Below are 57,671 nucleotides of genomic sequence, written 5' to 3'. Positions count from 1 at the left end.
AACAGGCGCGAGGCGCCCTGCGCCGCCAGCCAGGCATCGAGCGCGCGGCCGAAACCGCAAAACTGGCCATAGCTGCGGTCGCCCAGGGCCAGCACCGCGTAATGCAATTGCGGCAGCGCCAGCCCGCCCGTCATCAGGCGGCCCATGAAGGCGGCCGCATTGTCGGGCGCATCGCCTTCGCCATAGGTGCTGACTAAAAACAGAGTCCGTTCGGCTTGTTGCAGATCAACGGCCGTGACTTCGGCCAGCGCGCACAGGCGCACGGGGATGCCGGCCAGTTGCAGGCTCTGCGCCGTTTGCGTGGCCAGTTCCTCGGCATTGCCCGTCTGGCTTGCATACGCCACCAGCCAGGCGGGACTGTTTGCCAGCGCCGCCTTGGCGGCGGCGGACGCGCGGCGCCTGGCGCGCGCGCGCAACCAGGGCGCCAGGCACACGCCCGCGTAGCTGAGGGACAGGGCCGCCAGCAAGGCCAGCCGCGTCGTATCGTGCGTAAAAATCATGGAATTAATCGTTCATTCGTCGAGCATGGCCAGCATGTGGCTGCTCAGCGTTTCGTGAAAGCCAGAGCCGTCGCGCTGCAGGAAGCGCGCGGCCAGGCCCTGCTCTTCGGCCAGCGCCATGCCGGCCTCGACACCGAGCACGGTCAGGGCCGTCGACCAGGCATCGGCCGCCATGCATTGCTCATCCACGACGGTGACGGAAGCGAGTTGATTGGCGATCGGCATGCCGCTGCGCGGATCGATGGTGTGTGAGAAACGCGCCGTGCCGTCCTCGAAGAAACGCCGGTAGTCGCCCGACGTGGCTACGGACAAGCCGTGCAGCGCCAGCAGCATTTCCGGCGGATGTAGATCCGCGTCGGCGCCATCGACCTGTTCCAGCATCACCCACCACGGCTGGCCGTCGGGCTTGCTGCCGGCGCCGCGCAGCTCGCCGCCCACTTCGACCAGGTAATGGCCGATGCCCTGGCTGTCCAGATAGCGCGCCAGGCGGTCCACGCCATACCCCTTGGCGATGGCCGATAAATCGAGCTGCAAGCCGCCGGGCTGACGCGCGCGGCGGGCCGGCAAGTCCAGTTCCAGGCGGCGGCGCTGGCGCTGCGACAGCAGCAAGGCCACCGTCTCTTTGTTCGGCGGCAGGAAACCGGGCTCGTCGTAGCGATGGCGGGGGCCGAAGCCCCACAGGTTGACGAGGGCGCCCGCGCACGGATCATACGCGCCGCCGGACGCCTGCGACACGTGCATGGCAAAGCCCAGCACCTCGCAAAAGGCGGCGGGCAGGCTGTGCCAGCTGCCGGGTTCGGCCCGGTTGAAGCGGCCCAGGTCGGACTCATCGCTCCAGTGACTCATTTGCGCCACGACCAGGTCCAGCTGCTGCTGCAAGCCCTGCTGCAGGTCGGCGCTGCCGGCGCGTCCCGGCATGGCGGACTCGAGCAGGCGCACCGACCAGCTGGTGCCCATGGTCAAGCCACGCAAGTCCCGGATCGCGGCGCCGGGCGGCGCGGCCTGATCGGAAATATGCTGCGGCAGCAGGACCCGGCGCATCGGCGAGCTCGTGACGATGCCGCCGCTTACTGCGGCAGCACTTCCACGGTGGCCGCGTAGGTCATGCGGCGCTCCGGCATGGCTGGCGGCTGGCCGGCCACGGCCGGGGCGGCCGCTGGCCAGGTGCTGCTCAGGTAATACATGCCGGCGGCCGGCACGGTGAACGTGATCTCGCCCTTGGCATCGGTGCTCTGGCGGATTTCCCCGAGCACGCCACGGTAGCGCACGCCGCCCGGCACCAGGCTGAAGGCCTGGTTCGCGGCCGGCTTGCCGTCGATCAGGAAGCGCCACGTGGCTTTTTCGCCCGCGCGCAAGTCGTTCGGATGGGTCACCGGCACGAATTCCAGGCCCACGCCCGTCGGCTTGAACACTTCCGTGCTGGTTTCGCCATTGCTGAAGAAGGTTTCCAGGCGCGCTGCCGTGCGCGTGATTTTCAGCTCTTGCGCATCGGCCGGCACTTCCTTCTTGAACGTCTCTTCATTGCCGCGGAAACGCTTCTGCTCGCCATTGAGCTTGTAGCTGGCCATGACGTTTTGCGACACGATGGCCGCTTTATACGTGCCCGGCTTTTCCATCTTCACATCGAACACGCTGCGCAAACGGCCCGTGAGCGTATTCGCCGGCGCCACTTTCGCGCCATCGGGGCCGGTCACTTGCAGCGCATCCAGGCGCAGCGGCTGGTGGTCGATCTCGAACAGGCCGTCGGAGACGGCAGCGTCCACCGTCACCCAGGCGTCCTTGCTTTCCACCATCGTGCTCGACGGCACCATCCAGCCCCGGTGGGCGTGGGCATTCAAGGCCAGGCCGGCCAGCGCCAGGGCGATCAGCGGTTTATTCAGTTGCTTCAACATGGTAGAGGCGCCTTAAGGTTTGAGTTGGACGACGACATTGCCGAGTTCTTCCTTGCCCTTGCCAGGAACGGACTGGGCCGATTTCAGCGGCCACTGGAACGGCACGCGCACCAGTTCGCGTCCGCCCGCTTCGCGCGCCGCCTCCACCACCACCTGGTATTCGCCGGCCGGCAGCTTGTCGAGCAAGGCCTTGGCGCCAGGGAAAGTCAGGGTATGTTCGCCCGGCGCGCGCGTGGCGCCGCTGACGCCGTCAACGGGCATGGCCAGGTCGCGGCCGCTCTTGCGCCACCATTGACGCATGTCTTTCAGCCATTTTTCGCCCGCCTTGTCCTTCTTTTTCACGTCATACAGCACAGCCAGATTGCCAACGACCTTTTGATCGGCCGTTTCCAGCCACGCCGCCACGTAGGGGCGGTGGTATTCCGCCACGTTCAGTTGCGGCAGTTCAATCTTGAGGGACAGGTCGGCAGCCATCGCCGACGTACCGATCAGGGGAAGGCCAAGCGCCAGGGAGTAGCGTAATTTCATGGTGTGCCTGTAAAAAGGAAAAATAAAAACGATCAGTGGATAAACAGCAAGGCGATCGCGCAAGGTATCAGAATGCCGAGGCCAACCATCGGCCAGGTAAATGGCCGGTTGGCCGCGTGGAACTTCAAAATCAATAGCCCCGTCAGGCAAAACACGATGCAGGCGCCGGCAAAGATATCGATGAACCAGCTCCAGGCGACGCCCGTGTTGCGGCCCTTGTGCACGTCGTTGAGCCAGGACACCCAGCCCCGGTCCGTCAATTCATATTCGGCGGCCCCGTCTTCCAGGCCGATGCGCACCCAGGCGTCGCCGCCTGCCTTGGGCAGCGGCAGATAGACTTCGTCGACGCTCCATTCGGCGGGACGGCCGCCCGCGTTGAGCGACCATTGCTTTTTCAACCACGCTTCGGCGGCGGCCGGCATGGGCGCGTTGGCGCCATCATGCTGGGCGGCATAGGCGGCCAGTTCCGTGACGAGGGGCGCCGGCAACTGCGCCTTCTGGCGCGTGATCGACGGTTTCGACTCGATCTGGCCGGCGTGGTTCAGGGTGATGCCGGTGATGGCGAACAAAAACATGCCCAGCAAACAAAGTGCCGAGCTGATCCAGTGCCATTGATGCAAGTTCTTCAGCCAGACGGCGCGGCTGGCGTTGTTCCTGGCCTTGTCGGCGGCGCCCGCACTATGCATGGTCCGCTCCCGGCAAGGGGCGGGCCAGCTGGCGCGACAAGTCAGTGTGCTTCATTCCCATCCTTCAATCAGAGTGCATGCCGATATTTCAAACAAATGATAATGATTATCATTTATTAAGTCAAGACATGGGGCGCCCCGCCGGGCCGGCGTTTTGTAACAGCTTTGAAACAAAGCACCGCTGCTACGTAAGCTGCCGTACAGAGCCGCATGCAGCAAGCGCCTATGCTTGTTGTTCAGGACAACCAACAAGGGAGCACCCATGCAATCGTATTCCAGCGAACAACTGGCCAGCATCGCGGCCAAGATCAAGGACGTCAAATTCGGCATGCTGACCACCAGCGACGACATGCGCACCCTCACCAGCCGGCCGCTGACGCAGCAGCAGGTCGATAATGAGGGGCAGATCTGGTTCTTTGTTTCCGACGAGGCCAGCTATACGCGCGACTTGCTGAACAATCCGCAAGTCAATGTCAGCTTTGTCGACACGGGCGACAGCCTGTATGTATCCGTCTGCGGCCACGCGCAGCTGCTGAAAGACCGCGCCAAGGCGGAGGAATTGTGGAATCCGCTCGTGAAAGCCTGGTTCCCGGGCGGGCTCGACGATCCGAAGCTGTCGCTGATCAAGGTGACGATCCAGTCGGCCGAGTATTGGGATAGCAGCGCCAGCAAGATGATGCAATTCTATGAAATGGCCAAGGCCGCCATCACGGGCGAGCCGCCGAAAGACATGGGCGAACACGGCCGGGTCGATCTGTAGCAGATTTACCCTATTTTACCCGGGTAATATTGACTTTGTATTTAACCCGGGTAAAATTGCCTGCATTCCCCATGGAGGCAAGACATGCATACCCCCGCACCACCTCAGCTCACCGCCTTTGCCGGCAAGCGAAAAGTCGCCGCCGGCCCTTTACATGCGCTTGCGCAAACACTGAAGGAACTGGTGACGCGCGATCCCGATGCGCAGATCCTGATTTTCAACGACGCCAGCGGCAGCCAGGTCGACCTGAACCTGCATGGCAGCTTGGCCGACGTGCTGCAGCGCCTGCCTCGCGCGGCAACGCCAGCGCCGCAGGACGACGCTCCCGCCCCCGCACGCACGGCAGGCCGCCCGAAGCTGGGCGTCGTGGCGCGCGAAGTCACTTTGCTGCCCCGTCACTGGGAATGGCTGGCGACGCAGCCGGGCGGCGCTTCCGTCGCCTTGCGCAAACTGGTGGAACACGCGCAGCGCGGCAACAAGCTGCACGATGAGCAGCGCCAGGCACGCGAAGCGGCCTATAAAGTCATGAATGCGCTGGCCGGCGATGCGCCAGGCTTCGAGGAAGCAAGCCGCGCCCTGTTCGCCGGCAAGCAAGCAGCGTTTCTCGCATGCGTACAGGAATGGCCAGCGGACGTGCGCGAACACGTCTTGCAGCTGGCCCGGCGCGGATGGCTTGAGAGTGAGGAAAGTTAGGCGGCCAGATCAGACGCCCGTACTGCCCGTGGTGTCGGGCGCATCGTCGGCGCTCTGCCGGCTCTGCCCGGCGGAGCCGGACTGATGATGGGGCAGGCGGTCGGCGCGCCGCACCTCGCCGATGGAAAACAGATCGTCGCCGATATCGAGCCCTTGCTCGCTATCGACCAGCACAAAGTTCTCGGCAGAATCGGCCGTACTTTGCTTGTTGCCTGCCACGGACGGCGTGCCGCCCTGGCTATTGCCGGCTTGCGGCGTGGTGGAGTTGCCCATCATCTTCTCCCTGATCGTGAGTGCGATTTGACTGCGTTGACTGCGTGTCGGCCGTGGCCGGCGCAGCTATTTCATCATAGTCCATGCCTGCTGCGTTGCATCAAAATTTTGCGGCAGCCAAATAAGCGTGGCCCTGACCAGCGGCGTGCCTGCTTCCCGCTGGTCAGAGCCACTTGCGACTTGCTACTCAGCTGGCGCTACTTGTTGCGCGACCCGGAGCTGGAACCGGACCCGGAACCGCCGCTTTGCTTGTTGCCACTGTCACGGTTGCCCTCCTGGTTCATGCTGGCGTTATCGCGCGAACCGCTGGAGCTGGAGGCGCTTTGCCGGTTGGCATCGTTCTTGTGGCTTTGGCTGCCTGCGCGGCGGGCCTCTTCCGACGTGAATTCATGGGCCGTGCCTTTTTCATGCGCGGCACGTCCGCCTTCGCTGGCGATTTCGCGCTGCTGGGCGGGGTCCATGGAAGCGAAACCCCGCTTGCTGGTATCGCTTTGCTTGCTGCCGCCGCTGCCGCCGCTGCTACTGCTACTGGTTTTACTACCTTGCTGTTTATTGTCGCTCGATGTGGCCATGATGATCTCCTTGATCGATGGAATCGGAAACAGTGCAAACCATGCAATTCTTCCCCCTCGCATGGCAAGGGAACCGTCATCTTAGTGCGCACATGGGGCACAAGAAATAGGAGGATGGCAAGAGCGCATGTAGGATGAGTCCCGCCTACGGTGGCACAGTTACTTTCAGTTTTCCACCAAAAGTACCAAGCACTCAGCAGTTAGCGGGCAGCGGAAAAATCGCCGCGTCGGCCGTCACGTACACGCGCTCGCCAGTGCCTGGCAGCACCGCATGGCCGCCCGTGAAGGCGCCAAACGAGGGCAGGATGGCGCGCTGTTGGCCCAGCAGGAAACACGGCAGGCGCAGGCCGCCGCCGTGCGCTCCGCTCCCTTTGGCACGCAAGTGAAACACGGGATGCACGTGGCCCGCCAGCACGTAGCCGGGCGCGACGGTGTCAGGGTGATGGCAGAACGACAGCTTGCCCACCTGGTGCGGTTCATCGACCATGCGGATGCCCAGCGCGGCGGCCGGATCGCCCGCATGCGCGTCGTGGTTACCGCGCACCACCGTCAGGCGCACGTCGCGATGACGCATGCGCCACGCCAGCATGGCCGCCACGGTGGCGGCCGCATGGGCGGCGCGCGCGTGCAAAAAATCGCCGAGAAAGACGATTTCCTCGCAGGCGTAACTGGCCAGCAAGGCATCGAGCGCCAGCAGGTTTTGCGTGGTGGTGCCGCGCGGCACGGGCACGCCCAGCGCGCGAAACGCCGCCGCCTTGCCGAAATGGATGTCGGCGATGATCAATATCCTGCGCGCCGGCCAGTACACGGCCTTGTCCGCCAGCAGCAAGACCACCTCGCCGGCCAGCTCCACCGCGCAATGCGCCTGCTCCTGTCCCTTCATGCGGCCGCCTTTTCCAGCGCCAGCACCAGCCGCGCCACCCGGTCCGACAGTTTTTCCGTCGTCAGCTGTTCGCGGAAGCGCTCGACCATCAGGCCGAAGGCAAATGGCGAGGCGCGCTCCAGCGCTTGCAGGCAGATGCTGCGTCCATGCAGTTCGCGCAAGGTGGCGCGCAGGCGCGTCAGTTCCAGTTCCTGCTCCAGCACTTCGCGCTGCGCCTGCGTGAGCAGCAAATTGGCCGCGTCGTGCTTGCGGAACACTTCAAAGAACAGCGAGGACGACGCTTGCAGCTGGCGCGCGCTTTTCGGCTGGCCCGGATAGCCCTGGAACACGAGGCCGGCGATGCGGGCGATTTCACGGAAACGCCGCTGCGACAATTCCGTCGCGTTCAGGCTGGCCAGCACGTCTTCGAGCAAGTTGTCCGTGCTGAACAGGGGAAGATCGGCACCGCTGGCGGCCGTCAGCAGCGGCGCAAAATCGATATCGTCCGCGCCCAGCAATTCAAAGCCGTAATCGTTGACGGCGATCGACAAGGTGGCCGGCTGCACGCGCGCGATGCGATAGGCCAGCAGGGATGCCAGGCCCAGGTGCACGGAGCGGCCCGCGAATGGATACACGAACAGGTGATGGCCCTCGCGGCTGGACAAGGTTTCCAGCAGCAGGCTGGCGCGCGTGGGCAGGCTGGACCATTTCTGCTGGATGGCCAGCAGCGGCGCCAGCGCGCGCATTTCCGGCCCGCTGGCACGGCCCTCCTGCGCCAGCTGCAGCTGGTCCAGCACGGCGTGCGCCAGTTCCGACGACAGCGGCATCTTGCCGCCCTGCCAGCGCGGCACGGCACCGCGGCTGCCCGTGGTGCGCCGCACGTAGGCCGTCATCTCATGCACGCGCACGAATTCCAGGATGCGCCCGCCAAACAGAAAATGGTCGCCCTGCTTCAGGCGCGCGATGAACGATTCCTCGATGCTGCCGATGCGTCCCCCGCCGAGGAATTTGACCTGGATCGCCGCTTCCGAGACGATGGTGCCGATGCTCATGCGGTGGCGCCGCGCCAGCGCCACGTCCGGCACGCGGTAGACGCCTGCATCGTCCGGCAGCACTCTGCGGTATTCCGGGTACACGGTCAGGCTTTGCCCGCCGCGCGCGACGAAGTCGAGCGCCCATTGCCACTCGTCCGGCGTCAGGTGGCGATACGACCAGGCCGCGCGCACTTCCGCGTACAGCGCCGGCGAATCGAAACCGCCGCCCAGCGCGATCGTCACCAGGTGCTGCACCAGCACGTCGAGCGGCTTGTCCGGCACGGGCCGCGCTTCCAGGTGGCCCTGCGCCAGGGCAGCGCGGGCGGCGGCCGCTTCCAGCAATTCCAGGCTGTTGGTCGGCACCAGGGTGACGCGCGAAATGCGCCCCGGCGCGTGGCCGCTGCGCCCCGCCCGCTGCACCAGGCGCGCGATGCCTTTCGCGCTGCCCACCTGCAGCACCCGTTCGACGGGCAGGAAATCGACGCCCAGGTCCAGGCTGGACGTGCACACGACGGCTTTCAGCTCGCCCGTCTTCAGGTGCTGCTCGACCCACTCGCGCACTTCGCGGTCCAGCGAACCGTGGTGCAGGGCGATCAGGCCGGCCCAGTCGGGGCGCGCATCAAGCAAGTGCTGGTACCACAGCTCGGCCTGCGAACGCGTGTTGGTGAACACCAGGGTGGTGGCGCTGCCCTCGATCTCGGCGATCAGCGGCTGCAGCATCTGGATGCCCAGGTGGCCGCCCCAGGGAAAGCGCGTGGGATTGACGGGAATCAGACTGTCGACAAGGATGCGCTTCCTGACTTTACCTTCGACCAGCACGCCATCGCTTTGTTCTCCCAGCAAGACGTCCTGCGCCTGCCGCAGATTGCCCAGGGTGGCCGACAAGCCCCACGTCATCAAGGTTGCATTCCAGCGGCGCAAACGGGCCAGCGCCAGCTGCACCTGCACGCCGCGCTTGCTGCCCATCAATTCATGCCACTCGTCGACGATCACCGTTTCCAGCAGGCTGAAGCGTTCCTGCGCGTCCGCCTGGCTCAGCATCAGGGACAGGCTTTCCGGCGTCGTGACGAGCACCTCAGGCCACGCTTTCGCCTGCCGCGCCCGCTGCGCGGCGCTCGTATCGCCCGTGCGCGCCTCGATGCGCCAGCCGGGCGCCAGCGTTTCGCCGGACGCCTGCAGCGCGCGCACCGTGTCGGCCGCCAGCGCCCGCATGGGCGTGATCCACAGCACGCGCATGCCCTGCTTCCGGCCCTTGCGCGCCAGGCGCTCGGCGCGCAGCAAGGCGCCGAACCACACGGCAAACGTCTTGCCGGACCCTGTACTCGCATGCAGCAAGCCCGATTGTCCCTGCGCGCCAGCGCGCCAGACGGCGCGCTGGAAGGGAAAGATCGTCCAGCCGCGCCCCGTGAACCACGCATCGATGCGCTGCGCCAGCGTGCTCATCGCCTGCTCATGCGGCGCCCGCCAGCATGGCTTTCAGGGTGGCCAGGGTGTCGGCGTCGGCGACTGTCTTGTCTTCGCGGCGGCGCAGGATGCGGGGGAAGCGCACGGCGATGCCCGCCTTGTGGCGGCTGGACGCGGCGATGCCCTCGAAGCCGATCTCGAACACCATGGTCGGCTGCACGCTGCGCACGGGGCCGAATTTTTCTATCGTCGTCTTGCGGATGGCCGCGTCGACCTGTCCGATCTCGGCATCCGTCAAGCCCGAATACGCCTTGGCGAACGGCACCAGCTTACGCTCCCCCTGCCCGCCCTCCTCCACGTCATCCCACACGGCGAACGTATAGTCCGTGTACAGCGAGGCGCGGCGGCCGTGGCCCGCCTGGGCATAGATCAGCACGGCGTCGATGGCATACGGATCGATCTTCCATTTCCACCACGTGCCCACGTCTTTCGTGCGGCCCACGCCATACGCGGCCGACACGGCCTTGAGCATCAGGCCTTCCACGCCGCGCGCGCGCGATTCCTCGCGGATGATGGCCAATGCCTCCCAGCTAGCTGCGTCAACACGCGGCGACAGGCGCAACGCGGGAGAGTGCACGCCGGCCACCACGCTTTCCAGCAGCGCGCGCCGTTCCAGCTGGGGCAGCTGGCGCACGTCCACGCCATCGAGTTCCAGCACATCGTAAGCCACCAGCACGGCGGGCAGCTCGGCCAGCAACTTGGGAGAGACCGTCTTGCGGCCCATCCGTTGCTGCAAATCGGCAAATGGCGCCGGCACGTCGCCCGGCTGCCAGATGAGGATTTCGCCATCGAGCACGGTACCCTCGGGCAAGGCCAGCTGCGCCAGTTCCGGAAAGCGCTCCGTGATCAATTCCTCGCCGCGCGACCACAGCCAGTTCACGCCATCGCGGCGCAGCAGCTGGGCCCGCATGCCGTCGTATTTCCATTCGGCCAGCCAGCCGCCGATGTCGCCCAGGCTTTCCGGCCCCGCCTGCAGGGGATGCGCGAGGAAAAACGGATACGGCTGGCCGCCGCGCAGCGCATGTTCGCCGTCCGACTGCGCGGCGATCAGCTTCAAGAATCCCGCGCCCGTGGGGTTGACCTTGCCATCGGTCCAGCCCATCAGGCGCTGGGCGATCAGCTTGCTGTCGACGGCGGCGATCGATGCCAGCGCGCGCGTCACCAGCAGTTTTGAGACGCCCACGCGAAAGCCGCCGCCGATCAGCTTGATCAGCAGAAAACGTTCGCGCGTTTCCAGCTCGTCCCAGTACCCCAGCAGGGCGGCGCGGATGGCGTCCGGCGCCGCGCCGCGCAACGGTGCGATGCGCTGCTCGACCCACTCGGCCAGGCCGACGTCGCTGCGTTTGGCGGGCGCGGGCAGGATCAGGGCGATGGTTTCGGCCAGGTCGCCCACGGCGTGATAGGCCTCGTCGAACAGCCAGGCATCGAGGCCCGCCCGTTCGGTCGCGTATTCGCGCAGCAATTTGGTGGGCACGGCCTGACGCGGCTTGCCGCCGGCCAGGAAATACACGGCCCAGGCCGCGTTCTCGGGCGAGGCGCCGCGAAAATAGGCTTGCAGCGCCGCCAGCTTGCGGCTGGTGGAGGTCGTCTCGTCGAGTTCCGCGTACAGCCGGGCAAAGTCACGCATGGCTGACGTCCTCCGCCGCCGTGGCCGCAACGGGCGCACCGTCATCGGCCTCGTCGTCGCCGTATTCCGTCTCGAAGCCGCCCGCCTGCCAGCCGTTCTGCTGCAGCCAGCGCACCATGACGGGAATCGAGCCATGCGTGACGATGATGCGTTCGGCCTGCGTGGCCGTGATCGCTTGCATCAGGCCGGGCCAGTCGGCATGGTCGGACAGCACGAAACCCCGGTCCACGCCGCGCCGCCGGCGCGCGCCGCGCAGCAGCATCCAGCCGCTGGCAAACGCATCGCTGTAGTCGCCGAAGCGCTTCATCCACGGCGAGCCGGCGGCCGATGGGGGCGCGATCACCAGCGCCGTTTTCAATGCAGCCTTGTCCGTCACCTCGCCCACCATCACGGTGGCGGGCAAGGCCACGCCCGACTCGCGGTAGACCTGCGTCAGGGCTTGCGCCGCGCCATGGCAGATGATGGGGCCGATGCTGGCATCGAGACCCGCCAGGATGCGCTGCGCCTTGCCGAAGGCATAGCAGAACAGCACGCTGGTGCGCCCTTCGGCCGCATTCCTGCGCCACCACTGGTTGATGTCGTCGTAGATTTCCTGCGGCGCCTGCCAGCGGTAGATGGGCAGGCCGAAGGTCGATTCCGTGATGAAGGTGTCGCAGCGCACGGGTTCGAACGGCAGGCAGGTGGGGTCGGGCTGCAGCTTGTAGTCGCCCGACGCCACCCACACTTCGCCGCCATATTCCATACGCACCTGTGCCGAACCGAGCACGTGGCCGGCCGGATGCAGCGACACCTGCACGCCGTGGTGTTCGATGGTCTCGCCATACGCGAGCGCCTGGATGGACACGGGGCCCAGGCGCGCGCGCAGCACTTGCTCGCCTGGCGCGGCGCACAGGTAATGCCGGTGCCCGACCCGCGCATGGTCGGCGTGCGCATGCGTGATGATGGCGCGCTCGACGGGACGCCACGGGTCGATGTAGAACTGACCCGGCACACAGTACAAGCCTTCCTTGCGCACCACCACCATGTCTGCCATGCCCTGCTCCCTGCGTTATCACGCGTTGGAATGGGCTGATTCTAGCGCTCTTGCGCCAGATCATCTGTCAGACAGCGCACACTGGGTTCACGCCGGTGCGACAAACTCGGCCATGAAGGTGCGCGTGGTGTTTTCCGGAAAGGCAATCGTGACCTGGTCGCCCGCCACCGACAGTACGGTGCCGATCTGGTAGCGGGGCACGCGCACGCGACTGCCGACGGCGATCTGGGACGCCGGCGCCGGGGCAGGCGCGGGCGCTGGCGGCAGTTCGTCCAGCGTGATGGGCGCGGCCAGCGCGGGCGGCGACAGGCAATTGTCGCAGGTGCAGCAGCGCTCGAAATCGCCGGCGTCGCCGAAGTAATCGAGCAGCAGTTTCCAGCGGCACAAGCCGCTTTGCGCATAGGCCACCATCTGCTCGAGCGCCTGCTTGTCGCGCTCCTGCTTGTCGACATAGATCTGCGCCAGTTGCGCATACGAGGGCGAGCTGGCCGAGGGCGCTTTCAGGCTGTAGCCCAGCTTGCGGTCCTGGCGCAGCAGTTTGCCATCCTTGAGCAGTTTCAGGCACACTTTCAGGTGGCCGTCGGAAAACTCGGGCAGGCTGGACGCCAGCGCAGCGAAAGTAAACGTGGCCGGCAATTCTTGCGCTGCCGCCACGATGGCGGCCAGTTCCTCGGCCGTCGGGTAATGCTTGGCCAGAAAGAATTGCTGGACCCGCTTGTCCTCCTGGAAGTACAGCAAGGTGCAGTCGGCGGGCAAGCCGTCGCGCCCCGCCCGGCCCGATTCCTGGTAGTACGCTTCCAGGTTGGCCGGCACCTGCAAGTGGATGACGAAGCGCGTGTCGGGCTTGTCGATGCCCATGCCAAACGCGTTGGTGGCGACCATGATGCGGCGCTCGCCGCCCATGAACAAATCCTGGTTGTGCTTGCGCTCGCGTGCCGCCAGCTTGCCGTGGTAGCAGGTGACGCTCTCGCCCAACGCTTCCAGCCGCGCCGCCAGGTCTTCGACGGCCTTGACGGTGGCCGCATACACGATGCCCACGCCAGCCGTTTCGCGCAGCAGGCGCAGGACCGCATCCTGTTTTTCTCCGGCATTCGTGACCTGGATCACGCGGTAGCGCAAATTGGCGCGGTAGATGCCCGTATTGATGACGTTCAGCTTGCGCGCTTCCAGTTGCGTGTCGATATCGGCCATCACTTCCCCGGTGGCCGTGGCCGTCAAGGCCAGCACGGGCGGGCGGCCCAGCGCGCGCAGGGCGGCGGCGATTTCCAGGTAGGCGGGACGGAAGTCGTGGCCCCACTGGGAAATACAATGGGCTTCATCGATGACGACCAGGCTGGGCGGCGCGCCGGCCAGCAGGGACAGGAAGGCGGTATTGGCGAGGCGTTCCGGCGTGCAAAAGATGATGAGCCTGCCGCCCTGGGCGATGCGGGCGATGGCGTCGTCTTCCTCGGCGCGCGACAGGCTGCTGTTGAGCTGCACGGCCGTGATGCCCAGTTCGTGCAGCTTTTCCAGCTGGTCCTTCATCAGAGAAATCAGCGGGGACACCACCACGGTGGCACCCGGCAACAGAGCGGCGGGCAGCTGGTAGCACAGCGACTTGCCGCTGCCCGTGGGCATGATGGCCAGGGTGTCGCGTCCGGCCAGCACGCTGTCGATGACGTCCTGCTGGCCCGCGCGCAGCCGCGCCACGCCAAATACGGAGCGCAGCAGACGCTGGATCTTGCGCTGGCGGGCGCTGCCCGCTTCGTTCACTGCAGAAATGGTAGTCGCCATCGTGGTCCGGTCCCTCACATGCCGGCGCCAGTCGCCAGCTTGCCGCCACTTTACGGCCGGGTCTGGCGTACGACCATAGGACGGCTGCTACAGCCAGCGTAGGAATTCAGGAAGCGAACAGGATGGCCCAGAACAGCATCAGCAGCCCGGCAATCGACACGCACCACACGAGGGTGCGCACGACGGGCACGCCGAACGCGTACAGGGGCAGATACAGTACGCGCGCGGCCAAATACAGGGCGGCGCCGTACAGGGTCAGTGCGCTTTCCTGCGCCGTCACGTGGGCGATCAGCACGGCGGCGGCGAACAGGGGCAGGGTTTCGAACAGGTTCGCCTGGGCACGCCGCAGGCGGCCCGTGATCTTGCCCACGGGCGGTCCGTCGCCGTCGCGCGCGCTCACGTTATAGGCCGTGCCCGTTTCGCGCGTGCGGAACAGCGCGGGCAGCAGGATTTGCACCAGCGCCAGCACCAGGGTACCGGCCAGCATCGTCAGTTCAGGGGTCATGCCTTACCTCTAGGTGTGAGACGGGCGGGCCGAAGCGGCGCGTGCCCGTCAAGGTTGGTCGAGTGCCGCTTGCAACTCCATCAAATCATAGGGCTTGCGCAAGACACTGGCGGAAAAACCCAGCTCATCCATCGATTCCTTGCCATAGCCCGTGGAAAAGATGATGCGCATGGCCGGTTTATCGCGCAGCACCATGCGCGCCAGCGCGATGCCGGACATGCCGGGCAGGCTGACATCGGTAAACAGGATATCGAAGTCTTGCTCGTTGAGCAATTTCCACGCCGCCTCGCCATCGGACACGCCGCTGACCGTATGGCCCAGCATGCCCACCAGTTCGCACACCATCAGCTGCGAATCGAGGTTGTCTTCCACCACAAGTATTTTCATCGATGTCGGCATGTCCCCCTGCGGTTCCGGAGCATGGCCCGTCAAGTCCAGTCCCGGCGTGTCACTTCCCAGCACGCTGGCCGCCGCGCTGCCGGTCGGCAGGATGCCGGCCACCGGCGCGCCGGACCGTTCAAACTGGCGCGCACGCATTTGCTGCTGGCGGTTGGCCAGTACATGGCGCAGCTTGCGCGCCAGCTCTTCGCGCCGGTACGGCTTGCTGAGCAATTCCACTCCCGCGTCGAGACGCCCCTCATGCACGATGACATCCTGCGCGTAGCCCGACGTAAACAAGACGGCGATATCGGGCTGCAACTCGCGCGCCTGGCGCGCCATCTCCGTGCTGCTGACGGGACCGGGCATGATGACGTCCGTAAACAGCAAGTCGATCTGCGCGCCGCTATGCAGCACGGCCAGCGCGCTTTCGCCATCCTCGGCCTTGAGCACCGTATAGCCCAGCGCCCCCAGCATGTCGACCACGGTGGTGCGCACGCCCACGTCGTCTTCCACTACCAGCACGGTTTCCGTGCCGCCCGTGACGACGCCGCTCAATTCCAGTTCCTCGTCCGCTTCGGCCATCAGGGAACGGGGCAAGTAGATTTTGACTCCCGTGCCCACGCCAGGTTCACTGTAAATGCGGATATGGCCGCGGCTTTGCGTGACGAAGCCATACGCCATCGACAGGCCCAGGCCCGTGCCCGCGCCTTCCGGCTTGGTGGTGAAGAACGGCTCGAACGCGCGCTGCAGCACGGCGCCGCTCATGCCGCGGCCCGTGTCCGTCACCGACAGCATCACGTACTGGCCCGCCGGCACGTCGACCAGATTGTGCACATACTGTTCGTCGAGCACGACGTTGCCCAGTTCGATCGTCAGCTTGCCCACGCCATCCATGGCGTCGCGCGCATTGATGGCCAGGTTGAGGATGACGTTCTCGATCTGACTGCGGTCGACCAGGGTATTCCACAGCCCGCCGCCGCCCACCAGCACGATGTCGATCGCTTCGCCCAGCGCGCGCCGCAGCAGCGCATCCATGTTGCGCACCACGCGTGCCAGGTCGGCCACCACGGGTTTCAACGGTTGACGCCGCGCAAAGGCCAGCAGGTGCGACGACAATTTGGCGCCCCGCTCGACGGCGGCAATCGCCGTGTCCAGGCGCTGGCGCATGAGGCCATCCGTGCCCGCCAGATGCTGCAGCAAGTGCAAATTGCCGGAAATAATTTGCAGCACATTATTGAAATCGTGCGCGATGCCGCCCGTCAACTGGCCCACGGCTTCCATCTTTTGCGCCTGGCGCAACGCGTCTTCGGCCTTGGTGCGCTCACCGACTTCCTGTTCGACCCGGTGCTCGAGCGTTTCGTTCAATTCATGCAGCGCTTTTTCCACGCGGCGCCGGTCCGTGATGTCCGTCTTGACGGCGATCAGGGAACGCGTATGACCCTGCTCATCGACGAGGCGGCTGACATTGCTCGACACCCACACTTGCGTGCCGTCGGGCTTCAGGTAGCGCTTTTCCAGCGAAAACGACTCGCCCGCTTCCACCAGACGCTGGAACAGCACGTTGTTGCCGGGCACGTCCGCCGGATGCATGATGTCGTTCATGTTCAAGCTCAGCAGTTCCTCGGCGGAACGCCCCAGCATGCAGCACAGGGCACCGTTGACCCTCTGGAAACTGCCATCAAGGCCCAGCTCGGACAAGCCCACCGAGGCCTGGCCGAAAATGGCCGCCATGCGCTCCTGGCTGGCGTTGAGTTCGTCCTCGATCTGGCGCCGCTCCGTCACGTCGAACGACACGCCCACGTAGCGGCGCTGGCCCGGCATGCGGCCGGCCACCACCTCGCCCTGGCGCGCGATCCAGCGCAGCGCGCCATCGGCGGGGCGGCGGATGCGGTACTCGACGTATTCGAGGGGATTGGGCGCGACGTCAAGCTTGCTCGGTCCGACCTTTTGCTGGTCGCGCGCATCAACCAGGCTCACCAGCAGGCGTTCCGTCACTTCCACCTCGTCGGCAATGCCCCACAGGCGGCGGAACGTGGGCGACACCACCATCGCGCCCGTCTCGGGGAACCATTCGAAGGTGCCGATGCCGCCCGCCTGCTGGGCCAGGCGCAGCCGCTCCTCGCCTTCCATCCGTTCGGTCACGTCGATGCCTTCGACGAGGATGCCCGTCACCACGCCCTCTTCATCCTTGATGGGCTGGTACACGAAATCGATCTGGCGCTGGCCCGTCTGCCCGTCCGCCGCCTGCAAGTCCACCTTCACCTGGCGCCCCTCGTAAGGTTCGCCCGTGCGGTAGACCTGGTCGAGCAGCTCGATGAATCCTTGTTCCTTGACTTCAGGCAAGGCCGCTTCGACTGTCTTGCCCAGCACATCGCGGTGCCCGACCAGACGCAGATAATGCTCGTTCGCCAATTCGAACACGTGCTGCGGCCCGCGCAGCAGGGCCATGAAACTCGGCGCCTGCTGGAACAGGGCGCGCAGCAGCGCCCGCTCCTCGCCCAGGCGGCGGTTGGCCGCGCGCACGGCCTCGCTCTCGGCCTGCAAGGTGGTGTTGAGTTGACCCAGCTCGGCCGTGGCCAGCTTCAGCTGGCGCCCCTCCTCCATGCGCGCCGTCAATTCCAGCGCCGTGCACAGCACGCCGTCCACCTGGCCGCCGGCGCCATGCACGGGCGTGTAAAACAGGTCGAAACAGACGTCCGTACGCTGTCCGCCGCGCAACAGCGGCAAACAGCATTCGCGGTGCACCTGCGTCTCGCCGCGCAGTCCCGCTTCGAGGATGCGCGCGTTCCAGTCCCAGATTTCCGGCCAGATGCCCGGCACCGTGCCGCCCAGCGCCGCCGGATGGCGCTCGCCGGCGATCTGGATGTAGTCGTCGTTGTAAATCATGACGTGCTGCGGGCCCCACATCAGCACCATCGCCATGGGCGAATTGAGCACGATGTCGACACTGGTGCGCAGATGGGTGGGCCAGCCATCGACGGCGCCCAGGCTGGTGGCGGACCAGTCGCGCTGGCGCACCAGTTCCCCCATGCTGCCGCCGCCGCGCGGCCAGGCTGGCGCGCTCATGTCGCCCGTCCCGCTTGCACGCACACCTGGCACTGGCGCGGAATGCGCACGGTCGCCAGCGTGCCCTGCGCGGCCGTCGAACTGAGCTCGAGCGTGCCGCCATGGGCCTTGACGAACATATTTGCCGTGTACAGGCCCAGTCCCAGGCCCTGCCCCGTCCGGCGCTTTTCGCCCGCCTGCTGGAACGGTTCGAACAGGGTCGGCAGCAAGGTGGCGGGAATGACGCCACGATTGGCGATGCGCAATTCAATACTGCCGGCGTCCCGTCCGTCGAGGGCCAGTTGCACGGGCGCGCCCGGCTCGCCATGCGTGATGGCATTGTTTAACAGATTCGAGATGACTTGCGACAGCAAGCCCGCATCGCATTGCCCGTGCAGCTCGCCCACGCTGCTGACCTCGACCAGCGGCGCCTGACCGGCCGTCTCGCATTCCTCGACGATGGCGCGCGCCAGCGCCAGGTAGTCGTGCATGCTGCCGCGCAACTCCATCGTGCCGGAACGGATGCGCGCCAGGTCCAGCAACTGGTCGACCATGCGCGCCATGCGCTTGGCGCTGCTTTCGATGCGCTGCGCCGTGACGATCACCTTCGGGTGGTCGCTCATCATCGGCAACAGCATGGCGCCGTTCATCACCACCGACAAGGGCGTGCGCAAGTCGTGACCCAGCACGGCCGTGAACAGTTCATTCAGGTGCAGCGCATGCTTGAGTTCGTCGAGCTGGGCCGACAATTCGCGTTTCTGCTGGTAGAGCTGGACCAGCACGGCCACCTTGCTTTGCAAGGCTTTCACGTCGATGGGCTTGTAGAGAAAGTCGACGGCGCCCGCCTCGTAGCCGCGGAAACTGTAGCTCGGCTCGCGCGACGCGGCCGTGAGGAAAATCAGGGGGATGCTGCGGGTGCGCTCGCTGCCGCGTATCAGCTCGGCCAGCTCGAAACCATCCATCTGCGGCATTTGCACGTCGATCAGGGCCAGCGCCACTTCATGCGTCAACAGCAGTTCCAGCGCTTGCGCGCCCGAGCTGGCCTTCAGGATGACAATGCCGGGCCGCGCCAGCACGGCTTCGGCGGCGACCAGGTTTTGCGCGATGTCGTCAACGACGAGGATATGAATAGGGGCGGTCACGGAATCATCTTCAGGCATCGCAACGGCAAGACGCCATCGTGTTTCGATATGGACATAAACATTGTTTCAATTCTCACATATATTACACGCACTACACTATTCCCATTCACTTCTGTTCGCCATCGCCGAGCAATGCCAGGCTGGCGGCCATTTGCGGCAAATCGAGCACGCGGTCGGCGCCGGCCAGCTTGAGCGCGGCGGCCGGCATGATGCCACAACTGGCCCGCTGCGGGTCTTGCACCCAGGCGCTGCCGCCCAGCTGCCGCACGCGCGCCAGGCCCGCCGCGCCGTCGGCCGAGGCGCCCGTCAGGATGATGGCCAGCATGGCGCGCCGGTAGGCATACGCAGCCGTTTCCAGCAAGACATCGATCGATGGGCGCGAAAAATACACGGGCGCTTCCTGTGACAGGGAAAAACAGCCATCGGGCTCGACTTGCAGGTGGTAGTCGGGCGGCGCGAAATACACGACGCCGGGTTGCAGCGGTTCCTTGTCCTGCGCTTCGCGCAAGGGCAGCTGGCAACGTTCCGCGTACAACTGCGGCAACTGGCTCGAGCGGCCCGGCGCCAGGTGCAGCACCACCACCACGGCCGCGCGGCAGGTGGCGGGCAAGGCGCGCAGCACGATGCCCAGCGCTTCTACGCCGCCGGCCGAAGCGCCGATGGCGATCAGGCGCAGGCCGGCCGGCGGTGACGCGACGTCGGAGCTCGGCAGCATGTCAGGCACGCTGGAAGATGCGTTCGGCCGGGCTCAGCTCGTTAAAGCTGTCCGCATGACGGCTGAAATGCAGGCTTTCCTTCATGCCCAGACCCAGGAAGCCCCGGTTCACCAGCGCTTCGTGGAACAGGCCCAGGCTGCGGTCCTGCAAATCTTTATTGAAATAAATCATCACGTTACGGCAGGAAACCATGTGCACCTCCGAAAACACGCTGTCCGTCGCCAGGCTGTGGTCGGCGAAGACGAACTGGCGCCGCAAGCGCCGGTCAAAGATGGCGCCCTTGTAGGCGGCCGTGTAATAGTCGGACAGCGAGCGCTTGCCGCCCGCCAGCTGATAATTCTCGCTGAACTGGGCGATGCGCTCGACCGGATAGATACCCGCTTCCGCGGCAGCCAGCGCTTCCACATTGATGTCGGTCGCATAAATCATGCTGCGCTCGAGCAAGCCTTCCTCTTCCAGCAAGATGGCCAGCGACCACACCTCTTCGCCGCTGCTGCAGCCGGCTACCCAAATCTTGATCGAAGGATAGGTGTGCAGGATGGGCACGACTTTTTCGCGCAAGGCGCGGAAATACGCGGGATCGCGGAACATCTCGCTCACCTGCACCGTAAAAAATTGCAGCATCTGCGCGAACATGGCCGGCTCGTGCAAGATGCGGTCCTGCAATTGCGACAGGCTGGCGCAGCCGAAGCGCTCCATGGCCTGACGCATGCGCCGGCGCAGGGAGGCCACGGAATAATCGCGGAAATCGTGCTGATAGCGCAGCAATATTCCCTCAAGCAATAATTTCAGTTCTATATCGAAAATATCGTCATCTAACAACATCCACCTCATCGGATACCTGACCGTTGAACACGGGGCAACACGCACCGTGCAGTCACTGCCAAATGCTAGCAGATCGTCGCCGATTATCCCGCAGGAAAAGCGTCAGTTAGGTACGCTGGCGTACGCTAGAGCCACTTTTTTCAGGCATCCACGCCCTTCATGCCTTCCTCCGTATAGCGCGCGCCCGCCGCCATGCCCAGGGGAAAGGCCGCGTTCATCGCCGCCAGCTCCGCCCCGTCCAGCCGCACGGCCAGCGCGCCCAGGTTGTCGTGCAGGTAGGCGATGCGCTTGGTGCCGGGGATGGGAATGATGTCGTCGCCTTGCGCCAGCAGCCAGGCCAGCGCCAGCTGGGCCGGCGTGCAGCCTTTGGCGCGCGCGATGTCCCTGACCTGCGCGACGATGGCCTGGTTATGCGCCAGGTTGTCGGCGGCAAAACGGGGATTGAAGTGGCGGAAATCTCCCGCGTCGAGACTGGCCGCATCGGCGATGGCGCCCGTCAGGAAACCGCGCCCCAGCGGGCTGTAGGCAAAGAAACTGGCGCCCACGTCGCGGCAGGCGGCCAGTACGCCCTGCTCCGGCTCGCGTGTCCACAGCGAGTATTCGCTCTGCACGGCCGCCACGGGGCAAATCGCCGCCGCGCGCCGCAAAGTGGCGGCGCTCACTTCGCACAGGCCCACGGCGCGAATTTTTCCTTCTTGCCGCAGTTGCGCCAGCGCTCCCATCGACTCTGCCAAAGGGGTATCGAGATTCAGGCGGTGCAGGTAAAACAGGTCGATGCTCTCCACGCCCAGGCGCGCCAGCGACGCTTCGCACGCCTGGCGGATGTAGGCGGGGGAATTGTCGACGCGGCGCGCATAGCTGCCCGGCTCGCGCGCCAGGCCGCACTTGGTGGCGACCAGCGCCTGGCCTGGGTGGCGCGCCAGGAAACGTCCCAGCAATTGCTCGTTGTGGCCAAAACCGTAGGCGTCTGCCGTGTCAAACAGGGTCACGCCCGCCGCCAGGGCCGCTTCCAGGGTGGCCATCGATTGCGCCTCGTCCGTGGCGCCATAAAATTCCGACATGCCCATGCAGCCCAGGCCCAGTGCCGAACTGTTCAAGCCGCTATTACCGATCCGTCGTTGTTGCATGCTGCTCTCCTCATGTGTTGACTCAATGCAGCCAGTCTAGACCGCGCCGGCTGACGGGGGAATGCGCGATTTCGTGATACCTTTCTGGTATGAGAGCCCTCGACACCCACGCCCTGACCCTGTTTTGCGCCGTTGCCCGTTGCCTGAACTTTCGCCAGGCGGCCGAGCAATTGCACATGACCCAGCCGCCCTTGTCGCGCGCCATCAAGACACTGGAAGAAAAACTGGGCGCGCGCCTGTTCGAGCGCGACACGCAGGGCGTGGCCTTGACGCAGGCGGGCCGCACCCTGCTGCCGCAGGCACTGCACATCCTCGACTTGCTGGAGACGGCGCAAACGTCGCTGCAGCGCGATGCCGCCCCCGCACGCCTGCGCCTGGGCCTGACCAGCTCCGTGGCGGCCGGCCTGTTCCGCCCGCTGCTGGCGGCGCTGGAGGCGCAACTGGGCAATGTCCGGCTGGAACTGACGGCGGCGCCGTCGCCGCGCCTGGTGGCTGGCGTGCGCAAGGGCCAGCTCGACGCGGCGCTGCTCGCTTTACCCAGCGCCACGTTCGAGCTGGCCGTGCAGCCGCTGGCGCGCCAGCCCATGATGCTGGCCCTGCCCGCCGGGCACCGGCTGGCGAAGAAGCGCAAGCTCAGTCTGACCGACATCGCGGCAGAATCGATTTACTGGTTCGAACGGGCGCGCCAGCCCGCCTTCTTCGATCATTGCCAGCAAGTGTTTCGCCGCCATGGCTTCGCGCCCGCCTTCCTGCGCGAAGCGCCCGACCACCATGTGCTGCTCGGCGACGTGGCGGCCGGCAAGGGCATGGCGCTGCTGGCCGACTCGTTCCGCGCGCTGCGCCTCGCTGGCGTGGCCTACCGGCCATTGGCGGAGGGCGAGGAATTGGCGGCCGGCATCGGCCTGGCCTGGCGGGAAGAGCACGGCCATGCGGCCCTGCCCCTGCTGCGCCGGCTGGCGCAACAACATCTGACAAAGTGAAGGCTGCGCGCGGATGCGCCAGACGCGCTACCATAGCGCCTTCCCCATTTTGCGCCCCACCACGACCATGACGTTTACCCTCAACGACGCCGCCTACGGCACCGATACCCCCGCCGCCAAGCAAGCCATGTATGCGGACCTGCGTTCGCAGCTGCAAGGCTTGCTGTCGGGCGAAACCGACTTCATCGCCAATACGGCCAACTTCAGTTCGCTGGTCTTCCACACGATGCCGGGCCTGAACTGGGCCGGCTTTTATTTCCTCAAGGACGAGGAACTGGTGCTGGGACCGTTCCAGGGCAAGCCGGCCTGCATCCGCATCAAGAAGGGCCGCGGCGTATGCGGCACCACCGTGGTCGAAGGCAAGTCCATCGTCGTGCAGGACGTGCACGCGTTTCCCGGCCACATCGCCTGCGACGTCAATTCCCGTTCGGAACTGGTCGTGCCCGTGTTTGCACACGGCCAGATCGTCGGCGTGTTCGACCTCGACAGCCCTTTGACCGGCCGCTTCGATGACGTCGACGCGCAAGGCGTCGAATCGCTGGTGCGCGTGCTGGAAGCGGCTATCGTCGCTGAATAATCAGTTGCCGGACTTGACGGCGATGAATTCGCCCTTGCCGACAGTCGCCAGGCACGTCGTGTAGCGGCTGTCGGCGCGGATGGCGTCAAGGAACTGCGCCATGTCCGCGTAGTGCGAACTGGCGTTGTCGACCACCAGCACGCCGCCCGCCGCCAGCACCCGGTCCAGCTGCGGCCACCATTGTGCATATTGCTGGCGCGCGGAATCGAGGAAGATGAAATCGTAGGCGCCGTCCGCCGCATCGCGCAGCACGTCGCCCGCGTCCGCCAGCAGCTGACCGATCACGCCTTGCAATTGCGCGCGCACAAAGTTGTCGTGCGCCATGTCGAACTTGTCCTGCGCCTTTTCCACCGTCACCACGCTGCCGCCCAGCGCCTGCGCCGCACGCGCCAGCCACAGGGTCGAGTAACCGTTCGAGGTGCCGATTTCCAGCAGCCGGCGCGCGCCGCGCGCGTGCACGAGCACGGCCAGCAATTCGCCCGTGTCGCGCGTGATGTTGAGCATGCGGCTGGCGCGTTCCGTGTGCGCCGCATCGTTGCTGCTGCCGAAGGCTTCGAGTTCGCTCAACAGGGTATCAATGTCCGGCATGGTGGCTCCTTGTGAAAAACACCAGCATAGCAAAAAAACTAGGCGCTGGCGCGGCGCAGGGGACGTTTCAGGGTTTGCACCATCACCACGCCCAGCAGGGTCACGCCGCCGCCGATCACATCGTAGCTGTGCAAGGTTTCACCGAGAAACAGCATGGCGATGATCACCGTGAACACGGGCAGCAGATTCATCAAGGTGGTGGCGCGGCTGGGGCCCAGCTTGGCCAGGCCATGCATCCACAAAAACGGCGCGACGATCGATGCGGGGATGCCGGCAAACAGCACCAGCGGCAAGCCGGCGCCGGTGACGGGCGGCGCCGACTGGCTCAGGTAATACACGAACAGCACGGGCACGGCGCACCAGACCTGGATCAGCAGCGAATGCCAGTTATTCAGGGGAATCTTCCAGCGCTTGAGCAGCACGCCGTAGCCCGCATACGACAGGCAGGCCAGCAGCATCAGCGCGTCGCCCAAGGCCGCGCCATGGGCGAGCAGGGCGGCCGGGTCGCCATGGCTGAGCAGGTAGCCAAGTCCCAGCAAGGACACGATGCCGCCGAACACGCCGCCCACGGTAGGCGCCTCTTTCAACACCAGTACGGACAGGCCCACGGCCAGCAGCGGCATCATCGACGCGAGGATGCCCATGTTGGTGGCCGTCGTCGTCTGTGCGGCGATGTAGGCGAGGCACTGGTACATGACCATGCCCAGCATGCCCAGCACAAACAGTTTGCCCAGATACGGTGTCACCACGGCCCGCTGCTTCCACACAGCGCGTCCAAACACGAGCGCCAGCAGCACCCCGGCCAGCAGCCAGCGGAAGAACGAGATGGCGGCCGGATCGATCACGCCCACGGCCAGCTTGCTGACGATGGTATTGATGGCCCAGATCAGCACGGCGATCACGGGAAACAGATAGTGCTTGGCTTGCATGCGGCGGACTCCAGATTTCAATACCGCCATTTTCGCATGGTCTGATTCCATGGATATAATGCATATCGGACAATCGATGCGAAGAACAGGACAAAGACACCATGGCCAGCAACCAGCATTTCCCCGCCGTTTCCGACGCCCTGCCCTATCCCGTGTACTTTCGCCTCGACGATTACCGTGCGCACCAGCAGTTCGATTACCAGAGCCATCCGTGGGGCCAGCTCACCTATTGTTCCACGGGCGTGATGGAAATCATGGTGGCGGGCCAGCGCTATCTGTCGCCGCCCCAGTACGCCGTGTGGATACCGCCCGAGACCCTGCACGACGGCTATATCCGCCAGGACGTCGTGTTTCACTCGGCCTACATCGATGCCAGCCTGTGCGCGCAGCTGCCGGCCCAGCCGTGCGCGCTGGTATTGAGTCCCCTGCTCAAAGCCATCCTCGGCGACTTCGCCGACAGAAACGTCACCACGCCCGCCACCGCAGCCGACCAGCGCCTGGCGCAAGTGCTGGTCGACCAGCTGCAGCTGGCGCCGTGCAGCCGCAACTACCTGCCCGGCAGCGACGAGCCCGTCATCGCGGCCTTGCTGGCGGCCCTGCAGGCGGAGCCCGGCAGTAACCACTCACTGGCCGAGTGGGCCGCGCAATTGCACGTCACCGAGCGCACCCTGGCGCGCCGCTGCCAGCGCGAGCTGGGCATGCCGTTCGGCGAATGGCGCCAGCGCCAGCGCTTCCTGGCGGCCCTGCCCCTGCTGGAACAGGGCGAAACCGTGCAGGCGATCGCGCTGGAACTGGGCTACAGCACGGCCTCCGCCTTCATCGCCATGTTTCGCCGCCAGAGCGGCGGCACGCCGGACCAGTTCCGCCGCGGCCTGCGCTGAAAAAGCGGCTCCGCTTTGTCATGCTTTGTCATATTGGGATGCTAAAATTCAAACATCTTTCCAGAGAGCAAAAGGATGCGCATGAACCCCAGCACCGACACGGCCACCGATACCCAAGGCAGTGAAGACATGCCCCAGGCATCAGAAACGACCGTGACGGCGCCCGCACCCGTCAAGCTCGACAAGGAAGACATCCCCACCGTATTGGGCAAGCTGCGCACCCTGGTGCAGGACAAGACGCGTTTCGAGCCGCACGACATCACGCCGCTGGGCGAGGAAGACGTGCTGCAGGATTTTTCCCTGCAAGCCAATTACGCGCTCGAAGCGCGCTTCGAACAGCGCTTGATCAATGGCTATTTCACGCCCTCGGGCAATGACTGCCGCTGTGGCTCCCACGAGGTGGGAGCGCTCGCTCACGCGCAGGAGAAGGAACGGCTGCGCCGCGCGGCGGGCAAGCTCGACAATACCTTGCGCCAGGCGGGCCAGGCCTACAACGCCATCGAAGCGGGCGCCTACCTGCCGCACGCCGTCAAGTACTGGCACCTCGATACGTGCGTCCCCTGTTCGGGCAAAGGCCGCATCGGCTGCCACACCTGCCACGGCGCGACGACGGAAACATGCTGGAACTGCCACGGCGGGCGCACCGTCAGCTGCGACGCTTACGGCTGCTACGGCAGCGGCAAGGTGTCGTGCTCGTATTGCAGCGGCAGCGGCACGGTGGCCGAGCAAGTCACCGATTACATCACGGTGCAAGTGCCCACTACCACCTACAGCAACGGCAGCTCGCACACGAGCTACCACAGCGAAACGCGCACGCAATACCGCACCGAGCATCGCAATTGCTACCATTGCAGCTACGGCAAGGTCACGTGCAACACCTGCCACGGTTCCGGCAACATCAATTGCGGCACCTGCCGCGCCAGCGGCAAGGTCACGTGCCGCACCTGCAGCGGCGCGGGCGACCTGCGCTGCAACCCGTGCGACGGCTCCGGCAAGGTGGGCACGGCGGCCTGGGTCGACATGCACGTGACGCCCGGCTACAGCGTCAGCCTGCCCAAGCAGGCGCCCGACGACGCGCGCCGCATCCGCGACAAGGAGAGCGTGCACTCACTGGCGGCCATTGCCAGCAGCCTGACCCTGGCAAAAGTGAGCATTTACAACGAAGACCAGCCGCAGGAAGTCGACGCCCTGTATGCGGCCAAGCTGCGCATCGTGCGCCTGGACGCATCGTGCAACGCAGAAAAACACCACCTGGTGGCGTACGGCACGGACTTGCGCTGGCTGACCCTGGACGACATCGTGGAAAAACTGCTGCGCGGCGACCTCAAGGCGCTCAGCGATGCGTTGGCCGGCAGCGCCGACGACGGCCTGTTCTCGGCCCACGTCCAAGGGCTATTGACGCCGCTGCGCGACGTGGCCGCCTCGGAGCTGAATGCGGACGTGATCGAGTCTGTCCTCAGCGGCGACGCGGACCACGCCCACGTCGATGTCGTCTCCGCCGACTATGCCAACAATGTGCGCACCTGCGTGCTCGGCGCCCTGCGCCAGGTCTACACGCGGCTGGCCAAGCAATTCTGGTGGAAAAGCGCGCTGGCCGCGCTGGCCGCCGCCATCGCCGCCTGGTTCTTCGCCGGCCGCGGCGCGGCCGCCATCGCCGGCTTGCTCGTCACGGGCGCCGGCTACTGGCTGTTCAACCGCAAGGTGAAAAGCGTGCTGAGCGAAGCGCTGGGCGGCGAGCAGCAGGCCGAACGCGCCATGGGCATCGCCGGCAAGGGCCGCCGCAACCAGCTGGCGCAAGTGCTGATCCTCGCCCCCGCCAGCGTGGCCGTGCTGGCCGCCAGCTATGGCTTGCCCGTGCGCGTGCGCCCCGCTGCGCCTCCGCAGCAGGCGGCCATGGCCTCGGCGCCCGTCGCGCCCCATGCACCGGCCGCCGTGCCGCAGGACGCAAGTGCCGCCAAGGCCGTCAAGCTGTACGAAAATGGCGACAAGGCACAGGCGCTGGCCATGCTGGAAAGCCTGGTCGGCAAGGGCGACGCGGGCGCGTATGGTCTGTATGGCTGGATGCTGCTGATGGGCGAAGGCAAGCCCGGCCCCGTCACGGCGCCGACGGCGCAGCAGCGCGAAGCGCGCCAGCGAGCCGCCAAGCCCCTGGTCGGCAAGGGCTTGCTGAAAAACGACAGTTATGCGCTGACGGCGAAGGGCGTGATGCTGGCCGAAGGCTGGCAGGAACCGCGCAACATGGCGCGCGGGCTCGACCTGCTGAAACAGGCCGCGAACAAGGGCAATGCGCAAGCCATGCATCTACTGGGCCTGTATCACGTGCGCGGCTACCAGATTCCCGTCAACCACAAGGAAGCGCGCAAATGGTTCACCCTGGCCGCCGACAAGGGCAGCGCGGGCGATATCTACAACCTGGGACTGATGGACTGGGAAGGCGCCGGATTGAAACGCCCGGACCGCGCCAGCGCCATGCAGCGCTGGAAGATCGCCGCCGCCATGGGCGAGGAACGCGCGATCAAGGCCGTCGCCCAGGGACAGCCTTAAGCGGCTGCCGCCAGCGCCTGCAAGGCCATCGGGTTCGGCGTGGGCTCACCGATTTTCGTCAGCAGGTTGCGGTCCGTGTGGTGGAACGGTTCGTCCTTGCCGCGAATGAGCATGACCGTGTCTTCATCGTAGCCCCAGGTGCCGTCGGCGTGGATGTCGACCTTGATCCGGTATTCGACGGTGGTGAACGCGTGTTCGAGGAAGGGGTTCGAGCAGATGCCGTAGGCCGTCGAATCGCGCTTGGCCACCAGTTCGAAACTGGTGGCGTCCGCCGTCGTCGTACCGGACGCCATGGCGATCTGGCCGCGCGGGATGGCCAGGGTCTGGATCACGGCGCCCGTGGCCGGCTCCCACAGCCAGTAGCCCACCTGCTCATGGTACGTTTTGACTTGATCCGGCTTGGTGATGTGGATGTAGTAGCGCAAGCCGTAGAACAGCTGCGGGCCGTTGGTGACGGGGTCGATCGGCTGCAGCTCGATGCGTTCGACGAAGGCCTGCTTGCGCGGACCGTCCGCTTTCGGCTTGACGTCCAGGCCGCGCGTGCCCGTCCAGATGCCGGCCATGCCGGTCAGGGGCCCCAGGTTGTTCAGGGTATGCACGTCGGCGGACGGCTCGGTGTAGATATCTTCGGGAAAATCGCTCATGCGGAAGTCTTCAAAATGGGGCAACAGTGCTTGCCGCCATTGTAAGACGCAGGCCGCTATCTGGGAAAGAGCGCGATGTGGCGTTCGACGAACAGCAAGGCTGCAGCGGCCAGCTCGGGGCGCTGCGTTTCGAACACGGCCGCATCGCGCGTTTGCAGCAGATTGGCTGCCGCCTCGGGCAGGCCCAATTCGCCGGCGACGAACGCCGCCACCGCGTCGATATTCGCGTACAGGGCGCTGTCGAAGCCTTCCCAGTCCACGTAGGCCAGCCACTCGGCCAGGGTCAGCACTTGGGCGACGGGCGGCGCCAGGGCTGCGATGCGTTCAGAACGCAGCACGCTGTCGTCGCGGATGCCTTCCTGCTGCAGGACGGCCAGCGCCACCTGCTGCAGCGCGTCTTCGGGATCGTGCCGGTATTTGTTCAGCAGGCGCTGCGTCAGGCTGGTACTGGCCGCATCCATGCTCAGACCAGCGGCTCGGTCGAACCGGTCAGGGTAAAGATCTCAAAGCCCGTTTCCGTCACGGCCAGCGAATGCTCGAACTGCGCCGACAGCGAACGGTCTTTCGTCACCGTCGTCCATTTGTCGGGCAAGACCTTGACCTGGTAGCTGCCCACGTTGAGCATCGGTTCGATCGTGAAAATCATGCCTGGTTCGAGCACGATGCCCGTGCCGGCGCGGCCGTAGTGCAGCACTTGCGGCGTGTCGTGGAAGACCTGGCCCACGCCATGGCCGCAGAAGTCGCGCACGGAGGAAAAGCCCTGTGCCTTGGCCACCGCCTCGATGGCGGCGCCCACGTCGCCCAGGGTCGCGCCCGGACGCACGGTGTGGATGCCGGCCATCATGGCGTCATACGCCGTGTTGACGAGGCGGTTGGCCAGGATGGACACGGCGCCCACCTTGAAGGTGCGGCTGGTATCGCCGAACCAGCCGTTGAATTTCGGGGTCACGTCGATGTTCAGGATGTCGCCCACTTTCAGGATCTTGGTCTCGGACGGGATGCCGTGCGTGACGACGTGATTGACGGAGATGCAGCTGGCGTGCTTGTAGCCGTGGTAGTCGATGGTGCCGGGGATGGCGCCAGCGGCGCGCATGAATTCCTCGCACAGGGCGTCGAGCTTGGCCGTCGACACGCCCGGTTTGACGAAAGGCGCGATGTAGTCGAGCGTGTCGGCGGCGATGCGGCCGGCCGCACGCATGCCGATAAAACCCTCTTCATCGTGCAGCGGGATTTTCTTGCCGTGTTCAAGCTGGGTGGAATAGCGCATGGGGATTCTTTTCTTTGTCAGTGTGTGATGGTTTGGGTCGCCCAGCCGCGCACGGCGTCGTGCGAGGCGCGCAGCATGGCGTCGACGCTGGCCGGTATCGGCCGCTCCTGGGTCAGGTAGGGCTTGACGACGGCCACGGGCGCGTCGATCAGCACGAATTTGAGCAGCATGTGATCGAGGTCCAGCTCCGTGGTGGCGGGCATGGCTTCGGCGCAGCGCACAAAGCAGGCGTCGAGCGCCGCCTGTTCCTCTTCGACGGCGGCCAGCAATTGCTCGCTGAGGCCACTGCTGAAATCGGGGCTGTCCGCGCATTGCAGCAGGAAGCGCGCGTACACGGGCTTGCGCCGGCACCAGTCCAGCAAGCCGTGCACGCCGGCCCAGGTGTCGCCGCCGAGCCAGCGGCTGGCCACTTCCTCGCGGAAGTCGCTTTTCACGCGCAGCCAAGCGCGCGCCAGGATGGCGTTGCGCGAATCGAAGCGGTGATACACGGAGCCGATGGGCGCGCCGGCCTTGACGGCGATGGCGGCCATCGACACGGCGCCCACGCCGCACTGGGCGGCCACGGCGATCGCGCTGTCGATGAAGTTGTTTTCGTTGAATTTGGCTAGTCTGACCATTCAAATAGAATACAGATTCTATTTGAATTCGTCAAGCGCCCCCGACATGCGCCAACATGAGTTGCCCTGCTGCCTTACAATGGTATGCACGAACCGCTACAAGGAGAATCCGCTTGCTTACGCCCCCCTTCATCGCCTCCTCCCGCTTCGACGATCCACGCCTGGCGCTGGAACAGGTGCAAGCCATTTACCGCAGCAGCATCGAACACCTGCGCGACGCGCTGCAGCGCTTTGTCGCCGGCGAAGACCTGCACGAGCGCGTGCGCGCCTGCTACCCCTTCGTACGCATCCAGACCGACACCGTGGCGCGCGCCGACTCGCCGCTGGCCTACGGTTTTGTCGCCGGCCCCGGCGTGTTTGAAACCACGCTGACGCGCCCTGACCTGTTCGGCGATTACTATCTGGACCAGTTCACCCTGCTGCTGAAAAACCATAACAGCGGCCAGAAAGTGCACCTGGAAGTGGGCGTCAGCGCCCAGCCCATTCCCGTGCATTTCTCGTTCGCCGAGCATGACCATATCGAAGGCAATATGGATGCGGGCCGCCGCCTGGCCATGCGCGACCTGTTCGACCTGCCCGACCTGTCGGCCATGGACGACGGCATCGCCAACGGCACGCACGAACCGGCGCACGGCGAAGCGCAGCCCCTGTCGCTGTTCACGGGCCCGCGCGTCGACTATTCGCTGCAGCGCCTGCGCCACTACAGCGGCACCTCGCCGCAGCATTTCCAGAACTTCGTCCTGTTTACCAATTACCAGTTCTATATCGACGAATTCATCCGCCTGGGCCACGCCATGATGGACCGCGCGCCCGATGCGCAAGCGCCCTCGGACGACGACGGCTACGTCGCCTTTGTCGAACCGGGCAACGTGGTCACGCGCCGGGTCGGCCAGACGGTCGAAAGCGAGGATGCGCTGGGCGCCGCCCCGCCGCGCCTGCCGCAGATGCCCGCCTATCACCTGCTGCGCGCGGACGGCAGCGGCATCACCATGGTCAATATCGGTGTCGGTCCGGCCAACGCCAAGACCATCACCGACCATATCGCCGTGCTGCGCCCGCACGCCTGGCTGATGCTCGGTCATTGCGCGGGCCTGCGCACCACGCAAAGCCTGGGCGACTACGTGCTGGCGCACGCGTATGTGCGCGAAGACCACGTGCTCGACGAAGACTTGCCGCTATGGGTGCCGATCCCGCCGCTGGCGGAAATCCAGCAGGCGCTGCAAACGGCGGTGGCGGAGATCACCCAGCTGACGGGGCATGACTTGAAACACATCATGCGCACGGGGACCGTGGCCAGCACGGACAACCGCAACTGGGAACTGCTGCCGCAGCGCACGCCGGAGCGCCGCTTCAGCCAGAGCCGCGCCATCGCGCTGGACATGGAAAGCGCGACGATCGCCGCCAACGGCTTCCGTTTCCGCGTCCCGTACGGCACCCTGCTGTGCGTGAGCGACAAGCCGCTGCACGGCGAAATCAAGCTGCCCGGCATGGCCAATCACTTCTACCGCGAACGGGTCGACCAGCATCTGCGCATCGGCATCCGCGCCGTGGAACTGCTGCGCCGCCAGGGCGTGGACCGCCTGCACAGCCGAAAATTGCGCAGTTTTGCGGAGGTGGCGTTTCAATAAGCGCGCTTCCCCGTCATGCCGGCCGCCCTCCACGGGCGGTTTTTTTTGCCCGTGGCGCTGACGCAATGCGGCGGGCAATCGTCGCAACGACACTATAAAACGTCACAAAAAAACAACAGATGTCTAGATCGGCATTATAAAAAAACAAAACTATCCACGCTTTTTTTGCCAATGGGGAAATTAAATTTATTTAACAATTGAAATTTAATGATTTCCTGCCATACACAAATCAAATTCATCCAGCGTCATTCTTCGAAGAGAGAATCCATACGCAAAAAGCAGAGCCGTCTTGACAGCCCAAGGCGAAAAATGGTCTGATGAATTGTAAATTTAAGCTGCTAAATTTATAAACATGGTAATTTTGAAAATACTTTCAAATAGCTAAATAAAAACCCTAAGGAAACTAAAGTTTCCTAGTTGGAGGATGGACAATGATTGAAAAGAAATTAAGCAAATCCTTGCGCATGATGTTTGCCGGCACTTTGGTCATGAGCGCAGGCTTCATGCATCAGGCCGCTCAAGCGCAGGAAGCCAAGGCTGACGAGAAATTGCAGCGCGTGGTCGTCACCGGTTCCGCCATCAAGCGCGTGGATGCCGAAACGGCCGCACCGGTGGAGATTTACACCAAAAAAGATATCGAGCGCACGGGCGCCACCAGCGTTGCCGAATTGGTCAAGAATCTGGCCTCGATCGACATCAATGATCAAGGCGAGCTGAGCGCCAACTCGCCTTCCGGTTCCGGCACCACCAACATCAAGATGCGCGGCTTGAGCGAACGCAACGTGCTGATCCTGTTGAACGGCCGCCGCCTGCCAACCAATGCGCTGGCTGACGGCTCCGGCGCCGGTGCCGCTGTCGACGTCAACGCTATCCCGCTGAGCGCGCTGGAACGCATTGAAATCCTGAAGGACGGCGGATCCGCCATTTATGGCGCCGATGCGGTGGCCGGCGTGATGAACTTCATCACCAAAAAGAACTACCAGGGCCTGGAAGCGAAGACCAGCTATGGTCAAAGCTCGCGCTCGGACGCCAAGGAAAAGACGGCCAACCTCGTGTACGGTTTTGGCGACTACGACACCCAGGGCTTCAACGTACTGGCCACGGTCGACGTGTTCAAGCGCGATCCGATCTACCGCAAGGACCGCGACCTGACCCGTTCGGCCGACTTCCGCCGCTTTGGCGGCCCGGATGGCCGCAGCGGCTTCCATCCTAGCGGCAATATCGCCGGCGGCGGCACCCTGGTGCCATGCCCACCGGACGATTTGAGCAACGGCTCCTGCCGTTTCGACGTCAACAAGACCTTGCTGACCTCGACCAACGGCGCCGACCGCGTCAGCGGCATGCTGATCGGCAGCCTGAAAATCAGCGACAACATCCGCGCGTTCGCGGAATTTACCTATTCCGAAAGCAAGGATGACTTCGAAGCCCAGGCTGCTCCGGGCAACTTCGTAGTCAATGGCAAGACCGTTGCCGGCCGCTTTATGCAAATGGGTCCTCGCAAGACCAACCGCAAGGGCACAATGACCCAGTTCTCGACGGGCCTGGAAGGCACGACGCGCGGCATCGACTGGGACGTCGCCATCGGCAAGGGCGTAAGCAAGGCCACCAACCGCGATTCGAACTACGCACATTACGATCTGTTCAACGAAGCGATCGAGAATGGTTCGATCGACCCGACCCGCACCGACAACCCGCAAGCCGCCGTCGACAAGATTCGCCTGACGCCTACGCGCGCCGGCAAATCGGAACTGACCTTCTTCAACGCCAAGGCCTCGGCGCCGATCATGGACCTGGCTGGCGGTGCGATGGCCTACGCCGTCGGCGTGTCGTACAACAAGGAAACGCTGAGCGACCAGCCCGACCAGAACCAGATCGATGGCCTGGTCTTCGGCAGCATCCAGCAAGCCTCCGTGAAGGCGGACCGCAATTCCAAGGGCATCTTCGGCGAACTGTCGATTCCCTTCCTGAAAAACGTCGAAGCTCAGGTCGCCTTGCGCTATGACGACATCTCGAATGTCGGCAGCAAGACCAGCCCGAAACTGGCTTTGCGCTACCAGCCGCTGAACAACCTGATGTTCCGCGGTTCGTATGCAGGCAGCTACCTGGCGCCATCGCTGAAACAGATGTATGGCGGCGTCGATGCCGGTGCCTATACGACGAACGACAAGGAAATCTGCAATGCCTTCCCTTCGATTTCCGGCAATTGCACCAACTTCTCCTACTACCAGGTCTCCGGCTCCAACAAGGACTTGAAACCTGAAACGGGCAAGACCTATAACTTGGGCGTGGTGTTCTCGCCAGTGAACTCGCTGACGGTCAGCATCGATTACTTCAAGATCGACAAGAAGAACGAGATCGGTACCCTGACGGAAACCAAGGCGATCGAGCGCGGCAACGTCGAAATCAAGAATGGCGACGCGCGCATCCTGCTGAACAACCAGAACCTGGCTACCACCGAAGTACGCGGTTTCGATACGGACGTACGCTACACCTCGCCGCAAACGATGTTCGGCAAGTTCACGATCCGCAATGCGTCCACCGTCTACACCCGCATGGAAACGCAGGATACGGAAACGGATCCGGTGCAAAGCACGCTGAAGACGTTCATGAACCCGAAATACCGCAACACGTTTACTGCGAGCCTGGAAAAGGACAATATGTCCGGCTCCCTGGTCATTCGCACGACGGGCGACATGATCGACTCTGACAAGCGCCGCGAAGAAATCAAGCCGGGCACCCGCACGATTCCTTCGCACACGGAAGTCGATCTGACGGGCCAGTACGTGGCGATGCAAAACCTGACCTTCACGGCCGGCATCAAGAACCTGTTCGACAAAATGCCACCGTTTAGCGCAATGGGCGCGGGTAACCAGTACGGCACCCTGGGCTTTGCTCAGCTGTACAACGTGCGCGGCCGTTACTTCTACATCGGCGCAGGCTACAAGTTCATGTAATGTAGCGCAATCCCCGGCAGCCTGAAATGGCTGCCGGTACTGCCCCCGAAAGCCGCACGAGAGTGCGGCTTTTTTCATGCCCGGCAGACGAAAAAAAGCTATGTCACCGTCAAATGTGGGAACTCGCCCAGTGTTGCCTTCAATAATGTTTCTGGGGAGCGGATGCGCCCGGCGTCCAGTATCCAGCGCCACCCCAGGTAATTCGGCAGATAACGGCTGGCCACGCCACGGAAGATGCGCAGCCAACCGCGCAAGCGGCTGTGATACGCGTTGACGTTCTGCACGTGGGCGGCGCCCTGCACGCGGATGCCTGCGCGCACATTGACGGCCTGGTGACTGATGCCCGCTTCACGCGCGAAGGCGCGATAGGCAGCGTGGCCGTCGGTCATCAGCAAGATGTCCTTGTCGATCACCGGTGGCAGGCAGGCATGCAGCTGCGCCTTGGTCAGCGCCCCTTTTCCCGTGACGAAATCGCGGGTTTGTCCCGTGCGGTCGCGCGCCACCAGGATGCAGACTTGTTCACTGGAAATGCCGCGCTTGTGGGCAAGGCCGCCACGGCGGCGCGCCGGACGCGTCAGATGCCGCGCGCCCTTTTCTGACTCCAGCACATACAGCTCGTCCGCTTCGGCGATGCCATGCAGGCAATGGGGCCGGTCCGTCTTGGCCAGGCTTAAAAACCGGTGGCGCCAGCGAAAGGCGGTGTTGCGGTGCACGCCCAGCTGGCTTGCCGCCTTGCGCACGGAAGCCGACTCGAGCAGGCAGTCGGCGTAGTCGAGCCACAAGGTCTTGTGGCGCAAGCGGGCCAGCGGCGTGCCGGTGAGCGCATTGAAGGTGCGCCCGCACGGCACGCAGCGGTAGCGCTGCAGTCCATGCGCATGACCGTGCCGGTGCGCATGGCTGCTGTTGCAGGCGGGACAGTGTAACCGCTGCCGGGCCACGCTTTCGACCAGTGCCACGGTGGCGTTCTGCGATCCTGCCCCGTGCAGCAGAGCAGTGCTCGCCAAACGCTGGCGACGGCTCAGTGCGGCGAACTGGGCGATGAAGGTTTTCCATTCAGCTATCTGCATGAAAGGCTCCCGTTTGTCTGCGATGCACAGTCAGACAGCCCGGGCTGGGGAAGATTCCTTGAGTTCCCCTATTTGTCGGGGACAGAGCCAAAAAAAAACCGCTGCAGGCAGCGGTTTTCAGGTAACTCCAACGCTTAGCTTACAGGAAACGGTCGAGTATCTTGCGCGTCGTCTTGTCGATATTGAACATGTCGCGTATCAAAAAGTGGATGCCGTGGTTGTCGGCGATCAAGAGCGACGCGGCACCGATGCGGCGGATGTCTTCTTCGCCTTTCAGCACGAATTGCGTCTCGCCCCGGTCCGTGTCGACATGCCAGGTGCATGGCGTGGCGAAGCTGGAGACGCTTTTCACGCGCGCGATCTCGGGCATGAATTCGCGCCCTTCCAGCTCTTCCTGCAGCAGGCTGCGCGCCGGCTCCGGCATGGCATCGAGGCGGTCGATCCACGCCACTTCCTTGCCGTTGCCCAGCACCAGAGAAATGCCTTCGTCCGGCGACTGGATAGGGAAGGCGCGCACGGGCGCCACGCCTTCAAAGACCTGGCCGTCCGCGTCCGTCATCACCAGCTTGCCGAAAGGGTCGCGGCTTAATGTAAAAGTTGTACTGGCCATGCTTATTCCTTGTCATCCAGGGCGAGTTCGTTGTTGCGCGCCTGTGCTTCGTAGAGGCGGAAATAGGCGCCCTCTTTCGCCATCAGTTCATCGTGACTGCCCACTTCGACGACCTGACCACGGTCCAGCACCACCAGACGGTCGGCCCGATGCAGGGTCGACAGCCTGTGCGCGATGGCGATCGTCGTGCGGCCCTGCACCAGATTGTCGAGCGCCTTCTGGATCTCTTTTTCCGTTTCCGAATCGACCGACGATGTCGCTTCATCCATGATCAGGATGCGCGGGTCGATCAGCAGGGCGCGGGCGATCGAGATGCGCTGGCGTTCGCCGCCGGACAAGCCCTGGCCACGCTCGCCCACCATCGAATCGTAGCCTTGCGGCAGGCGCAGGATGAATTCGTGCGCATGCGCGGCGCGCGCGGCGGCGATGATCTCCTGGCGCGTCGCGTGCGGCTTGCCGTAGGCGATATTTTCCGCGATGGTGCCGAAGAACAGAAACGGTTCCTGCAGCACCAGGCCGATATTGCGGCGGTAGTCGGACACGGCGAACGAACGGATGTCGACGCCGTCGAGCAAAATCGCCCCTTCCGACACGTCGTAGAAACGGCAGATCAGGTTGACCAGCGTGCTCTTGCCCGAACCGCTGTGGCCCACCAGGCCGATCATCTCGCCCGCCTTGATGTTCAGGGTGATGCCGCGGTTGACGGCGCGGTTGCCATAACGGAAACCGACTTCGCGCAAATCGATCCTGCCTTCGATCTTCTCCAGTTTCACGGGCTGCGCCGGTTCCGGCACGCTCGACACGTGGTCGAGGATGTCGAAGATGCGCTTGGCGGCGGACGCCGATTTCTGCGTCACGGAGACGATGCGGCTCATGGAATCGAGGCGGCCATAAAAACGCGTGCTGTAGGCGATGAAGGCGGTCAGCACGCCGACGGTGATTTCGCCGCGCGACAGCTGCCAGATGCCGAAGCACCAGATGACCAGCAAGCCCATCTCAGTCAGGAAGGAAACCGTCGGCGAGAACAGCGACCAGACCTTGTTCAACTTGTCGTTGACGGCCAGGTTGTGCGCGTTGGCGTCGCGGAAGCGGGCCGCTTCGCGCTTTTCCTGCGCAAACGCTTTGACGACTCGAATGCCGGGGATGGTATCGGCCAGCACGTTGGTCACTTCGCTCCACACGCGGTCGATCTTTTCAAAGCCCGTGCGCAAACGGTCGCGCACCAGGTGGATCATCCATGCGATGAACGGTAGCGGCGCCAGCGTCATGATGGCCAGCCACGGATTCATCGACCACAGGATCACGCCCGTCATGATGATCATCAGCACGTCGGAAGCGAAATCGAGCAAGTGCAGCGACAGGAAGACACAGATGCGGTCGCTGCCGCTGCCGATGCGCGCCATCAGGTCGCCCGTGCGCTTGCCGCCGAAAAATTCCAGCGACAGTTTCATCAGATGTTCATAGGTGGCCGAGCGCAAGTCGGCGCCCATGCGTTCGGACACCAGGGCCAGCACATAGGTCTTGCCCCAGCCCAGCAGCCAGGCCAGCAGGGCCGAACCGAGCAAGCCGCTCATGTAGTACACCACCAGCCACGGATCGATATGCTTGCCGTTCTGATACGGGATCAGCACATTGTCCATCAGCGGCGCCGTCAGGTAGGGCGGAATCATGTGCGCGGCCGTGGAGAGCAGCATCAGCATGAAGCCCAGGGCCAGCTGGCCACGGTAGGGATGGGCGAAACGCCACAGGCGGAACAGGGTCCAGGTCGATGGCGGCGTATGCAGCACCTTGGCGCAGATCGGACATTCTTCCTGCTCCGGCTCCAGAGGCGCCTTGCAGCTCGGACACACTTCCTGCTCCGCTTCCAGCACGGGCTGGCCCGTCAGGTGGCTGTCGAGGCGCTCGACGAACTGTTCCAGCACGCGGATCGCATGCAGATTCTGGCCCAGGGTAAAACGCCACGACGCCAGGCGGCCGTGGTCGTCGAACAATTCCAGGTGGCCGACGCCGGCGTGGTCGTGGTGCGTCAGGCGCAGTCCATGGCGGAAAGACCAACTTTTCCAGGTGGTATCGCCCGGGGAACGGGCCAGTAAACGCTTCTCTGTGACAACAATTATGCCTTTTGTGAAACGTAATCGCGCATCGAGGTCAACCTCAACGCTACTTAAAACGTTCTCCCCTGGAGAAAGCTTGCTTTCCACTTCCGCCAGCCAGTGTTCCGGCAGCGAGGTAAGGGGAATAGTTGTTGCAGGAACACTCAGTTCAGTTGTCATCGTAAAGCATACTCCGGCTCGAGGCCAAGCCCTTCAGGGCGGGATTTGGGGGATGGGGCAGACGCCCGATCAATGTTTGTGTATTGCGCGATGGCGAGGTAGATGCACCAGTGGCAATTTCCTGTATTGTATCGAATGGATGCCTGCAGGTAATGAATGATGGCAAAACGGAGCAAAAAAATGCGCGGCCATCGTACAGGGGCAAGTATACAACAGCCCGCTGTTGCGCAAATGCTCCAGCTTAGCCCGGAGTCGGTAACTTTATAACAAGTATGGCAACAATTAGTAACAATTAGAATGACAACACCAGCAGAATACGAGAAGCAAACGCGACAAGAGGCCGCTAAAAGTGGCACACTGCGCATACCCGGGATAAAGAACCAAGCACGAGCCTGAAAAGACTCTGTAAAGCCAACATAAAGTATCTGGCGCCCAGACGCCTGGCTTGTTATCAAGAAACCACTTACATGATCAAGAAGAAGAACATCGAATTCGTCCGCGTCACCCACTTGCGCGGCCCCAACATCTGGACTTACCGCCCGGTGATTGAAGCCTGGGTCGACATCGGCGAACTGGAAGACTATCCATCGAATACCCTGCCCGGCCTGTACGAGCGCCTGGTGGCGTGGCTGCCCGGCATGATCGAGCACCGCTGCGGCGTGGGCGAACGGGGCGGCTTTTTCGAGCGCCTGCGCGAAGGCACATGGTCGGCTCACATCCTCGAACACGTGGTGCTGGAACTGCAAAACCTGGCCGGCATGCGCACGGGCTTCGGCCAGACGCGCTCGACCAGCCAGCGCGGCGTCTACAAGATGGCCTTCCGCACGCGCGAAGAGCACGTGGGCCGCGCCGCCCTGGCCGCCGCGCGCGAACTGCTGATGGCCGCCATCAATGATGAAGCCTACGACCTGGAAGCGGCCCTGGCGCCGCTGCGCGACATGGTCGACTCGCGCTGCCTGGGCCCGAGCACGGCCAGCATCGTCGATGCGGCCACCGAGCGCCGCATCCCTTCCTTGCGCCTGAACGACGGCAACCTGGTGCAGCTGGGCCACGGCGCCGCGCAGCGCCGCATCTGGACGGCCGAAACAGACCGCACCAGCGCGATTGCCGAAGGCATCGCCAGCGACAAGGATCTGACCAAATTCCTGCTCAAATCGTGCGGCGTGCGCGTGCCCGAAGGCAGCCTGGTGCGCAGCGCCGAAGCGGCCTGGGAAGAAGCGCAGGACATCGGCGTGCCCGTCGTCGTCAAGCCGTATGACGGCAACCATGGCCGCGGCGTGTCGCTGAACCTGATGACCGAAAGCGACGTCAAGGCCGCCTATGAACTGGCCGCGCGCAAGGGCGACAGCTCCGCCGTGCTGGTGGAAAGCTTCATCACGGGCGACGAACACCGTCTGCTCGTCGTCGGCAACAAGCTGATCGCGGCCGCCAAGGGCGAATCCCTGTGGGTCGACGGCGATGGCACTTCCAGCGTGCTGGAACTGGTGAACACGCAGATCAATATCGATCCGCGCCGCGGCGAAGGCGAAGATTTCCCGCTCGGCACCGTCAAGCCGCATGAATCGGGCGAGATCATCCTCGAACTGCAGCGCCAGGGCATGACCGCCCTGTCCGTGCCGCAGGCGGGCCAGAAAGTGCTGATCCAGCCGAACGGCAACGTGGCCATCGACGTCACGGACGACGTGCACCCGTCCGTTGTGCATGCGGCCCTGCTGGCCGCGCGCGTGGTCGGCCTCGATATCGCCGGCATCGACCTGGTCACCACCGACATCACGCGTCCGCTGGAAGAGCAGCGCGGCGCCATCATCGAAGTCAATGCCAGCCCCGGCCTGCTGGCGCACATCAAGCCAGGCGTGGGCCAGCCCCGCCCTGTCGGCGCGGCCATCGTCGACCACCTGTTCGCGGCCGAGGAAACGGGCCGCATTCCGCTGATCGGCGTGACGGGCACGCGCGGCACCAGCCTGATCGTGCGCATGCTGTGCAAACTGCTCAATCTGTCGGGCCTGCACACGGGCGCCGTCTGCAGCGAAGGCATGTATCTGGACCAGCGCCGCGTCGTCAGCAGCGATTGCGTGAACTGGGACGCGGGCCAGCGCCTGCTGCTCAACCGCACCGTGCAGACGGCCCTGTTCGAGAGCAATCCGCGCATGATCCTGGCCGAAGGCCTGGCCTACGACAAGTGCCAGATCGGCGTCGTCACGGACATGGGCAGCCTCGATAGCGTCAAGGATTTCGACGTGCTGGACGAAGCGGGCCTGTACAAGGCCGTGCGCAGCCAGGTCGACGTGGTCGTGCCAACGGGCGTGGCCGTGCTCAATGCCGCCAACGCGCACGTGCTGGAACTGGCCGAACTGTGCGACGGCACGGTGACCCTGTATGCGCAGGATGGCAGCTTGCCCGCCATCGCGGCGCAACTGGCCGCCGGCCAGCGCGCCGTATTCGTGCGCGGCAACCACATCGTGCTGGCCGAAGGCGGCATCGAAACGGTCCTGCTGTGCCTGGACCTGCTGAAACCGGCCACGGCCGGCAATGTCGACAGCGTACTGGCCGTCGCGGCCGCCGCCTGGGCCCTGAACCTGCCCGTCGACCTGATTTGCGCCGGCCTGCGCACCTTCGACGCGGCCCCCGGCTGCATCGGGAATTAAGACTCAAGCCCGGCTACGGCCGGGCCCACAAGAACACAACAGGATTACGGTTTAATTATGGAAGTATCTCGCGTACGGGCCTTGCGGGGCCCTAACCTCTGGAGCCACGACACCGCCGTGGAAGCCATTGTTTCCTGCACCACGCAGGAACTCGACATCGCCCAGCTGCCCGGCTTCGAAGCCCGCCTGCGCGCACTCTTTCCGCAACTGAGCCCGCTGCAACCGCTGGGCAATTACAACGCCGCGCCGATGGCGCAGGTGCTGGAACTGGCGGCGCTGGGCCTGCAGGCGCAAGCCGGCTGCCCCGTCACCTTCAGCCGCACCACGCCGACCCTGGAAACGGGCATCTTCCAGGTCGTCGTCGAATACTCGGAAGAAGCCGTCGGCCGCCTGGCCCTGGAACTGGCGCAGCAGCTGTGCCGCGCCGCGCTCGACGATGCACCGTTCGACCTGGCCGGCGCCCTGCACCAGTTGCAGGAACTCGATGAAGACGTGCGCCTGGGCCCTTCGACGGGCGCCATCGTCAACGCCGCCGTGGCCCGCAACATCCCGTTCCGCCGCCTGACCGAAGGCAGCCTGGTGACGTTCGGCTGGGGCAGCAAGCAGCGCAAGATCCAGGCCGCCGAAATGGACGGCACCAGCGCCATCGCCGAAGCCATCGCGCAAGACAAGGAACTGACGAAGAAATTGCTCGATTCGGCCGGCGTGCCCGTGCCGCAAGGCCGTGTCGCCGTCGACGCGGACGACGCCTGGGCCGCCGCCTGCGAGATCGGCCTGCCCGTCGTCGTGAAACCGAAGGATGGCAACCAGGGCAAAGGCGTTACCGTCAATGTCACCACGCGCGAGCAACTGACGGCCGGCTTCCTCGCGGCGCAGGAATTCCGCGACGACATCCTCGTCGAACGCTATCTTCCGGGCCACGATTTCCGCTTGCTCGTCATCGGCAACAAGATGGTGGCGGCGGCCCGCCGCGACCCGCCGCAAGTGGTGGGCGACGGCCAGCACACGGTGCGCGAACTGGTCGACCAGGTCAACCTGGACCCGCGCCGCGGCAGCGGCCACGCCACCTCGCTGACGAAAATCCGCTTCGACGACATCGCCCTGGCCAGCCTGGCCAAGCAGGGCTACGTGGCCGAATCGGTGCCGCCCGTGGGCCAGCGCGTGATCCTGCGCAATAACGCCAACCTGTCGACGGGCGGCTCGGCCACCGACGTCACCGTCGACGTGCACCCGGAAGTGGCGGCGCGCGCCGTCGCCGCCGCGCACATGGTGGGCCTCGATATCTGCGGCGTGGACGTCGTTTCCGACAGCATCCTGAAACCGCTGGAAGAGCAGAACGCCGGCATCGTCGAAGTCAACGCAGCACCAGGTTTGCGCATGCACCTGGCGCCCTCGTTCGGCAAGCCGCGTCCCGTCGGCGAAGCCATCATCGCCGCCATGTTCGCCGAGGGCGACGATGGCCGCATTCCCGTCGTCGCCGTCACGGGCACCAACGGCAAGACCACTACCGTGCGCCTGATCGCCCACCTGCTCACCACCTCCGGCCTGCGCACGGGCATGACGAACACGGATGGCGTGTACATCGAAGGACGCCAGATCGACAGCGGCGACTGCAGCGGCCCGCGCAGCGCGCGCAACGTGCTGCTGCACCCGGACGTGGACGCGGCCGTGTTCGAGACGGCGCGCGGCGGCATGCTGCGCGAAGGCCTGGCCTTCGACCGCTGCCAGGTCGCCGTGGTGACGAACATCGGCGCGGGCGACCACCTGGGCCTGAACTACATCACCACCGTGGAAGACCTCGCAGTGCTGAAACGCGTGATCGTGCAGAACGTGGCCGACAGCGGCGTGGCCGTGCTGAACGCCACCGACCCGGCCGTGGCCCGCATGGCCAAGAATTGCAGCGGCACGGTGACCTTCTTCGCCGCCGACAAGACGCATCCCGTGATGGCCACGCACCGCGCGCAGGGCAACCGCGTCGTGTACGTGGAAGACGGCAAGCTGGTCGCGGCGCAAGGCAAGGAACGCCACGAAATCGCCCTGTCGCAAGTGCCCATCACGCGCAACGGCGCCATCGGCTTCCAGGTCGACAACGTCATGGCGTCGCTGGCCGCCGCCTGGGCCGTGGGCCTGGACTGGAAAACCATCGCGCTGGGCCTGAAAACCTTTGCCAATGAAGCCGACAACGCGCCGGGCCGCTTCAACGTGTTCGACTATCGTGGCGCCACGCTGATCGCCGACTACGGCCACAATCCGGACGCCATCCTGGCGCTGGTGCAGGCCGTCGAAAGCATGCCGGCCAAGCGCCGCTCGGTGGTCATCAGCGGCGCAGGCGACCGCCGCGACGAAGACATCCGTCAGCAGACGGAAATCCTCGGCGCCGCCTTCGACGACGTGCTGCTGTACCAGGACCAGTGCCAGCGCGGCCGCGCCGACGGCGAAGTCGTGGCCTTGCTGCGCCAGGGCCTGGACGGCGCCAAGCGCACCAGCCATATCGATGAAATCAACGGCGAATTCGTCGCCATCGACAAGGCCCTGGCGCGTTTGAGCGAAGGCGATCTGTGCCTGATCCTGATCGACCAGGTGGAAGAAGCGCTGGCGCACATCGCCAAGCGCGTCGCCGAAGCGTAAGCGCGCCAACTGCGCACAAGGGCGGCCTGCGGGCCGCCTTTTTTTTCGCTCCTGCGCGGCCGTCGCACCGGCGCGCATTTCATCGGCAGCGAACAGCGATACCTGGGTGCGCCGCCAGGGCGCATGAATGCAGCAGGGATACCGGAATTGATATTGACTTCGCAAAAGAAGTCATTTGTGGGGCAAAGTCATTCCCACCTACCATGTTTCTTGAGCAGGTTCCAGCTCTGGCGGCGACTGCCGCAGCGTTCTCAACATAACTAAAATACAGGTGGAGACAAGATGAAGCAATCGATGGCAACGGGCACCCGCACGTCCCGGCACAACACACGTCTGACCTTGAAGGCCACGGTGGCCGCGCTGGCCGGCGCCGGCCTGCTGAGCAGCGCGTCCGTCTGGGCGCAACAGGCGCCCGCCGCGGAAACACCAGCGGCAGAAGCGGCAGAAACAGCACCGGCGGCAGCGCCAGCCGACAGCGGCATCGCCGTCGTCGCCGTCACGGGCGTGCGCAAGGCGGCACAGAGCGCGCAGACGATCAAGAAAAACAACGACCAGGTGGTCGACTCCATCGTCGCCGATGAAATCGGCAAATTCCCCGACAAAAACGTGGCCGAAATCCTCGGCCGCGTGACGGGCGTGCAGATCCGCCGCGAAAGCGGCGAGGCGGGCACCGTCATCATCCGCGGCTTGCCCGGCGTGGTGACCCTGCTCAACGGCCGCGAGATGTTCACCTCGGTTGGCCGCAGCCTGTACCTGGCCGACATTCCGACGGCCATGCTGCAGCGCGTGGACGTGTACAAATCGCAGGGCGCCGACATGGTCGAAGGCGGCACGGCCGGCGTGATCGACGTGCGCACCAACCGCCCGTTCGACTTCAAGGGCTTTACGGCGTCGGGCAATGTGCGCGCCGAACACCGCGACAAGGCCGGCTCGACGGACCCGAACGTCAGTGGCATGGTCTCGAACCGCTGGAAGACCCCATACGGCGAATTCGGCGCCCTGCTCGGCCTGTCCTACCAGCGCGGCAGATACTATGACGAGACGATCTGGAACGCCGAACCCGTCAAACGCCCCGAAGCGGGCAACATCACGGGCCCCGATTCCGTCGGCATGATCCCGACCGTGGGGGACCGCAAGCGCTACGCGGCCAATGCCGCCTTCCAGTGGCGCCCGAACTCGCAGGTGGAAGTGTATGCGGAAGGCATGTCGACCCTGATCAAGCACGCGTTCGACAGCCAGTTCTTTGTCGGTTCGCTGCCCTGGGGCCAGAACCCGGACATCACCCTGATCCCCGGCACCAGCCAGGCGGCCACAGTGGGCAAGATCGACGGCCCGTGGTCGCCGTTTACCCTCGGTTCGACACAGGCGCGGCGCGACCGCTCGATCGGTTCGCAAGGCGCCATCGGCGCGCGCTGGGACATCACGCCGCAGCTGCGCGCCACGACGGAACTGGCGCGCACGGTGAGCAACTTCGAGCGCGAATTTCCCATCCTCGACTTCCTCGCCCATCCGACCAGCGTGATCGGCAGCACGAACGTCAACGGCGGCGCGCAGATCAGCTACCCCGGCTACAACATGCTGGACCCGAAGAACTACACGCTGCTCGGCTTCTACGATAACCACAGCCACGACGAAGGCAGCTCGACCGACTGGCGCGGCGACCTTACCTACGACATGGACAGCACGGGCTTTTTCCGCGAATTTTCGGGCGGCGCGCGCCTGGCCAAGCGCAAGGCCGAATCGATCCGCGAAAAAAATGGCCAGGGCGGGTTGACGTCGATTATGACTGCGGACGCCATTCCCGGCCTGGCTTGCGCCTCGCACGAGAACACGGGCAACTTCGGCCTGCAAAGCTGGCTCACGCCCTGCCGCGACTTCATGCTCAACAACACGGCCGCGCTGCGCCAGCTGTTTACGGGCAGCAGCGAACGCAGCCCGGACGATCCGATGACCCACTACAAGGATGTGGAAAAAACCAATGCCGTCTACGGCAAGGCGCGCATCGGCTTTGACCTGGCGCAGGTACCGGTCGATGGCACGCTGGGCGTGCGCGTGGTGCAGACCAAGCAGGACTTGCAAGGCAATTCCTCGCAAAACGGCATCGTCACGCCCGTGCGCGTGAAGACGTCGGATACGGACGTGCTGCCCAGCCTGACCCTGAAAGCCCTGCTGCGCCAGGACCTGATCGCCCGCCTGACCGCCGGCAAAGCCGTGCAGCGCCCGAACTTCGCCGACTTCAACCCCGGCGTGAGCCTGGGCCAGAGCCTGGAAATGGTGCGCCCGACGGGCAGCGGCGGCAATCCCGACCTCAAACCCGTGGAAGGCAAGAACCTCGATGCAGCGCTGGAATGGTATTTCGCCCAGACGGGTTCCGTCACGGCCACCGTGTTCCGCCACAACTTCAAGAACTACATTCTCTCCGGCTCGGCCAAGGAAACGTACGGCGGCATCGAGTACGACATCACGCGTCCGCGCAACACCTCGAAGGGCCATCTGCAAGGTCTGGAAATGGCTTACCAGCAGTTCTACGACAAGCTGCCCGGCTGGATGAGCGGACTGGGCCTGCAGGCGAACGCCACCTACATGAAGGGCGAGCTGGAAGAGTTGAATGGCAGCGTGCACCCGTTCACGGGCATGTCGAAGTGGTCGGCCAATATCGTCGGCCTGTACGAACAGGGACCGTGGTCGGCGCGCCTGGCCTACAGCTGGCGCGACAAATATGTCGACGACTACAACTACCGCGGCAAGGGCATCCACCTGACTGTGGCGCCGACCAAGACCCTGGACGCATCGGTCTCGTACAAGCTCAACCCGAACACCACGGTAACGCTGGACGCGAACAACCTGCTCGACTCGACCTACCGCGACTACCACGACACGCCCGACTATGTGCGCGATGTGCGGCGCTATGACAAGGTCGTCGGTTTATCGATACGCTGGAGCTACTAACTCATATCCCCCTTTCTTCCTTCGAGGGTTTTCAGCGCCAGCCGGCAACGGTTGGCGTTTTTTTTGCTCTATGGAATCTATCCGACAGTGGAATTGATCTGGCGCAAAGCGATGGCGTCGGGGCGCTTTTATGCTGGCAGCTTGACTAGCGAACCCGGCGGGGGACAGCATGCGCGATGCACGGCCCATCGACACACAGTTATTTCAACCCGACATCCCGGTACGGCTCGACATGCGCACGGCGGCGCTGGTCGAACATGCGCTGGCCTTGCAGGAAATGGCCGGCACGGGCGCCGCCGCCCTGTTTTTGCATTGCCACGACGTGCCCCTGCCCACCGCCTTGCGCGTGCTGACGACGGGACCGCGCCGCAAACCGGCCGGGCCGCATCTGTTTGCCCGCCTGCGTCCGCGCACGGCCGCCCGGGTGCAAGGCGCGCCGCTACCGGCGCGCTGACGAATCCTGTACCATCGCCGCAACCTATCAAATGAGGCACGGCGATGCAGGCAGCGACACCCCACGATTCCTATGCGGCACTGATGGACCTGATCAAGGCGCGCCATGCGGAACTGAGCCCGCAATTCCAGGCCGGTGCCCGCTACCTGGCCGACCATCCGGACGAAGTGGCCGTCTCATCGATGCGCAGCATCGCCGCGCGCGCGCAGGTGCAGTCGGCCGCCCTCGTGCGCCTGGCGCAGCAGCTGGGCTTTGCCGGCTGGCCCGAACTGAAAGCCATCTTCGTCGAACGCCTGCGCGCGGGCCAGGCCGGCTATGCGGCAAAGGCGGGCGCGCTGGCCGGCAAAGAGGGGAAAGAGCGCGACCTGGTCACGGAAGTGTTCACGGCGCAGCAGCGCAACCTGGCCGCCACGGAAAGCGCCAACCACACCGCCCTGGACGCGGCCGCCAGCCTGCTGCAGGCGGCACCCCGCGTGCACGTGGCCGGCTTTCGCGCCGCCCATCCGATCGCCTACACCCTGCACTACCTGTACCGGCTGGTGCGCCCCAGCGTGCAGCTGCTGAGCGGCCAGGGCGGCACCCTGGAAATGGACTTGCGCGCCCTGCAGGCGGGCGAAGCCGTCGTCATCGTCAGCTTCGCGCCGTATTCGAGCGAAGCGCTGCTGGTGGCGCAGGCGGCGCGCCAGGCCGGCTGCCAGGTCGTCGCCATCAGCGACAGCGCCATGTCGCCGCTGGCCCTGCAGGCCGACGCCAGCATCGTCATCGCCGTCGACAGCCCCTCGTTCTTCCCTTCCATCGTGGCCGGCGTCGCGGCCGTGGAAAGCCTGGTGGAATTGCTGGTGGCGCGCGCGGGGCCGGATGCCGTCACGGCCATCGGCGCGGCGGAAAGCCAGCTGCGGGCGCTGGGCGCCTACGCAAAAACATCGAATGATGCAAATTAAAAAAAAATACATCAATCGTTGCAATGCGGCGCAACGCCTCCTATAATCGGCCATTCCCCCTTTGCCGATAAGAAAGCGATGCCATGAGCCATGTCTTCCACCGCAGCCTGACCGCCACCTATCCTGTCGCCGCGGGCGGCGACGGTCCCTACCTGATCGATGCCGACGGCAAGCGCTACCTGGACGCCTGCGGTGGCGCGGCCGTCTCTTGCCTCGGCCATTCGGATGCGGCCGTGACCGCCGCCGTGCAGCGGCAGATTGCCACGATGGCGTACGCGCACAGCGCGTTTTTCACCAGCGCACCGATGGAGCAGCTGGCCGATTTTCTCGTCGCGCGGGCGCCAGACGGCATCGACAGCGTGTATTTCGTCTCGGGCGGCTCGGAAGCGGTGGAAAGCGCGCTGAAAATGGCGCGCCAGTATTTCGTCGAGCGGGGCCAGCCGCAGCGCCGCCACGTCATCGCGCGCCGCCAGAGCTATCACGGCAACACCCTGGGCGCGCTGGCCACGGGCGGCAACGCCTGGCGCCGCCAGCAGTTCGAACCGCTGCTGATTGGCGTGACCCACGTGTCGCCCTGCTATGCCTGGCGCGACCAGCAGGCGCATGAAACGGATGCTGATTACGTGGCGCGCCTGGGCCAGGAGCTGGAAGACAATATCGCCGCACTGGGCGCGGAGAACGTCATGGCCTTCATCGCCGAACCCGTCGTCGGCGCCACGGCCGGCGCCCTGCCCGCCGTGGCCGGCTATTTTGCGCGCATGCGCGCCATCTGCCAGCGCCACGGCATCCTGTTGATCCTCGACGAAGTCATGTGCGGCATGGGGCGCACGGGCAGCCTGTTCGCCTGCAAGCAGGAAGCCATCACAGCCGACCTGATCTGCATCGCCAAGGGCCTGGGCGCCGGCTACCAGCCCATCGGCGCCGTGATGGTGTCCAAGGACATCCGCGACACCATCCGCACCGGCACGGGCTTCTTCCAGCACGGCCACACGTATATCGGCCACGCCACGGCCTGCGCCGCCGCCCTGGCCGTGCAGCGGCAGATCGAGGAGCGCGATTTATTGGCCAACGTGCGCGCCATGGGCAGCTTGCTGCAGGAGCGGCTGCGCCAGCGTTTCGGCGAGCACCCGCACGTGGGCGACATCCGCGGCCGCGGCCTGTTCCTGGGGCTGGAACTGGTGCAGGAGCGCGCCGGCAAGCAGCCGTTCGACCCGGCCCGCCGCCTGCACGCGCGCATCAAGGCGCAAGCCATGCAGAACGGGCTGATGTGCTACCCCATGGGCGGCACCATCGACGGCCTGCACGGCGACCACATCCTGCTGGCGCCGCCCTACATCATCGACACCAGCCACGTCGAGGAAATCGTTGACAAGATGGGTATGGCCATCGACGCCTGCATCAGCTAAGGCCGCCCACTGTTGCCCACGGTGGAGATCAGGCTGGCGCCGCAGCTCGTCTTGTGCCCCTCGAAGGCCACGGGCACGCCATCGATCAGCACCTGCGGATCGCCCTCGGCGATCACGCAGCGCACATGGCCCTTGATCGGGCAGACGCAAGGGTCGCCCTTGCGCGCCACGGCCACGCCCAGCACCGTGCTGTTCGGCGCCGCGCCTACCACCTTGCCGCCGTGGCTGGTGGGGTCGTTCAAGCGGATCACGCCGCGCATATTGCCTCCTGATCGCGTTTCACTGTGAAAACCCCTGGTAATACTCGGGCGCATCGTGGCGCAAGCCCCACCAGGGCAGATATGCATGGTTGCCGCTGCGCGCGCGGAACCACGGTTTGTCGGGCCGGATCGGCCGCACGACGGCGGGCGGCGCCACCACCAGCGCCACGGGGGCAAGCAGGTCGCTGGTGCCGGCCACCAGCACGGGTTTACCGAAATGGTGCGCGTAAGCGATGCCCAGCGCCACGTTCGTCAGCGCCGTGCCCGCGCCCGTCTCGCCCAGCACGGCCGTCAGATTGAAGCTTTGCTTCAGCAGATCGAATTCCGGCAATTGCACGGTAAGCGTCTGCGCCAGCGCACCCAGCCGTGCCGACGAATCCTGATGCGTATTGCCAGCGTCGTGGATGACATAACCGATCCCGGTCTCGGCTTGATTGGCCTTAGCCGCAGCCTCCTCAATGGCCGCCGTCCACGCCTGCACCAGGCGCGGAGGTTCACCCTTTTTGACTTCAAAATCCGCCACCTGTTTCGTGCTTGGATAGCCGAGCCACGCCAGCGGCGCCCGCTCCGTCTTGTAGTCGGGGCCGGCCAGCACCAGCAGCACCAGGTTTTCGTTGATCTGCCGATCCAGGGGACGGTTGGGCGCATCCCAGTTCATGGCCCAGACGGTTTCCTTGGGGTGGGTTTGCAGATAGTCGAGCGCGGCAGCCAAAGAGGTAAAACCGGCGTTGGGGCCGCCCATGGTGATGCGGACGTCGGGTGGGGTGGAACGGGTCCACAGGGTGGGAGAGTGGATGTCGCCGATGCTAAAAATATCGGCAACATATTCCCGGACGAAATTGGCTGCTTCCACTGGGTCGAGCTTGCCTTCAGGTAGCGCATATTCAATGTGAATGCCTGCAAGCTCGCGCCAGCGCGATTTGTTTTCAGCAGAGTGAACGTTGTAGAAGTACTCTGGATCAGAGTAATACACCCCATGAAAACGATCAAACATATCTTCGATATATTTATGGTGGTAGCCGCGGAAGGTTTCAGAGCCATTATTTCCAACCGCAATAGACGCAATGCTTTGCAGTTTGGAATATTTTTCAGGCTTTTCCCTGACCATCTCATCGTTCGGATTTGGTTGTGTCAGCCCCAACGTCCACAGCAATTGCCATTGCGTCGGATAGTCCTTCCGCTGTAGTGGATTAAGCCATTGCAATCCCACCACCTGCGCCATAAACGGACCGCTGCGTGGCACCGTTGCCTCCGGCAATGGCGGCGTCGCGCACGCACCAAGCAAAAGCGACATGAGAACCGCGATCAGCGCCCTCATTGCGAAAACCCCTGGTAATACTCGCGCGCATCGTGGCGCAAGCCCCACCAGGGCAGATATGCATGGTTGCCGCTGCGCGCGCGGAACCACGGTTTGTCGGGCCGGATCGGCCGCACGACGGCGGGCGGCGCCACCACCAGCGCCACGGGGGCAAGCAGGTCGCTGGTGCCGGCCACCAGCACGGGTTTACCGAAATGGTGCGCGTAAGCGATGCCCAGCGCCACGTTCGTCAGCGCCGTGCCCGCGCCCGTCTCGCCCAGCACGGCCGTCAGATTGAAGCTTTGCTTCAGCAGATCGAATTCCGGCAATTGCACGGTAAGCGTCTGCGCCAGCGCACCGAGCCGCGCGGACGAATCCTGATGCGTATTGCCAGCGTCGTGGATGACATAACCGATCCCGGTCTCCGCTTGATTGGCCTTAGCCGCAGCCTCTTCGATGGCCGCCGTCCACGCCTTCACCAGGCGCGGCGGCTCGCCCTTTTTGATTTCAAAATCCGCCACCTGTTTGGTGCTCGGATAGCCGAGCCACGCCAGCGGCGCCCGCTCCGTTTTAAAGTCGGGGCCGGCCAGCACCAGCAGTACCAGGTTCTCGTTGATCTGCCGGTCCAGCGGCCGGCTGGGCGCATCCCAGTTCATGACCCAGACGGTTTCCTTGGGATGGCTTTGCAGGTAGTCGAGCGCTGCGGAAAGTGACGTAAAACCGGCGTTGGGACCGCCCATGGTGAGGCGGACGTCGGGCGGGGTGGAACGGGTCCACAGGGTGGGGAAGTTTGGGTTGCCGATATCAAAGATATCACCAATGTACTCGCGCACAAAATTCGTCGCATCCGCAAGATCAAGTTTTCCTTCAGGAATCGCATACTCAACGTGGATGCCGGCCAACTCACGCCAGCGCGACCTGTCCTTTGCTGAGTATACGTTATAGAAATACTCAGGATCTGAAAAATACGGGCTACGAAATAAATTCATAACTTCACGAATGTACTTCCGATGATAACCGCGAAACGTTTCCTGACCTTCATTGCCAGCGACGACAGGTGAAACAGCCTGCAAACTGGAGTACTTGTTGGGGTTTACCTTAACCATATCGTCGCCAGGATTTGGCTGTACCAGCCCCAAGGTCCACAGCAACTGCCATTGCGTGGGGTAATCCCGCCGTTGCAAAGGGTTCAGCCATTGCACGGCGACCACTTGTGCCATGTACGGTCGCTTGACCATGTCAGGTAAGGCGGCAATGGCATTTTCCGACGTAGTCGATGATGAACGCAGACGCGCGCAAGCTGTCAGAAAAATTAACACCAGAAACACAAGCAAGGCGTACAAAGAAAAGGATTTCAACATGCGAGATTCTCCATGGTGGAAACAACTTGTGAGTAACATTCTTAATAATGGAAATCAATCGACATGGAATTACCTATGCGCCATTTCACCCGACGTCGGCCTCGTATCCAGCGGTGAATTTTCACGCTGATCGATGATTAATGTCGGCATGCCAGCCTCGCATCCGGATTGCATTGCCCAAGCCGCAACAGTTTTCTTATGAAATTCTCCCTTATTAAAGTACTCTAAGAATTCAATTGCAGAATTATCATCACCTACCCACTTCAACAACCGCCAATCCGCCGCCACCCTCAACTTGCGCAACTGGTCGGCCTTGATGCGGCAGACGCCCACCGCCACGTCATACGCAAGCGCCCGCTCTGAGTGCATGGGGTTGGTCAGGATGGTGGAATGGTCGGTGGCGTAGGCGCCGGCCTGACTGGACATCATTTCCCCTACCCGCGTGCTGCGCCATTGCAGGTACTCGGCGTCGGGCGTGGCGTTGGGCATTTCCTGTTGCACTTTTTGACCCTCGGGACTTTTCCCTTCCCGTATGGCCTGCGCGCGTATCACCGCGCGCTGCTCGAATCGCAGGCGCGCCTCGTCATCGGCCGTGCCCCTGGCCCTGTCCATGCGTTTGGCTTCATTTTTCGCCGCCCGCCCCTGCAGGCCGCCGGGCGGAATCTCATGATCGGCAAGGAGATCGTCGCCGGGCGCGCGCTGCTTGCCCACCTGGCGCGATTCGCCGGGGGGCTCGTAGCCTTCGTCGAATTCCTCGCTGGTCTGGCCAAAGCGCAAGGACTGCGGCTTGAAGGGCGGCAGCAAGTCGGGCGCGTTCAGTTCGATTTTCCAATCTTTGTGGGGCGAGGCATTGCAGGGGCTGCGGGCCAGGCCCGTGGCCACGATGAACAGGGGCGCAAACCCGACCGTCAGGATGGTGGAAAAAGCGCTCTGGCTGGCCTCGACACCGTGTTTAATGGAATACGACGCATATTTCTGCGCCGGAAACCAGAAATCGTTGCCGCCCGGCGCAGGCTTGCGCCAGTGATCGCGCCAGTAGTGATAGCTGCCCTGCTTGCCCACCTCAAAACCCTGGGCAAACACGCGCTGCACGCACACGCCTGCCGCCTCGGTGGCAGCCAGTTCGCCGCCGTCCTTGCCGTCCTTGGCCAGCGAACCCGACAGGCCGCGCCAGCCGATGCCCTCGATGGCCACGGACGACACCACCACATCGTGCGGATTGCAATAGATGGTCACCCTGCCATACGATGATTTCTTGCCGCCCCGGGCGGCGCCGGCAATCCCGTATTGCTCGCGGTCCGCCGCGGCGGAAAAACCGTGCTCCAGATTGGCCATGCAGCGGTCGATTTCCTCGTCTGTCTGCACCTCGCCCAGGCTGGCGCGCTGGCCGATGATGGCAAAGAAGTTTTTCAAGGTGGCGATGCGCGCCTGCACCGTCACCCTGCCCGTGCTGCCGTCCGCCGCGCGCAGGTTGCCGGCCACCCAGTTCTCGGCGCTATTGCATTTCGCCAGGCTGTACGGCGAATTACAAATCACATAGTTGTCGGCCACGCAGGGAACGCCATCCACCTTGGGCAGACGGGTGCCCAGAAAGGCCGCCGCCATCGCCACCATCGTGCCCTGGCTGTGGCACACGATGGTGACGGGCACGTCGGCCTGCTGTTGGCGGATGGCTTCGACCAGCTTGGCCAGGCGGTAGGCGGCCAGCACGAAATACGGGCGCGGCGGGCAGCTGTACACTTGCCGTTCCGGGAAGGGATTCATGTGCTGGATGGTGTTCCACAAGAATAAACCCTCGCTCAGTCCGTCCTTCCACAAGTCGGCCAGCGCACTGCAGCCATTGGCAAACGGCCCGCCGCCCCAGTAGTCTTCTTCATTCAGGTAGATGCCCTTGCCGTATTGCTGCAGTTCCTCGCCGGAAGCCTTGTAGCCCCAGCGAAAACGGATCACGGGAGAAAAAGTGCCGGCATCGCGGATCAAGGTATCGGCCGACATCTCCGGATGGAGAAAGCCTTCGGCCGTGATTTCGGCGCCATAGCTGACCGGCTTCAGTTCGCCGCCTTCCACGCCACGGTGCTGCATATGATGGCAGGAACGCTTGAGGCGTTCGTTGAGGCCGTTGCACAGTCCCTCTTCGGCCGCCGCGTACCACTCGCCATCGGAATTGACGCCGTGCACGAAGATCACGATGCCGGGCAGCGGCAGTTGCTGCAGCGTGTCCCGGTCGCTGCTCTGGAAATTGGCGTTGCAGGAAAACTGACCGAGGATATCGATTTCGGGGTCGTCGCACAGCGGCGGGTGGGGATCGAATTGCATGGTGTGCTCTCCAGTGACGGGGGTTCAGGAACGGCGGCGGAAGAAAAATCCCTTCAGCCGCTGCAGGTGGTCGGTCGCCACCTTCGGCCCGCGCCCGTCGGCACCGCTGACGCCCGTCAAGGGACTGTCGCCTTCGCGCTCGATGTGCACTTCCACGCCTTCGACGGGCAAGCCGTCGGTGGGACGCAGCAAGCGCGGCACGCGGCCCAGCTCGCCTTCGCCGAAGGTGGGCAGTTCCGCCTTCATGCTGGCCGGGCCGCTCCAGTGGTGGCCATCGGTCTTCACCGTCAGCGCGCCGGGACCGCCAAGTTCCACCGCGCCGCCGGACAGTTTCAGGTAGGCGCCACCCGCCGTCATGAAGGTGATTTCGTCCTGCGCCATGCCGACCAGGCGCGTGCCGGCCGTCAGGCGGATGTCCTTGGCGGCGTCCGCCTGCAGCAGGTCGTGCTGGCTTTGCAGCAAAAATTTGCCGAAATGGGCCACCTGCACGATGCCATCCTGGTGCGCGAACAGGGAAATGCCCTTGCCCCCGTTGACGTTGCAGCGCTGGGCCGCGCTCAGTTGTAGATGCTGCTGGGCCACCATGTCGATATTCGCGCCCGCGTTGCCGGCAATGGTCCGGGGCGTGCTCAGCGCCACACCCTCGGGCGCCGTGATGCTGACGGCGGGCTGGTCGGCGGCAATCGCCGCTCCCAGCGCCTTGCTGCCGGCCGCGTCCAGCGCCAGTGCCTGGTGCTGGGCGGCAAACTCGCCCAAGGAGCTAAACAATTCCAGGCACTCCTTCATCACGGCGGCATGCTCGTTGCCGTCGAGCTGCTTGCCGCTGGCACCCAGCTGTTTCCAGGCCGAGATCAGCAGCGAGCGGGCCGTGCGCACGCTGCCGCTGGCGTCGCTGCGCAATTCAAAGCCGTCGCCGCGCTGCCGCCCTACGCCGTCGCTGCGCGGCTCGGTCAGGTAGCCGAGGTTCAATTGCGTGGCCGCCTGGTCGCTGGCCAGTTGCGCGCTGATTTGCGACGGCGTGTCGTCAAAGCACAGCTGGTTGCCGCGCCCGCCCCGCACTTCGCGGCTGCGCATGCCGGACAGATAACGGTTGCCCGGCAAGGCGCCGCGGCTGCTCAGGCCGGGTGGCGCGCCCACGGCGTTGTACAGCTGGCCCACGATGATGGGCCGGTCCGGGTCGCCGCCAAGAAAATCGATCAGCACTTCCGCGCCGATGCGTGGCAAGCTCAAGGTGCCGCATTGTTTGCCGCTGCCCGGGCCATTGCCGGTCCAGCTCGACGCCACGCGCACCCAGGCCGAATCGCGCTCCGTATCGGAAGCACCGGAACCGTTGGCATGCGCGTGGTCCGGCGCGCGCGTCGCAACAAAACGCACCTTGACGCGCCCTAGCGCATCGCAATGCACTTCCTCGCCGGCAGGCCCGACGACCAGCGCGCTTTGCAGGCGGACGACGGGGAAATCGCTGCGCGGATCAAAAGCGGGCACGATGGCGATGCCACGCCGCACGCAGGTAAAACGGTTGCGGTAGCGCAAAGCCGCCTGGCCATCGGCGCCTGCCCCTTGTGCCAGAGCGGCATCGCACTGCCAGCCGCTCTGTGCAAACAGGCGCCCGACCCTGGCATCCAGGCCTGTGGGCAAGTTATTGCTGGCCGATACGCTCAAGGCCGTGATGACGAAACTGCGCTCGGGAACCGGATGGCTGTCGATGTCGGCATGCCCTTCCAGGCTGAACCATTGGCCCGAGCAAAAGTCGCGCACGCAGCCTTCTCCCTGGAAACACTTGCTGTCCATGTCGTGACGCGCCATCGCCAGCTGGCCCAATTGCCGCAATTCGTCATTGCTGCCGGCGGCCAGCGGCGGCTCCACGATATAGTCGTCGAGACTGGCCGCCAGGCGATTGCCATTCCCGCCCTGATCTGCTCCGCTGTGAGACTGCGTGGCCATGAACTGCGGACTGTGCGGGTGGCCATCGTCCCAGCTGTAGCATTCGGACTTTCCCGCTTGCAAGCGACGCACCGCACTCCAGGCCGTCACGGTATCCCTTTCCTCGGTGGCGTCGTCGCGGTGATAGCGTACCGTGCCGGCCGCATTTTCCGGCAGGCGGCTGGCGTCGTCGAACAGCAGCAGAGCATGCACGGGCATGGTGGTGGCGTTCGCGCTGGCGGTCGCTGCCGCCTGGAAACACCAGGCGATGCCGCGGCGCCTGAGCAGGCGGCGGATAAAGGCGGCATCGGATTCATTGTGCTGCATCGTGAATTCGCGCACGGGCAAGCTGCGCGCCGCCAGCGCCGCATCGATGGTGAGATCCAGGCTGGCGGCGAGCACGCTATTGCCCTGCCGCCACTCCTCAAACAGGAGCTGCACGATCTGCAATTCATGCTTGTTGCGAAACACGCGCGTGTTGACGCGTTTTTCCA

Annotated in this window: 46 protein-coding genes (2 of these 46 cut by a window edge); 14 read left to right on the top strand and 32 right to left on the bottom strand. The window is 64.4% G+C overall.

Translation table 11 applies throughout. The annotated features are described in order from the left end of the window. The 5 genes in view from IGS60_RS18120 to IGS60_RS18100 are tightly spaced (at most 32 nt apart) and all read right to left on the bottom strand, a layout consistent with a single transcriptional unit that may run on beyond the window. Window positions 1–500: the start of a sulfite reductase subunit alpha gene (locus tag IGS60_RS18120; RefSeq protein ID WP_230505744.1), read on the bottom strand. Its footprint begins 865 nt before the window's first position; 500 of the gene's 1,365 nt are visible here — the first part of the coding sequence; its start codon is at window positions 498–500; its stop codon lies beyond the left edge, outside the window. A 12-nt stretch (window positions 501–512) separates the two neighbouring features. After that, a complete protein-coding gene (locus tag IGS60_RS18115; RefSeq protein WP_230505743.1) occupies window positions 513–1,541 on the bottom strand; it encodes an FAD:protein FMN transferase in 1,029 nt (342 codons plus the stop codon). A 26-nt stretch (window positions 1,542–1,567) separates the two neighbouring features. Further along, the gene (locus IGS60_RS18110) at window positions 1,568–2,392 is read right to left on the bottom strand and encodes a DUF4198 domain-containing protein (RefSeq protein WP_230505742.1); all 825 of its coding nucleotides are present in this window, start codon (window positions 2,390–2,392) and stop codon (window positions 1,568–1,570) included. Between the two features lie 12 nt (window positions 2,393–2,404). After that, window positions 2,405–2,920: a DUF2271 domain-containing protein gene (locus IGS60_RS18105; protein ID WP_070221103.1), complete on the bottom strand. Its 516-nt coding sequence runs from the start codon at window positions 2,918–2,920 to the stop codon at window positions 2,405–2,407. Between the two features lie 32 nt (window positions 2,921–2,952). After that, window positions 2,953–3,606, bottom strand: coding sequence for a PepSY-associated TM helix domain-containing protein (locus IGS60_RS18100; protein WP_230505741.1), 654 nt, complete (start codon window positions 3,604–3,606; stop codon window positions 2,953–2,955). Window positions 3,607–3,868: 262 nt separating this feature from the next. On the opposite strand from IGS60_RS18100, the gene IGS60_RS18095 reads away from it, so the two are divergent. Further along, complete coding sequence (locus tag IGS60_RS18095; protein WP_070221099.1) at window positions 3,869–4,366, top strand: pyridoxamine 5'-phosphate oxidase family protein; 498 nt, start codon at window positions 3,869–3,871, stop codon at window positions 4,364–4,366. Window positions 4,367–4,450: 84 nt separating this feature from the next. Then, the gene (locus IGS60_RS18090; protein WP_230505740.1) at window positions 4,451–5,059 is read left to right on the top strand and encodes a DUF2239 family protein; all 609 of its coding nucleotides are present in this window, start codon (window positions 4,451–4,453) and stop codon (window positions 5,057–5,059) included. 9 nt (window positions 5,060–5,068) lie between these two features. On the opposite strand, the gene IGS60_RS18085 is transcribed toward IGS60_RS18090, so the two are convergent. The 13 genes from IGS60_RS18085 to IGS60_RS18025 all read right to left on the bottom strand — a co-directional run bounded on the left by IGS60_RS18085 (window position 5,069) and on the right by IGS60_RS18025 (window position 21,438). Next, entirely contained in the window at window positions 5,069–5,335 is a 267-nt protein-coding gene (locus IGS60_RS18085; protein ID WP_070300427.1) for a hypothetical protein, read from the bottom strand. A gap of 194 nt (window positions 5,336–5,529) precedes the next feature. Then, the gene (locus IGS60_RS18080; RefSeq protein WP_070221093.1) at window positions 5,530–5,904 is read right to left on the bottom strand and encodes a KGG domain-containing protein; all 375 of its coding nucleotides are present in this window, start codon (window positions 5,902–5,904) and stop codon (window positions 5,530–5,532) included. Window positions 5,905–6,097: 193 nt separating this feature from the next. Further along, window positions 6,098–6,787 (bottom strand): ligase-associated DNA damage response endonuclease PdeM, encoded by a 690-nt coding sequence (gene pdeM / locus IGS60_RS18075; protein WP_230505739.1) that lies wholly within the window; start codon window positions 6,785–6,787, stop codon window positions 6,098–6,100. Further along, on the bottom strand, window positions 6,784–9,243 hold the full coding sequence (locus IGS60_RS18070; protein WP_230505738.1) for a ligase-associated DNA damage response DEXH box helicase: 2,460 nt from the start codon (window positions 9,241–9,243) through the stop codon (window positions 6,784–6,786). Before IGS60_RS18070 ends, pdeM begins: the two co-directional genes overlap by 4 nt. 7 nt (window positions 9,244–9,250) lie before the next feature. Then, on the bottom strand, window positions 9,251–10,891 hold the full coding sequence (locus IGS60_RS18065; RefSeq protein ID WP_230505737.1) for an ATP-dependent DNA ligase: 1,641 nt from the start codon (window positions 10,889–10,891) through the stop codon (window positions 9,251–9,253). Beyond that, the gene (locus IGS60_RS18060; protein WP_230505736.1) at window positions 10,884–11,924 is read right to left on the bottom strand and encodes a ligase-associated DNA damage response exonuclease; all 1,041 of its coding nucleotides are present in this window, start codon (window positions 11,922–11,924) and stop codon (window positions 10,884–10,886) included. Before IGS60_RS18060 ends, IGS60_RS18065 begins: the two co-directional genes overlap by 8 nt. An 87-nt stretch (window positions 11,925–12,011) precedes the next feature. After that, window positions 12,012–13,697 (bottom strand): ATP-dependent DNA helicase RecQ, encoded by a 1,686-nt coding sequence (locus IGS60_RS18055; RefSeq protein ID WP_230505735.1) that lies wholly within the window; start codon window positions 13,695–13,697, stop codon window positions 12,012–12,014. Window positions 13,698–13,803: 106 nt separating this feature from the next. Then, entirely contained in the window at window positions 13,804–14,202 is a 399-nt protein-coding gene (locus IGS60_RS18050) for an MAPEG family protein (protein WP_070221081.1), read from the bottom strand. A 48-nt stretch (window positions 14,203–14,250) separates the two neighbouring features. Further along, window positions 14,251–17,649 carry a response regulator gene (locus IGS60_RS18045; RefSeq protein ID WP_230505734.1) on the bottom strand — a complete coding sequence of 1,133 codons (3,399 nt, stop codon included), beginning with the start codon at window positions 17,647–17,649 and terminating at the stop codon, window positions 14,251–14,253. Then, the gene (locus IGS60_RS18040) at window positions 17,646–18,770 is read right to left on the bottom strand and encodes a hybrid sensor histidine kinase/response regulator (protein ID WP_070312869.1); all 1,125 of its coding nucleotides are present in this window, start codon (window positions 18,768–18,770) and stop codon (window positions 17,646–17,648) included. Before IGS60_RS18040 ends, IGS60_RS18045 begins: the two co-directional genes overlap by 4 nt. A 106-nt stretch (window positions 18,771–18,876) precedes the next feature. Then, window positions 18,877–19,485 carry a chemotaxis protein CheB gene (locus IGS60_RS18035; RefSeq protein ID WP_070221077.1) on the bottom strand — a complete coding sequence of 203 codons (609 nt, stop codon included), beginning with the start codon at window positions 19,483–19,485 and terminating at the stop codon, window positions 18,877–18,879. A gap of 1 nt (window position 19,486) precedes the next feature. Continuing rightward, complete coding sequence (locus tag IGS60_RS18030) at window positions 19,487–20,311, bottom strand: protein-glutamate O-methyltransferase CheR (protein WP_200899269.1); 825 nt, start codon at window positions 20,309–20,311, stop codon at window positions 19,487–19,489. A gap of 140 nt (window positions 20,312–20,451) precedes the next feature. Next, the gene (locus tag IGS60_RS18025) at window positions 20,452–21,438 is read right to left on the bottom strand and encodes an aldo/keto reductase (protein ID WP_230505733.1); all 987 of its coding nucleotides are present in this window, start codon (window positions 21,436–21,438) and stop codon (window positions 20,452–20,454) included. 89 nt (window positions 21,439–21,527) lie between these two features. On the opposite strand from IGS60_RS18025, the gene IGS60_RS18020 reads away from it, so the two are divergent. After that, window positions 21,528–22,418: a LysR family transcriptional regulator gene (locus IGS60_RS18020; protein WP_230505732.1), complete on the top strand. Its 891-nt coding sequence runs from the start codon at window positions 21,528–21,530 to the stop codon at window positions 22,416–22,418. Between the two features lie 67 nt (window positions 22,419–22,485). After that, on the top strand, window positions 22,486–22,995 hold the full coding sequence (locus IGS60_RS18015; RefSeq protein ID WP_306798500.1) for a GAF domain-containing protein: 510 nt from the start codon (window positions 22,486–22,488) through the stop codon (window positions 22,993–22,995). Here IGS60_RS18015 and IGS60_RS18010 read toward each other — a convergent pair whose 3' ends face one another. Next, the gene (locus tag IGS60_RS18010; protein ID WP_230505731.1) at window positions 22,996–23,583 is read right to left on the bottom strand and encodes an O-methyltransferase; all 588 of its coding nucleotides are present in this window, start codon (window positions 23,581–23,583) and stop codon (window positions 22,996–22,998) included. A 38-nt stretch (window positions 23,584–23,621) separates the two neighbouring features. Next, window positions 23,622–24,512: a DMT family transporter gene (locus tag IGS60_RS18005; protein WP_230505730.1), complete on the bottom strand. Its 891-nt coding sequence runs from the start codon at window positions 24,510–24,512 to the stop codon at window positions 23,622–23,624. 101 nt (window positions 24,513–24,613) lie between these two features. Between IGS60_RS18005 and IGS60_RS18000 the strand changes: the two genes are divergently transcribed. Together IGS60_RS18000 and IGS60_RS17995 are read left to right on the top strand one after the other, a co-directional pair. Then, on the top strand, window positions 24,614–25,393 hold the full coding sequence (locus IGS60_RS18000; protein WP_230505729.1) for a helix-turn-helix transcriptional regulator: 780 nt from the start codon (window positions 24,614–24,616) through the stop codon (window positions 25,391–25,393). Window positions 25,394–25,474: 81 nt separating this feature from the next. Beyond that, complete coding sequence (locus IGS60_RS17995; protein WP_230505728.1) at window positions 25,475–27,937, top strand: tetratricopeptide repeat protein; 2,463 nt, start codon at window positions 25,475–25,477, stop codon at window positions 27,935–27,937. Here IGS60_RS17995 and IGS60_RS17990 read toward each other — a convergent pair. Genes IGS60_RS17990 through IGS60_RS17975 form a run of 4 tightly spaced genes read right to left on the bottom strand, consistent with a single transcriptional unit; the run spans window position 27,934 to window position 30,465 of the window. Further along, window positions 27,934–28,581 (bottom strand): FABP family protein, encoded by a 648-nt coding sequence (locus tag IGS60_RS17990; RefSeq protein WP_070221060.1) that lies wholly within the window; start codon window positions 28,579–28,581, stop codon window positions 27,934–27,936. The genes IGS60_RS17995 and IGS60_RS17990 overlap by 4 nt on opposite strands. 56 nt (window positions 28,582–28,637) lie before the next feature. Continuing rightward, a complete protein-coding gene (locus tag IGS60_RS17985) occupies window positions 28,638–29,042 on the bottom strand; it encodes a hypothetical protein (protein ID WP_070221058.1) in 405 nt (134 codons plus the stop codon). A 2-nt stretch (window positions 29,043–29,044) separates the two neighbouring features. Continuing rightward, window positions 29,045–29,848, bottom strand: coding sequence for a type I methionyl aminopeptidase (map, locus tag IGS60_RS17980; RefSeq protein ID WP_070260327.1), 804 nt, complete (start codon window positions 29,846–29,848; stop codon window positions 29,045–29,047). A 17-nt stretch (window positions 29,849–29,865) separates the two neighbouring features. Next, window positions 29,866–30,465 carry a TetR/AcrR family transcriptional regulator gene (locus tag IGS60_RS17975; RefSeq protein ID WP_070291842.1) on the bottom strand — a complete coding sequence of 200 codons (600 nt, stop codon included), beginning with the start codon at window positions 30,463–30,465 and terminating at the stop codon, window positions 29,866–29,868. Window positions 30,466–30,578: 113 nt separating this feature from the next. On the opposite strand from IGS60_RS17975, the gene IGS60_RS17970 reads away from it, so the two are divergent. Further along, on the top strand, window positions 30,579–32,093 hold the full coding sequence (locus IGS60_RS17970) for an AMP nucleosidase (protein WP_230505727.1): 1,515 nt from the start codon (window positions 30,579–30,581) through the stop codon (window positions 32,091–32,093). A 431-nt stretch (window positions 32,094–32,524) separates the two neighbouring features. Further along, window positions 32,525–35,047 carry a TonB-dependent receptor gene (locus IGS60_RS17965; protein WP_070312843.1) on the top strand — a complete coding sequence of 841 codons (2,523 nt, stop codon included), beginning with the start codon at window positions 32,525–32,527 and terminating at the stop codon, window positions 35,045–35,047. A gap of 98 nt (window positions 35,048–35,145) precedes the next feature. Here IGS60_RS17965 and IGS60_RS17960 read toward each other — a convergent pair whose 3' ends face one another. From IGS60_RS17960 to IGS60_RS17950, 3 genes are all read right to left on the bottom strand, one after another. After that, window positions 35,146–36,114: an IS1595 family transposase gene (locus IGS60_RS17960; RefSeq protein ID WP_230505726.1), complete on the bottom strand. Its 969-nt coding sequence runs from the start codon at window positions 36,112–36,114 to the stop codon at window positions 35,146–35,148. Between the two features lie 139 nt (window positions 36,115–36,253). Beyond that, a complete protein-coding gene (locus tag IGS60_RS17955; protein WP_070221406.1) occupies window positions 36,254–36,724 on the bottom strand; it encodes a DUF1854 domain-containing protein in 471 nt (156 codons plus the stop codon). 2 nt (window positions 36,725–36,726) lie between these two features. Continuing rightward, complete coding sequence (locus IGS60_RS17950) at window positions 36,727–38,997, bottom strand: ABC transporter ATP-binding protein (RefSeq protein ID WP_083286938.1); 2,271 nt, start codon at window positions 38,995–38,997, stop codon at window positions 36,727–36,729. Between the two features lie 467 nt (window positions 38,998–39,464). Between IGS60_RS17950 and cphA (IGS60_RS17945) the strand changes: the two genes are divergently transcribed. The 6 genes from cphA (IGS60_RS17945) (at window position 39,465) to IGS60_RS17920 (ending at window position 50,020) form a co-directional block, all read left to right on the top strand. After that, on the top strand, window positions 39,465–41,642 hold the full coding sequence (gene cphA, locus IGS60_RS17945) for a cyanophycin synthetase (RefSeq protein WP_230505725.1): 2,178 nt from the start codon (window positions 39,465–39,467) through the stop codon (window positions 41,640–41,642). A 57-nt stretch (window positions 41,643–41,699) separates the two neighbouring features. After that, entirely contained in the window at window positions 41,700–44,270 is a 2,571-nt protein-coding gene (cphA, locus tag IGS60_RS17940; RefSeq protein ID WP_230505724.1) for a cyanophycin synthetase, read from the top strand. Between the two features lie 282 nt (window positions 44,271–44,552). Continuing rightward, entirely contained in the window at window positions 44,553–47,219 is a 2,667-nt protein-coding gene (locus tag IGS60_RS17935; RefSeq protein WP_230505723.1) for a TonB-dependent receptor, read from the top strand. Between the two features lie 169 nt (window positions 47,220–47,388). Continuing rightward, complete coding sequence (locus tag IGS60_RS17930) at window positions 47,389–47,673, top strand: hypothetical protein (RefSeq protein WP_070291845.1); 285 nt, start codon at window positions 47,389–47,391, stop codon at window positions 47,671–47,673. 44 nt (window positions 47,674–47,717) lie between these two features. Then, a complete protein-coding gene (locus tag IGS60_RS17925; RefSeq protein ID WP_230505722.1) occupies window positions 47,718–48,614 on the top strand; it encodes a MurR/RpiR family transcriptional regulator in 897 nt (298 codons plus the stop codon). Window positions 48,615–48,697: 83 nt separating this feature from the next. Beyond that, window positions 48,698–50,020, top strand: a complete 1,323-nt coding sequence (locus IGS60_RS17920) for an aspartate aminotransferase family protein (protein ID WP_230505721.1) — start codon at window positions 48,698–48,700, stop codon at window positions 50,018–50,020. Here IGS60_RS17920 and IGS60_RS17915 read toward each other — a convergent pair. The 5 genes from IGS60_RS17915 to IGS60_RS17895 all read right to left on the bottom strand — a co-directional run. After that, window positions 50,017–50,280, bottom strand: coding sequence for a PAAR domain-containing protein (locus tag IGS60_RS17915; protein WP_070221412.1), 264 nt, complete (start codon window positions 50,278–50,280; stop codon window positions 50,017–50,019). The genes IGS60_RS17920 and IGS60_RS17915 overlap by 4 nt on opposite strands. A 19-nt stretch (window positions 50,281–50,299) precedes the next feature. Next, the gene (locus IGS60_RS17910; protein ID WP_230505720.1) at window positions 50,300–51,598 is read right to left on the bottom strand and encodes a hypothetical protein; all 1,299 of its coding nucleotides are present in this window, start codon (window positions 51,596–51,598) and stop codon (window positions 50,300–50,302) included. Further along, window positions 51,595–52,938, bottom strand: coding sequence for a hypothetical protein (locus IGS60_RS17905; protein ID WP_070291848.1), 1,344 nt, complete (start codon window positions 52,936–52,938; stop codon window positions 51,595–51,597). Before IGS60_RS17905 ends, IGS60_RS17910 begins: the two co-directional genes overlap by 4 nt. A gap of 69 nt (window positions 52,939–53,007) precedes the next feature. Then, window positions 53,008–55,254 carry a DUF3274 domain-containing protein gene (locus tag IGS60_RS17900; RefSeq protein ID WP_230505719.1) on the bottom strand — a complete coding sequence of 749 codons (2,247 nt, stop codon included), beginning with the start codon at window positions 55,252–55,254 and terminating at the stop codon, window positions 53,008–53,010. A gap of 24 nt (window positions 55,255–55,278) precedes the next feature. Beyond that, a protein-coding gene (locus tag IGS60_RS17895) for a type VI secretion system Vgr family protein (RefSeq protein ID WP_230505718.1) crosses the window boundary here: on the bottom strand, window positions 55,279–57,671 show its 3' portion. 352 nt of this gene lie beyond the right edge of the window; only the last 2,393 of its 2,745 coding nucleotides appear in the window; its start codon lies off the right edge, out of view; the stop codon is at window positions 55,279–55,281.

Source organism: Janthinobacterium sp. FW305-128 (assembly GCF_020858135.1).
Lineage (GTDB): Bacteria > Pseudomonadota > Gammaproteobacteria > Burkholderiales > Burkholderiaceae_D > Janthinobacterium.
Note: the sequence above shows the minus strand (reverse complement) of the source record. Positions and strands in the feature narration are given on the sequence as shown.

Bases quoted from the DNA above. Each gene is read 5' to 3' on its own strand.
- IGS60_RS18115 (WP_230505743.1), bottom strand. From the start codon at position 1,541: ATGCGCCGGGTCCTGCTGCCGCAGCATATTTCCGATCAGGCCGCGCCG.
- IGS60_RS18110 (WP_230505742.1), bottom strand. From the start codon at position 2,392: ATGTTGAAGCAACTGAATAAACCGCTGATCGCCCTGGCGCTGGCCGGC.
- IGS60_RS18105 (WP_070221103.1), bottom strand. From the start codon at position 2,920: ATGAAATTACGCTACTCCCTGGCGCTTGGCCTTCCCCTGATCGGTACG.
- IGS60_RS18100 (WP_230505741.1), bottom strand. From the start codon at position 3,606: ATGCATAGTGCGGGCGCCGCCGACAAGGCCAGGAACAACGCCAGCCGC.
- IGS60_RS18095 (WP_070221099.1), top strand. From the start codon at position 3,869: ATGCAATCGTATTCCAGCGAACAACTGGCCAGCATCGCGGCCAAGATC.
- IGS60_RS18090 (WP_230505740.1), top strand. From the start codon at position 4,451: ATGCATACCCCCGCACCACCTCAGCTCACCGCCTTTGCCGGCAAGCGA.
- IGS60_RS18085 (WP_070300427.1), bottom strand. From the start codon at position 5,335: ATGATGGGCAACTCCACCACGCCGCAAGCCGGCAATAGCCAGGGCGGC.
- IGS60_RS18080 (WP_070221093.1), bottom strand. From the start codon at position 5,904: ATGGCCACATCGAGCGACAATAAACAGCAAGGTAGTAAAACCAGTAGC.
- pdeM (WP_230505739.1), bottom strand. From the start codon at position 6,787: ATGAAGGGACAGGAGCAGGCGCATTGCGCGGTGGAGCTGGCCGGCGAG.
- IGS60_RS18070 (WP_230505738.1), bottom strand. From the start codon at position 9,243: ATGAGCACGCTGGCGCAGCGCATCGATGCGTGGTTCACGGGGCGCGGC.
- IGS60_RS18065 (WP_230505737.1), bottom strand. From the start codon at position 10,891: ATGCGTGACTTTGCCCGGCTGTACGCGGAACTCGACGAGACGACCTCC.
- IGS60_RS18060 (WP_230505736.1), bottom strand. From the start codon at position 11,924: ATGGCAGACATGGTGGTGGTGCGCAAGGAAGGCTTGTACTGTGTGCCG.
- IGS60_RS18055 (WP_230505735.1), bottom strand. From the start codon at position 13,697: ATGGCGACTACCATTTCTGCAGTGAACGAAGCGGGCAGCGCCCGCCAG.
- IGS60_RS18050 (WP_070221081.1), bottom strand. From the start codon at position 14,202: ATGACCCCTGAACTGACGATGCTGGCCGGTACCCTGGTGCTGGCGCTG.
- IGS60_RS18045 (WP_230505734.1), bottom strand. From the start codon at position 17,649: ATGAGCGCGCCAGCCTGGCCGCGCGGCGGCGGCAGCATGGGGGAACTG.
- IGS60_RS18035 (WP_070221077.1), bottom strand. From the start codon at position 19,485: ATGCTGCCGAGCTCCGACGTCGCGTCACCGCCGGCCGGCCTGCGCCTG.
- IGS60_RS18030 (WP_200899269.1), bottom strand. From the start codon at position 20,311: ATGTTGTTAGATGACGATATTTTCGATATAGAACTGAAATTATTGCTT.
- IGS60_RS18025 (WP_230505733.1), bottom strand. From the start codon at position 21,438: ATGCAACAACGACGGATCGGTAATAGCGGCTTGAACAGTTCGGCACTG.
- IGS60_RS18020 (WP_230505732.1), top strand. From the start codon at position 21,528: ATGAGAGCCCTCGACACCCACGCCCTGACCCTGTTTTGCGCCGTTGCC.
- IGS60_RS18015 (WP_306798500.1), top strand. From the start codon at position 22,486: ATGACGTTTACCCTCAACGACGCCGCCTACGGCACCGATACCCCCGCC.
- IGS60_RS18010 (WP_230505731.1), bottom strand. From the start codon at position 23,583: ATGCCGGACATTGATACCCTGTTGAGCGAACTCGAAGCCTTCGGCAGC.
- IGS60_RS18005 (WP_230505730.1), bottom strand. From the start codon at position 24,512: ATGCAAGCCAAGCACTATCTGTTTCCCGTGATCGCCGTGCTGATCTGG.
- IGS60_RS18000 (WP_230505729.1), top strand. From the start codon at position 24,614: ATGGCCAGCAACCAGCATTTCCCCGCCGTTTCCGACGCCCTGCCCTAT.
- IGS60_RS17995 (WP_230505728.1), top strand. From the start codon at position 25,475: ATGAACCCCAGCACCGACACGGCCACCGATACCCAAGGCAGTGAAGAC.
- IGS60_RS17990 (WP_070221060.1), bottom strand. From the start codon at position 28,581: ATGAGCGATTTTCCCGAAGATATCTACACCGAGCCGTCCGCCGACGTG.
- IGS60_RS17985 (WP_070221058.1), bottom strand. From the start codon at position 29,042: ATGGATGCGGCCAGTACCAGCCTGACGCAGCGCCTGCTGAACAAATAC.
- map (WP_070260327.1), bottom strand. From the start codon at position 29,848: ATGCGCTATTCCACCCAGCTTGAACACGGCAAGAAAATCCCGCTGCAC.
- IGS60_RS17975 (WP_070291842.1), bottom strand. From the start codon at position 30,465: ATGGTCAGACTAGCCAAATTCAACGAAAACAACTTCATCGACAGCGCG.
- IGS60_RS17965 (WP_070312843.1), top strand. From the start codon at position 32,525: ATGATTGAAAAGAAATTAAGCAAATCCTTGCGCATGATGTTTGCCGGC.
- IGS60_RS17960 (WP_230505726.1), bottom strand. From the start codon at position 36,114: ATGCAGATAGCTGAATGGAAAACCTTCATCGCCCAGTTCGCCGCACTG.
- IGS60_RS17955 (WP_070221406.1), bottom strand. From the start codon at position 36,724: ATGGCCAGTACAACTTTTACATTAAGCCGCGACCCTTTCGGCAAGCTG.
- IGS60_RS17950 (WP_083286938.1), bottom strand. From the start codon at position 38,997: ATGACAACTGAACTGAGTGTTCCTGCAACAACTATTCCCCTTACCTCG.
- cphA (WP_230505725.1), top strand. From the start codon at position 39,465: ATGATCAAGAAGAAGAACATCGAATTCGTCCGCGTCACCCACTTGCGC.
- cphA (WP_230505724.1), top strand. From the start codon at position 41,700: ATGGAAGTATCTCGCGTACGGGCCTTGCGGGGCCCTAACCTCTGGAGC.
- IGS60_RS17935 (WP_230505723.1), top strand. From the start codon at position 44,553: ATGAAGCAATCGATGGCAACGGGCACCCGCACGTCCCGGCACAACACA.
- IGS60_RS17930 (WP_070291845.1), top strand. From the start codon at position 47,389: ATGCGCGATGCACGGCCCATCGACACACAGTTATTTCAACCCGACATC.
- IGS60_RS17925 (WP_230505722.1), top strand. From the start codon at position 47,718: ATGCAGGCAGCGACACCCCACGATTCCTATGCGGCACTGATGGACCTG.
- IGS60_RS17920 (WP_230505721.1), top strand. From the start codon at position 48,698: ATGAGCCATGTCTTCCACCGCAGCCTGACCGCCACCTATCCTGTCGCC.
- IGS60_RS17915 (WP_070221412.1), bottom strand. From the start codon at position 50,280: ATGCGCGGCGTGATCCGCTTGAACGACCCCACCAGCCACGGCGGCAAG.
- IGS60_RS17910 (WP_230505720.1), bottom strand. From the start codon at position 51,598: ATGAGGGCGCTGATCGCGGTTCTCATGTCGCTTTTGCTTGGTGCGTGC.
- IGS60_RS17905 (WP_070291848.1), bottom strand. From the start codon at position 52,938: ATGTTGAAATCCTTTTCTTTGTACGCCTTGCTTGTGTTTCTGGTGTTA.
- IGS60_RS17900 (WP_230505719.1), bottom strand. From the start codon at position 55,254: ATGCAATTCGATCCCCACCCGCCGCTGTGCGACGACCCCGAAATCGAT.